This window comes from Verrucomicrobiota bacterium (assembly GCA_037139415.1).
Taxonomy (GTDB): domain Bacteria; phylum Verrucomicrobiota; class Verrucomicrobiia; order Limisphaerales; family Fontisphaeraceae; genus JBAXGN01.
Genome location: JBAXGN010000042.1, coordinates 1 through 45,872, shown reverse-complemented (window position 1 = coordinate 45,872; position 45,872 = coordinate 1). Strand labels below are relative to the sequence as shown.

At 57.3% G+C, this 45,872-nt stretch carries 29 protein-coding genes, 2 tRNA genes and 1 pseudogene; 16 read left to right on the top strand and 16 right to left on the bottom strand.

The genetic code is table 11. The annotated features are described in order from the left end of the window. The first annotated feature begins 126 nt into the window (after positions 1–126). Together WCO56_09540 and WCO56_09535 are read left to right on the top strand one after the other, a co-directional pair. Positions 127–1,476, top strand: a complete 1,350-nt coding sequence (locus tag WCO56_09540) for a transposase (GenBank protein MEI7729804.1) — start codon at positions 127–129, stop codon at positions 1,474–1,476. A 320-nt stretch (positions 1,477–1,796) separates the two neighbouring features. Beyond that, positions 1,797–3,569: a mucoidy inhibitor MuiA family protein gene (locus tag WCO56_09535; GenBank protein MEI7729803.1), complete on the top strand. Its 1,773-nt coding sequence runs from the start codon at positions 1,797–1,799 to the stop codon at positions 3,567–3,569. A 395-nt stretch (positions 3,570–3,964) separates the two neighbouring features. Here the strand turns inward: WCO56_09535 and WCO56_09530 are convergent, their stop codons facing one another. Next, positions 3,965–5,500 (bottom strand): sulfatase-like hydrolase/transferase, encoded by a 1,536-nt coding sequence (locus WCO56_09530; protein MEI7729802.1) that lies wholly within the window; start codon positions 5,498–5,500, stop codon positions 3,965–3,967. A 148-nt stretch (positions 5,501–5,648) separates the two neighbouring features. Here WCO56_09530 and WCO56_09525 point away from each other — a divergent pair, with 148 nt between their 5' ends. From WCO56_09525 to WCO56_09515, 3 genes are all read left to right on the top strand, one after another. Then, positions 5,649–6,140, top strand: a complete 492-nt coding sequence (locus tag WCO56_09525; GenBank protein MEI7729801.1) for an RpiB/LacA/LacB family sugar-phosphate isomerase — start codon at positions 5,649–5,651, stop codon at positions 6,138–6,140. Between the two features lie 18 nt (positions 6,141–6,158). After that, positions 6,159–7,307, top strand: a complete 1,149-nt coding sequence (locus tag WCO56_09520) for a DNA-binding transcriptional regulator (protein MEI7729800.1) — start codon at positions 6,159–6,161, stop codon at positions 7,305–7,307. Between the two features lie 84 nt (positions 7,308–7,391). Further along, positions 7,392–8,525, top strand: a complete 1,134-nt coding sequence (locus WCO56_09515) for a Gfo/Idh/MocA family oxidoreductase (GenBank protein MEI7729799.1) — start codon at positions 7,392–7,394, stop codon at positions 8,523–8,525. Positions 8,526–8,558: 33 nt separating this feature from the next. Here WCO56_09515 and WCO56_09510 read toward each other — a convergent pair whose 3' ends face one another. Both WCO56_09510 and WCO56_09505 read right to left on the bottom strand, forming a co-directional pair. Beyond that, complete coding sequence (locus WCO56_09510; protein ID MEI7729798.1) at positions 8,559–8,867, bottom strand: type II toxin-antitoxin system RelE/ParE family toxin; 309 nt, start codon at positions 8,865–8,867, stop codon at positions 8,559–8,561. Next, entirely contained in the window at positions 8,864–9,148 is a 285-nt protein-coding gene (locus tag WCO56_09505; protein MEI7729797.1) for a hypothetical protein, read from the bottom strand. The genes WCO56_09510 and WCO56_09505 overlap by 4 nt, the downstream gene beginning before the upstream one ends. Before the next feature lie 78 nt (positions 9,149–9,226). Between WCO56_09505 and WCO56_09500 the strand changes: the two genes are divergently transcribed. The 6 genes from WCO56_09500 (at position 9,227) to WCO56_09475 (ending at position 18,712) form a co-directional block, all read left to right on the top strand. After that, positions 9,227–10,558, top strand: coding sequence for a Gfo/Idh/MocA family oxidoreductase (locus WCO56_09500; GenBank protein MEI7729796.1), 1,332 nt, complete (start codon positions 9,227–9,229; stop codon positions 10,556–10,558). A 174-nt stretch (positions 10,559–10,732) separates the two neighbouring features. Continuing rightward, positions 10,733–12,799: a beta-L-arabinofuranosidase domain-containing protein gene (locus WCO56_09495; protein MEI7729795.1), complete on the top strand. Its 2,067-nt coding sequence runs from the start codon at positions 10,733–10,735 to the stop codon at positions 12,797–12,799. Positions 12,800–12,839: 40 nt separating this feature from the next. After that, positions 12,840–13,991, top strand: a complete 1,152-nt coding sequence (locus WCO56_09490) for a hypothetical protein (protein ID MEI7729794.1) — start codon at positions 12,840–12,842, stop codon at positions 13,989–13,991. A 76-nt stretch (positions 13,992–14,067) separates the two neighbouring features. Next, the gene (locus WCO56_09485; GenBank protein ID MEI7729793.1) at positions 14,068–16,182 is read left to right on the top strand and encodes a DUF1080 domain-containing protein; all 2,115 of its coding nucleotides are present in this window, start codon (positions 14,068–14,070) and stop codon (positions 16,180–16,182) included. A 27-nt stretch (positions 16,183–16,209) separates the two neighbouring features. Next, on the top strand, positions 16,210–16,398 hold the full coding sequence (locus WCO56_09480; protein MEI7729792.1) for a hypothetical protein: 189 nt from the start codon (positions 16,210–16,212) through the stop codon (positions 16,396–16,398). A gap of 1 nt (position 16,399) precedes the next feature. Further along, complete coding sequence (locus WCO56_09475; protein MEI7729791.1) at positions 16,400–18,712, top strand: glycosyl hydrolase family 28-related protein; 2,313 nt, start codon at positions 16,400–16,402, stop codon at positions 18,710–18,712. 39 nt (positions 18,713–18,751) lie between these two features. On the opposite strand, the gene WCO56_09470 is transcribed toward WCO56_09475, so the two are convergent. From WCO56_09470 to WCO56_09415, 12 genes and pseudogenes are all read right to left on the bottom strand, one after another. Further along, the gene (locus tag WCO56_09470; protein ID MEI7729790.1) at positions 18,752–20,200 is read right to left on the bottom strand and encodes a BNR repeat-containing protein; all 1,449 of its coding nucleotides are present in this window, start codon (positions 20,198–20,200) and stop codon (positions 18,752–18,754) included. Positions 20,201–20,259: 59 nt separating this feature from the next. Beyond that, positions 20,260–21,108, bottom strand: coding sequence for a methyltransferase domain-containing protein (locus WCO56_09465; protein ID MEI7729789.1), 849 nt, complete (start codon positions 21,106–21,108; stop codon positions 20,260–20,262). A 62-nt stretch (positions 21,109–21,170) separates the two neighbouring features. Beyond that, positions 21,171–21,872, bottom strand: a complete 702-nt coding sequence (locus WCO56_09460; protein ID MEI7729788.1) for a family 16 glycoside hydrolase — start codon at positions 21,870–21,872, stop codon at positions 21,171–21,173. Between the two features lie 81 nt (positions 21,873–21,953). Further along, a pseudogene (locus WCO56_09455) lies at positions 21,954–22,475 on the bottom strand (DUF5703 domain-containing protein). Positions 22,476–22,644: 169 nt separating this feature from the next. Further along, positions 22,645–23,139, bottom strand: a complete 495-nt coding sequence (locus WCO56_09450) for a DUF5703 domain-containing protein (GenBank protein MEI7729787.1) — start codon at positions 23,137–23,139, stop codon at positions 22,645–22,647. 121 nt (positions 23,140–23,260) lie between these two features. Next, positions 23,261–24,532 (bottom strand): PQQ-binding-like beta-propeller repeat protein, encoded by a 1,272-nt coding sequence (locus tag WCO56_09445; protein ID MEI7729786.1) that lies wholly within the window; start codon positions 24,530–24,532, stop codon positions 23,261–23,263. Between the two features lie 119 nt (positions 24,533–24,651). Continuing rightward, the gene (locus WCO56_09440) at positions 24,652–26,700 is read right to left on the bottom strand and encodes a glycosyl hydrolase 115 family protein (GenBank protein MEI7729785.1); all 2,049 of its coding nucleotides are present in this window, start codon (positions 26,698–26,700) and stop codon (positions 24,652–24,654) included. A gap of 99 nt (positions 26,701–26,799) precedes the next feature. Continuing rightward, positions 26,800–27,990: an SGNH/GDSL hydrolase family protein gene (locus tag WCO56_09435; protein MEI7729784.1), complete on the bottom strand. Its 1,191-nt coding sequence runs from the start codon at positions 27,988–27,990 to the stop codon at positions 26,800–26,802. A gap of 99 nt (positions 27,991–28,089) precedes the next feature. After that, positions 28,090–29,124, bottom strand: coding sequence for a hypothetical protein (locus WCO56_09430; protein ID MEI7729783.1), 1,035 nt, complete (start codon positions 29,122–29,124; stop codon positions 28,090–28,092). A 23-nt stretch (positions 29,125–29,147) separates the two neighbouring features. Continuing rightward, positions 29,148–31,391 (bottom strand): carbohydrate-binding family 6 protein, encoded by a 2,244-nt coding sequence (locus tag WCO56_09425; GenBank protein ID MEI7729782.1) that lies wholly within the window; start codon positions 31,389–31,391, stop codon positions 29,148–29,150. A 22-nt stretch (positions 31,392–31,413) separates the two neighbouring features. Continuing rightward, complete coding sequence (locus WCO56_09420) at positions 31,414–33,978, bottom strand: hypothetical protein (protein MEI7729781.1); 2,565 nt, start codon at positions 33,976–33,978, stop codon at positions 31,414–31,416. Between the two features lie 13 nt (positions 33,979–33,991). After that, positions 33,992–35,326: a Gfo/Idh/MocA family oxidoreductase gene (locus WCO56_09415; GenBank protein MEI7729780.1), complete on the bottom strand. Its 1,335-nt coding sequence runs from the start codon at positions 35,324–35,326 to the stop codon at positions 33,992–33,994. A 292-nt stretch (positions 35,327–35,618) separates the two neighbouring features. Between WCO56_09415 and WCO56_09410 the strand changes: the two genes are divergently transcribed. Together WCO56_09410 and WCO56_09405 are read left to right on the top strand one after the other, a co-directional pair. After that, positions 35,619–35,694: transfer RNA gene (locus WCO56_09410), tRNA-Lys, on the top strand. 65 nt (positions 35,695–35,759) lie between these two features. Continuing rightward, positions 35,760–35,834, top strand: a tRNA-Glu gene (locus tag WCO56_09405). A 910-nt stretch (positions 35,835–36,744) separates the two neighbouring features. Here WCO56_09405 and WCO56_09400 read toward each other — a convergent pair. Beyond that, positions 36,745–36,978 (bottom strand): hypothetical protein, encoded by a 234-nt coding sequence (locus WCO56_09400; GenBank protein ID MEI7729779.1) that lies wholly within the window; start codon positions 36,976–36,978, stop codon positions 36,745–36,747. Positions 36,979–37,086: 108 nt separating this feature from the next. Between WCO56_09400 and WCO56_09395 the strand changes: the two genes are divergently transcribed. The 3 genes from WCO56_09395 to WCO56_09385 form a co-directional block, all read left to right on the top strand. Further along, positions 37,087–37,437 (top strand): hypothetical protein, encoded by a 351-nt coding sequence (locus WCO56_09395; protein MEI7729778.1) that lies wholly within the window; start codon positions 37,087–37,089, stop codon positions 37,435–37,437. A 16-nt stretch (positions 37,438–37,453) separates the two neighbouring features. Next, a complete protein-coding gene (locus WCO56_09390) occupies positions 37,454–39,532 on the top strand; it encodes a hypothetical protein (GenBank protein ID MEI7729777.1) in 2,079 nt (692 codons plus the stop codon). Then, on the top strand, positions 39,510–45,872 hold a 6,363-nt coding region (locus WCO56_09385), incomplete at its 3' end, for an immunoglobulin domain-containing protein (GenBank protein ID MEI7729776.1). The genes WCO56_09390 and WCO56_09385, both read left to right, overlap by 23 nt.

The window sequence follows — 45,872 nt, the reverse complement described above, 5'->3', positions numbered from 1 at the left end:
TTGCGCCAGGGATTTTTATTAAAAACCCGTCCCAGTGTCGAAAGTTCGGTTAGCCTGGTGCACAAAAATGTCATTTTGGGTGAAATAGTTCTTGCTATTATATCACCTTTAGGGTGAAGTACACCCATGCCGCTCTTTACGAAACAAAAAACCAAACTACACCTCCTGCTGACCAACTCTGACCAGGCGACCGCCCACGGCGGCCAAGTGTTGATCGATGCGCTCTGTCGCCGCGCGGGCTTGTGGCAACGCATCCACCAAACGCCCGCATTGGAGGTTCGCAAACGCACGGGCGCGGGCTTCTCGCCGGTGGCCAACGTGGCCCAGTTGCTCTTCACCCTGACCAGTGGCGGGGCTTCGCTCGCGGATGCCGAGCGCTTGGGGCAGGACCGCGTGCTGATGCACTTGCTCGGCCTGAGGAAAGGCGCCGACCAAACCACGCTGGGCGAATGGCTGCGGGCGCAAACCCCCGCGAGCGTGCGGGAACTGCACCAGATCAACGCGCAGTTCGTGGACTGGGCCAGCCAGCAGGCCAAGCCGGGGCGGTGGCTGCACGCCGGGGAAGCTGAGGTGTTTTTTGACGACACCGAGATCGAAGTCGAGGGGCATAAGTTTGAAGGGGCGCGCGTTAACTATGAAGGCAACCGGGCGTTGAGTTGGCAGACCCTCTGGTTTGGGCCCTGGCTGTTGGACGGGATTCTCGACGGGGCCGGGGACGTGAGCGCGCATCTGGCGGTATTGCTCGCCGAGCATCAGCCGCGCTGGCAGGCGCGCCCCAGTTACTTCTATGCCGACAGTGGGTCGAGCGCGGGCAAGTTTCTCAACGGCATTGAACAGGGCCGCTTTACTCGCTGGAGCGTCAGCTATAACAAGTGGACCGACAAACTGGATCGGCTCGCGGCCGATCTGCCCGAGGGCCAGTGGAGCCCCTTGCCGCCCGCCGACCAGCGGCAGGAGCAATATGCATGGGTCAAGCACCAGCCCGGCGAATGCCAGCAGGCGCAGCGCTTTGCGGTGGCCCGCTGGAAAAATGACGGGGACTTGCTGTGGCACTATGCGTACGTGGTGGGCCAAGCGGGGGACCACGGTCCGCAGGCGGTCTTTGAGCGGCACCGGCTCAAGGGGGCCAAGGAACAGGGCTTCAGCGAAGTGCTCAGCGGGCTCGACCTGCACCATCCGCCGTGCCAGAACTTGATCGCCAACCAGGCGTTCTACGCCATCGCCATGCTGGCCTACAACCTGCTGGTGACCCTCAAGTTATTGGACCTTCCCGAAGACGCGCAGACCTGGCGCATCCGCACGACCATCCGTTACCTGCTGACCGTGCCGGTGAGCGTGAGCGCGCACGCCCGGTATGAGGTGGCGCGCATCTGCATCCCCGCTGGCTGGCTGCGCTGGTGGCGGTTGTTTGTGGACCAGTGGATTCCCAAGCGCAAACCCGGTCGGCCCACCGGAGAGGCCGTGGATTCGGCCTAACGGACCTGGCGGCCCTTGTGGGGTGGCGGGTCAAGCAAACCACAACCTGTAGAACGGCTGAAGTCGCAACCGGTGCAGTGTCGGCAAAAACGCCCGTAAAACAACCCTTTTGAGCTGCGCTGCACGTTTTTCGCTTGTGGTTCCCCCACCACAAGCGATCCGCCATCATTCCGAGCCGCTGGCACCCCGAAAATTCAACTCCCAGTTTATCCGTGCAACAGCTCGGGTCCTGAAAATTCGTTGGCTAAGGTTTGGGGTGCCAGATTGAATAACAATGTTTTGCCTTGGCATTTATGGGCTTTTTGAGCAGGCTATTTGGCATGAACGCCATTCGTTTCGTCGGGGCCATACTTGCCATGCAAGCCGGTTGGCTGTTAGCCGCCGATCCCGCTACTGCGGAAGGGGACAGCGCCAAACCGGTCGATTCCAAAATCACCGAAGTCACCGTGTACGCGGATCGCGCCCAAGTGACCCGGCAGGGCACGGCTACCCTGGGCCAGGAGGCTGCGCAATATGCCTTTGCCAAATTGCCGGGATGGATTGACGAAGGGTCCATCCGCGTCAGTTTGGTCCCACCGGATGTGGGCCAGGTGCTGGACGTGCAGATTCACCGTACTTACCTGGCCCGGGCCAGCGACGAGGAGTTTCGGAAAGCAGAAGAGTCCGTCCAGGAGATTACCGACCAAATTGCAGCGCTGGACGATGAGCGCGCGGTGCTGGAAGCCCAGACCAAACAGGTGGATGCCATGAAACTATTTTCGCTGGAGAAGCTGCCCAAGGACAGCGCCGTTCGGGAAGTCAAACCGACCGAATATCAGGCCACCGTGGAGTTTGTGACCGGTTCACTGCGCAAAGTGGCGCTGGCCAAACGGGAGTTGGAAAAGAAGAAGCGCGATCTGCAACCGGAATTGAACGCGCGCCAGCACCGGCTGGAAGAACTGCGGCAGCGTTCCCAATTGGAACAACGCACCGTGGTGGTCACCGCCAGTGGCCGCGCCGGGAAAGCCGCCATGGCCCTGGCATATATGCTGCCGGGAGCTACCTGGGAACCGGTGCATGAATTGCGCGCCAGCCTGGATGGTCGGCCGGTGAGCGTGGCTTCCTATGCGGTGGTCCGGCAGACCAGCGGTGAGGATTGGAATAATGTGAAACTGGGATTGTCCTCGCGCGGCTCCACCGAAACGATGAAGATTCCGGAACTGGATGCCCTCTGGGTGGGCGGTGGACGCCATGTGGCGCGGGTGGCAAAAAGTTCGGTGGATTCGTTCTCGCTGGCCCGAAAAAATTTTACGGCACAGAACGGGCTCTGGTTCAACGCCAACAACAACGACGCCGCGCTGCAGCAGGAGTACGCGGACAACCAGGTGCTGCTGATCGGCAATGCCGGGAAGATGGAGCAGGTGTTTGAAACGCTGCAACAGCGCGGCACCACGGCGCACTTCCCGGCCCTGAGCACCCAGACCATCCGCACGGACGGACGCCCGGTGCGTGTCCCCATTGGCCATACCGATCTGCCCGCCCAGCAGCGCATCCTGGCCTCGCCGGAACTTTCCCTGAATGCCGCCCGCATTGCGGATCTGACCAATAGCACGCGGCAACCTTTCCTGCCCGGCAAAGTCTCGCTGTTTCTGGAAGGGGCATTCCTGGGCCTTACGGAGGTGGATTTTGTGGCGCCGGGCGAGCCGTTTTCGCTCTACCTGGGCGTGGCGGATCATCTCAAGTTATCCCGCACCCTGGACAAGAAGCGCAGCGAACTGAAGCGCAGCGGCACCCGCACCAAGGTGACGGCATCGTTCCTGGTCACGGTTGAAAACTTTTCGGATCAACCCGCTGTGGTGCAATTAAGCGAGCGGGTGCCGGTCTCTGAAAACGATGAGGTGAAAGTCTCAGGCATCAGGATTTCACCGGACGGCAAACCGGACGCCAAAGGTTTGCTGCACTGGGAGCTGAATCTTGCGGCCAAGCAATCGCGCGAGTTCCGCATCGAATACAATATTGAGTATCCCAATGATTTGACCGCACGCAAGATGCCAGCTCAATTAAATGCTCCGGCGCTGCACGACCAGGTAAAGAGATTGGAAAAAATGTTCTGATTGCTTTGGCTGCGGACGCCAGGATCAGTGATTGCCCAGGCTCCAGGCATCGCGCTATGGCACTTTGAAACCAATATTGGTGAAGGGCACGGGCAACCACAGATAACGCGAGTCGGGCTGGTCATACTGGCTCCAACGTTCGCCCACGAAAATAAATCTGAAGAAGATAGGAGCTTGGAGTCAGGAGCTGGAAGGGGCGAGTAATACTATTTTCACCATGCAATTGCACGATTACCAATCAGCGAGTGGTTGTGCAATTAAAGGTAAGCCGACTGGGAAGTCGGCGACACAGCAGGTTTGGAAACCTGCGGTACGATGACAAGGCGTACGCCTGAGCGGTTTGAATGGTGCAGTTACAAACTGGAAATGGTATTACTTACGCCAACCGCTTCGGACTATTTGTTTTTATTGCGCTTCCCTTTCTTGGGAGCGGGTTCCGCCGGGGAGGTCGCGGTAAAGGGGATTGGCTTCACGTCGTCCGCCAGGAGTTCGACCACCAGCGGATCGTTGTTCTCCTTGCCAAACCGCGTGAGCAGTTCACGGTGCTCGAGCAAAACCTTGCGATACTTGGGATCGGTGGCCAGATCGTTCAGTTCCCCCGGGTCGGTCTGCAAATCCACCAAGGACTCGCGCTGCTGACCATGTCCGTAAACGCAATACTTGTAACGGTCGGTGCGAACCATCCGGCCTTCCATCGTGGGCTTCATCCCGTCAATCACGCCGGCCTGTGACATGTCATCCTCGATCACCACATACTCGCGCCAGTCGGCGACCGATTTACCCAAGGCCAGCGGCAACAGGCTGAGGCCGGGCAGCTTTTGCGGTTTTTCCAGCCCGGTGGCGTCCATCAGGGTGGGCAGGATATCAATGCCGGTATTGACCAGCTTATCGGAGGTCCCCGATGGCGTTTTACCTTTCCAGGAGATGATCAACGGCACACGCGCCGATTCCTCGTAGAGCACCGTTTTTTGATTGAACCCGTGCGCCCCGGCGCATTCACCGTGATCGGCGGTGAAAACAATCAGAGTGTTCTCCTCCAGCCCCGCTTTGCGCAAGGCCGCCAACACGCGGCCGATTTCCCGGTCCACCAGCTCGACCATGCGGTAGTAGCCCCAGCGATGCTTGCGCCAATCCTCGGGCGTGAACTTGCCTACGGGGAATGGGCCGTCTTCCACCTGGTAGGCGCGCCGCATCATCGTCATGCCGTCCGGTTCGTTTTTCGGCGGCGCGAGGTTGAAGGGCACGGGCGGGAGCTGATCCAGCGCCGGCGGCTCGCCGATTTCGCCGCAGTTCAAATCCTGTTTCCGTCCTGAGAGTCGCCGGGCCCATTCACAAATGTTGTGCGGATTCAGGAAACTGGCGACCAGCAGGAACGGACGGTCGTGCGGCCGGGCGAGAAATTGCAGGACGCCATCGGTGGCTATGGCGTCATGGCCACCCGTGCTGGTGCCCTTCATGATCTCAAAGCCGTGCGCCTTGGGATCGCGCGCGTTGAAACACAGATGCCATTTGCCGCTGTAAGCGGTATCGTAGCCGGCGTTGCGGAAGTAGGTGCCTATGCTGACGAATTCCGCCGGATCGAAACCATTCCTGGGCGCTGCGTTCTGGGTGACGCCGGTCTGGTGAGGATAGCGACCGGTAAACACCGAATTGCGATACGGCATGCAAAGCGGGTTGGAACTGTAAGCGCGGGTAAAAAGCATCCCCTGGGCGGCCAGGCCATCCATGACCGGCGTGTTCAGATATTGTTTGCCCATCCGGCAACTCATGACGTCGGCGAACTGCTGATCCGTGATGATGAAAAGGATATTCGGTTTGGCGACGGGGGCGGCGCTGGAAGGCTGAGGCAACCACGCCAGCACAAGGCCCAACCAAAGGCCCACTGCACATAAGCTACCGCACAGCGTTTTAAGACAGGTTGAAGTTTTCATGTTCAGACGTTTCCGCTTCATGCGTTCATGTTTCTTGAACCTTACAACAAGACGGTTCCAATTGTCTTGGAATAAATTTACGTTCCGGCATTATCCGGGGCAGAGTCATGAACGAGGATGGGCACGTTGCCTTGTCCCGGCGATGACGATGAAAACAGCGAGCGAGGAGCGAACGATGAAAATTGTGGTTGGAGCGGATCCCTGGGGCCTTGAACTGAAGCAGGCGGTGAAAGAGCACCTGCAGAAGTTGGGGCATGAAGTGAGCGACGTGGGCGGCACGCGGGAAACACCTGCCAAATATTATGATGCCGCCGTGCTGGCCGCCAAAGCGTTACAGGCAGGCCAGGCGGAGCGCGCCATCCTGTTTTGCGGCACCGGCATGGGGATGGCCATCGTGGCCAACAAATTCAAAGGCGTTTATGCCAGTGTAGTGGAATCCCCGCTGACCGCCAAGCTCTGCAAAGCCATTAACAACGCCAATGTATTGACGCTGGGCGGCCTGATTTTCACCCCGTTCACAGCAATCCAAACGGTGGACGCCTGGCTCACCACCACCCACACGCAAGGCCTGGAAGAGCACGCCGACTTCCTGAAGCAAGCGTTGAAAGATATTGCGGCTCTGGAAGAAAACGTGCGTTAACGGCATCGCTCAAACGCCATGCGCACCCGGCCGAAAGTGGCTTTGCTGATCGAGACCTCCAACGCGTATGCGCGGGGTTTGCTCGACGGCATTGTGGCTTACCTGCGGGAGAACCACCCCTGGTCCATCTACCTGGCCGAACACGGGCGCGGGGACCATCCCCCGGCCTGGTTGCTGAACTGGCGGGGCGACGGCATTATCGCCCGGATTGAGAACCGGCATATTGCGCACGCGGTGGCAGCATTGCGGCTACCGGTGGTGGATGTGAGCGCCGCACGGCTGCTGCCCGCCCTCCCGTGGGTTGAAACGGATGATGCCGAATACGCCCGCCTGGCGGCGGAACACCTGCTGGAGCGCGGCTTTAAAAGCTTCGGCTATTGCGGGGATGATCGTTTCAACTGGTCGAAATGGCGCGCTGAACATTTCGCCCGCTTGATCCGCGAACAGGGACACACGTGTGCCGTGTATGCACCGGCGAAACGCAGCCGAGGCAATGCGGAAAGCCAGGTCGAGGACATCGCGGCGTGGGTCAGCGGGTTGCCCAAGCCAGTGGGAGTGATGGCCTGCTATGATTTGCGCGGACAGCAGGTGTTGGACGCCTGCCGCCGCCGCAACATTGCGGTGCCCGATGAGGTGGCCGTAATCGGCGTGGACAACGATGAACTGCTCTGTTCCTTGTCCGATCCACCATTATCCAGCGTCATCCCCAACACCCGCCGGACAGGTTACGAGGCGGCGGCGTTGCTGGACCGGATGATGGCTGGAAAAAAAGTCCAATCCCTGACGCACCTGATACCACCGTTGGGGGTGGCCACCCGCCAATCCACCGATGTGCTGGCCGTGGAGGACCGCAATATCGTGCAGGCGGTACGGTACATTCGCGAGCACGCGTGCGATGGAATCACGCTCAAGGAAGTGCTCCGGGCGGTGCCGCAATCGAGACGGGTGTTGGAAAGCCGTTTCAAAAAGCTGATCGGCCGCACCCCGCACGAGGAAATCCTTCGCATCCAGTTCAACCGCGTCAAGCAACTGCTCACTGAAACCGACCTATCGCTGGCCCTCATCGCGGAACGCGCCGGCTTCCAGCATACGGAGTACCTGAGCGTGGCGTTCAAGCGCGAGTTTGGCCTGCCGCCCAGCGAATACCGCACCCTCAACCGCCGCTGAACGGAGGCGGTAAAAAATCTCAAATGAAAAGCGCAAAAGCTCATGGCCGGGCGGGCGGCACTCTGGCATAGTGCAATCTCAGATATGAGCAACACCAGGAAAATCAATGTCGCCATCGTGGGCCTCGGCTTCGGCGCCGAGTTTATTCCCCTCTGGCAAAAACATCCACACACCCAGTGCCTGGCCATCTGCCAGCGCAACCCGGAAAAGCTGAAGGCGGTGGGGGAATACTTTGGGGTGGCGAAACGCAACACGGATTTCAAGGAGCTGCTGAAAGACCCGGAAGTCCAGGTCGTCCATATTAATACGCCCATCCCGGATCACGCCTGGATGTCCATTGCCGCGCTCAAGGCTGGCAAACACGTGGCGTGCACCGTGCCGATGGCCACCAACATCGCGGACTGCAAAAAGATTGTGGACCTGGTAAAGCAGACCGGACTGAAGTACATGATGATGGAGACGGTCGTGTATGCCCGCGAATATCTCTTCATGAAAGAAATGCTCGATCAGGGCGAGCTTGGAAAGCTGCAATTCGTGCAGGCGAGCCACCAGCAGGACATGGACGGCTGGCCCAATTATTGGCCCGGCCTGCCGCCGATGTGGTATGCCACCCACTGCGTGGGACCGGTCGCCGGCCTGATCGGCAAACCGGCAGAGTACGTGAGTTGCTTTGGCTCGGGCACCATCCGCAAGGAACTCATCCCATGCTACGGCTCACCGTTCGCGGTCGAGACGGCGCACATCAAGTTCCGCGGCAGCGACGTCAGCGCGCGCATCATCCGCAGCCTCTTCGACACCGCGCGGCAATATCGCGAGAGCATTGACGTGTACGGCACAAAGAAAGCCATCGAATGGCCGCTGGTGGAACATGAGCCGCTCATCCTCCACACCGCCAAGCTGCCGGAACCGAAGATTCCCAAGCCGATTAAGTGTCCTGATTTCGCCAAGCGTTTACCGAAGAGCATTGCCAAGTACACAACTCAGGGCGTCTATGATGCCAGTAAGAAAACGCACCTTAGCTTTACGCAAGGCAGCGGTCATGGCGGCAGCCATCCACATTTGGCCAACGAGTTCGCCATGGCACTGGTGGAAGGCCGTGAACCATTTCCAAATGCGGTGCAGTCCGCCAACTGGACCTGCGTGGGCCTGTGCGCGCATCAATCCGCGCTCAAAGGCGGGGCGATTGTCAAACTGCCGGCGTTTACGCTCGGCAAGTAGCGGCTGAGGAGTTATGGCAGCAAGACCTCGGATTCAAGCTTGGAAAAATCGGGTCCAATCCTGGGCGGCGGCCATCACCTTCACGACGCGAATGCCCCAAGGGAATGGGCGATAGAATACCAAGTAATTCCGATAGGAAGATACCACATGAAACCGGTAATGATAAGTTGGATCGGTTGGCTTGCGGACATGCCGGCCAATATCCGGAGACTCGGCCAAGAAATCCGCTGTGTCAAGAATGGCCGTCACCACCCGCTCGGCGGCAGCCGGATCGTCTTTGGCAATGTAGGCTTGAATCTCGGACAGTTGCGCTGCCGCCCGTTGCGTAAAAACGGCCTTCATCTTTTATTCAGCAGGCGTTTTCGTAATTGCCGGGTGGTCATATCGGAAGCCGGATTGGCTGACTCGGCAGCCTCGATATCCCTGGCCAGCTCGGGGGTCATGACAAAACCTATCGCCTCAGGCCGCGGAAACCCCGTGATGAGTTTGGGCAAACCCAAGCGCACGGCCTGGCGGATGGTTTCAACCTGGGACAAACGGGTTGCGGTGGATGCCTGGCCAATTTGTTCGAGAATATCCGCATCAAATTTCACCGACACCGGTCTTTGCACAGTCAATTTCATAAGTACAGCATAATGCATCAAATACCCTTTAACAACTTCTTTTCACTACTTTTCACTACAAATCAAGTCCCTGAACATATGAACTCAAATCTTACCAACGCTTGCCCGCCCAACCGGCGCCGCTTCCTCAAATCCATCTTGGTCGCAGGCGTGGCACCCACGTGTGTTCCGGCGCGCGTGCTGGGGGCGGATGGCCAGACATCCCCGTCTGGCAAAATCAATGTGGGCGTGATCGGCGTGGGCGCGCAGGGCACGAGTGATATGCGCGGATTCCTCGCTCAAAAGGACGTCCGCGTCACGGCGATATGCGATGTCAACCAGCGCAACCTGGCCAATGCGCGGAAACTCATCGCCGAAGCCTATGGCCAGGATCAGGTCAAGGAATACCCGGACTTTCGCGACTTGAACGCCGATCCCTCCATTGATGCCGTGCTCATGGCGCTGCCCTTCCATTGGCATAGCATTCCCGCGCTGGATGCCATTGGCCATGGCAAACATATTTACCATGAGAAGCCCATGGCACTGTCGTTCGAGGAGTCGCGGCGAGTGCGCGCGGCGGTGCGCAAGCACGGGGTAGTGTTCCAGTTTGGCACCCAGCAACGATCAGAAACCAAGTTCCGCTGGGCCTGCGAACTGGCGTTGAATGGGCGGTTGGGAAAAATCAAAGAAATCCGGGTGGCGGCGCCGGGAGGCATCGAAAGCCCGCAGTGGCCGGAACAGCCGGTGCCGGACCATGTGGATTGGAACCGCTGGGTGGGTCCGGCAGCACCAACGACATTCCACGAAGCCAAACTCAAGCGCCCCAACCACGAGAACATGACGAATTTCTCCCGGGGCATGATCTCCTGCTGGGGCATTCACCACATGGACATCGCGCAATGGGGCAATGGCACCGATGACACGGGCCCTGTCTCCATCCAAGGCACGGGCGAATTTCCCAAGGAAGGCAGTTGTGACGCCATCCTGAGGTGGAACGTGCGGATGGAATATGCCAAGGCCGCGCCGGTCACTTTCGTTAATGAAGGCACGCCGGGCTTCGAGCACGGTATCCGGTTCATTGGTGAATCGGCCTGGGTACACGTGCGGCGCGGTGACATCAGGGCCTCGGCGGAAACCCTGCTGAGCGACCCGCAGAACCAATGCGGCGTCATGCCCCTCAAGCTGCCCGTGAGTTCCCATCACACCCGCAATTTCCTGGATGCCATCAAAACCCGCACTCGGCCCATCTGCGACGTCGCAACCGCCGTGCGCTCGGACACCGTGTGCCAGCTTGCGTTGATCGCCGTGAAACTGGGGCGCAAACTCCAGTGGGATCCTCAGGCCGAACGCTTCCTAAAAGACGAAGCGGCCAATGCCATGCTCCAGCCGCGCCCCTTCCGCGGCGAGTGGAAACTGCCGGAAGTGGGTTAACGCTTCTGCGCCTCACCGGTGAAAAATCTCAAATTTAATGCGCAAAACCTCATGGTGTGGTTGCATTGTGTGCCGCATAGTCTCGGATGCATTATGTGTGAACGTAACAATTACCATGAAGTTGGGTTGGCTTTGCTAAAGAACTCTTGGCATCGAACGCTCCCTGGGGGTTTTTTGTTGTTGCTCTGGGTTGAGCTTGCCATCACCGCGTTTGCCGCCGAACCCTCGGCGGCCACAGCTCGCACGCTTGCACCAGAAGTCAAATCGTATATTGTGGACCACAGTCACAGTCCGCACGCCCGGCTCAGGCCGCTGCCGTTCGATGCGGTCCAGTGGACGGACGGTTTCTGGGCGGAGCGCTTCCGCCAACTCAGTCAGGTCACGTTGGAGGAATCGTGGAAGCTTCTCGCGGATCCGGCTGCGGGCCATGTGCTTGATAATTTCCGTTGCGCTGCCAAGCCAGGTTCCGGCCAATACGCCGGCACCACCTGGCAGGACGAGTGGCTCTACAAATGGCTCGAAGCCGCCGCGTGTGTCTGGCGGCTCAATCGCGATCCAGCGCTGGCCCGGCGGATGGATGAAGCCATTGCGCTCGTTGCCGCCGCGCAGCAGACGGACGGCTATCTGTCCACCATGCCGTTGGCGTCGCAGAAGCCGCGATTTCAGAGCGCGCAGGACCACGAGATTTACAACATGGGGCACCTGCTCACCGCAGGCGTCATTCATCATCGCATGACCGGGCAGGACAGCCTGCTAAACGTCGCGCGACGAGCCGGCGATTTCCTCTGCGCCAATGTCGGCACCACGGTGAAGCCCTACATGGCGCACAATCCCTCGGCCATCATGGGGCTGGTCGAATTGTCGCGCCTGACCGGCGAATCAAAGTATCTCGCCTGCGCCCAGCTCATCGTGGACAAGCGTGGCACCGAGCCGAAGCGGCAGTCGCTTTGGGCGATTCAGCCTGGCATTGACGGCACGGACTTCATCCAGGACCGCGTGCCGGTGCGCGCTTCCACGGAAGTGGTCGGCCACAATGTGTTTTTCGCCTACCTCTACACCGGCGCGGCTGACCTCTGTGCGGAGCGCGACGACCCGAAACTGGCCGCCGCGCTGGCCCGGCTTTGGACGGATTTGAGCCAGCGGAAGATGTTCATTAACGGTGGCGTCAGTGCACATCCCATCGCGCTTTCGCACAATGCACCCGCGGTGGAGGCGGCGGGCCGGTCCTACGAATTGCCGAACAGCGATTGCTACAATGAGACCTGCGGTCAAATCGGCGTGTTCATGTGGGGTTACCGGATGCTGGTTAACCAGCCCGACGCTTGGTTTGCCGACATCATGGAACGCGAGATGTTCAACGGTATTCTTCCGTGCCTCGGGCTGGACGGCCGGAGCTGGTTCTACCGGGCAGTGCTGCGCCGCTACGACGAGAACTACAAGCCGACCGGTTGGACAGACATGGCACAACGCGGCGTGCCGGGACGGACGGACATCTGCTGTCCATCGAACCTCCTGCGCACGATGGCGCAGCTCGCCGCCTACTTCTACAGCCGCGATGAAGCCGGTCTTTGGGTGCATCACTACGGGGGAAGCAAGGTCACCTGCCAGCTCACCACCCCGGAGACGTTCGCCTTGGAACAAATCACCGACTATCCCTGGAGTGGCGACGTGAAGCTCGTCATCCGTCAGGCACCGGCGAAACCGGTGGCCGTGCGTTTGCGCGTGCCCGGTTGGGCCGGGAACGCAAAGGTCGCCGTGAACGGGAAGAATGTGGCCAAGCCGCAGACTGAACACGGTTATCTGTCGCTCAACCAGCCTTGGCGAACCGGGGACACCATCACGCTCTCGTTGCCGTTCGAGGCGCAACTTATCGCTGCCGACCCTCGCGTGGAGACCACGCGCAACCAAGTGGCCATGATGCGTGGCCCCGTGCTCTACTGTGTGGAGTCGCCCGACCTGCCGGCGGGCATCCCTGTGCCGGATGTCCATCTCGCCAGCAATGCCAAGTTCAAGCCGAAGACCGGTCTCGGAGGAACAGAACTTCCGCTCGGCGCGAAACTCGTGACACTGCAAGGCTCCGGCCTACGCCGTGAAGAGTCGGCTTGGACAGACCTGTATCGGCCCCTGGCGGAAAGTGGATTGCAACCGTTCGAACTGCGTCTGATTCCCTATTTCGCTTGGTCCAATCGCGGACGCTCCGCCATGAGCGTCTGGATCCCTGTGGTACTGAGAACGCCATGATACCGCGTCGTCTTTTTGATGATTAATCAAGGATTAGACAATGAAAAATCAGCAAGAAATCCACAACATGCAAAAGCCCAGACACTCCAGAACGATTCCAACTGACAAGAACTATTTTTTTCCACATGCACTGAGGTCCATGGCACTCTACCTGACCTTTGCTATGATTACCACGGGTTATTCCTTTGCGTCGGACTCGGCATCCAAGCCAACCTCCATCATGAAAAAATGGTTCCCCGGGCATTATCTTCAAATGAGCTATGACGCTCCGCCGCCTCCCAATGGGGTTGCGCCAAAGGAATTGTTGGAAGCTGTGGTTTCTGAACCCTGTTTTAAAGGAGTCGAAATCCTGTGCTATTGGGGTATCCTTGAGCCGAAAAAGGATGATTACTCAGGAATTGATCGCGTGGTGAAGGACCTTGATTACATGCATGGAAACAACAAGAAAGTGATCCTTATGCTCATGGATATCATCTGGCACTCCCCGACCAAAGAGGAGATTCGAAAGAGGATGCCCGGATATTTGTTGGACGATCCGGAGTATGAGGGCGGCGTTGCTGGAAAAGACAGGCGCTGGCGTGCCATGCTGTGGAAGCCCAAAGTCAATGAGCGTTTCAACAAGCTAATTGCTGAACTCGGAAAAAGGCTCGATAAACATCCTGCCCTTGCCGCAGTGGTTACAACGGAAACAGCCGGTAATCCTGGATCGGGTTATACGGCGCAGAAATGCGTCGCCGGGATCAAAGCAACCCTCGCGGCAGCGGCGGTTGCTTTTCCCACCACTCCCTTCATGTACGGATTGAATTGGCTGCCCGGTGGTTCGCCCTCTGAAAGGGATGGGCTCAGCATGGTGGCCCGGCATGCCGAGACATTGGGGTGCGGTTTTGGTGGTCCGAATGTTCGCGACATCAGACAATATAAACCGGCTCAGGAGCCCGGTTGGACCTGGCTCAACAAGGAATTCCTCAACAAGGTGCCGACTTTTGGGGCCATTGAATGGGAGGAGTTTACCATATGCAACCCCGGGGTTTCAGCTACCTACGGGATGGATGTTACCAAGCTCAACTTCATGATCTGGTATTATTGCAAGAGCAAGAACACCCCCAGCGGTTGGAACCATGAAAAGCTGATTAAATGGCTCCAGACCAACGGCAACGGAATCAACAAAACCACACCAAAAAACTTCAACTAATCTTTTGGACTCTTCAGTTCATTGTCTCAAAAATGAAAACAACAGATCGTCCACATTTAACCCCTCACAACTTCCTATGAAAACCCTGGTCCTATTCATCACCCTATCATTCTGCCTGACACCATTTTCCGCGCGATACACGATGGCTTGGGGAAGCGAACCCACAGGCGTTCCATCAAAACAAGTTACCGCGCATCCACATGAAGGACTGGCTCAAGCCGTCGCTCTCTTTAATGGAGAGAACCTCGCCGGCTGGCATATTGATGTGCCCAAAATGGATGCCGACGCTTCCATAGAAAGCCCTTTCATCATTCGCAACGGGATGCTTATCTGCCGGGCAAGTCCAAGGGGCCATATCATCACCGACAAAGCATATCAGGATTACCGGCTTCAGGTTGAATATCGGTTTCCTTCAACCCCGGGGAATAGCGGTGTGCTGGTCCATGCTTCCAAGCTACGCGCTTATAACAAAATGTTTCCGCAGTCTATGGAAGTTCAATTGTGGCATGGGCAGGCGGGGGATTTCTACTGCATCTATGAGAACCTCACCATCCCCGACATGGAAGCCCGACGCGGGCCGAAGGAAAACTGGGGCATTTCTGAAAACAAAGACCGGCGATTGCAAAAGCTCAAGGATGCCGAAAAGCCGGCCGGAGAATGGAACACCATGATCATCGAATGCCTGGGCCAAGAAATCAAAGTCTGGCTGAACGATGAGCTGGTCAATTACGGGTATGACTGCACGGCGGTAAAGGGACAGATTGCTTTGCAGGCTGAAGGGGCGGAAATCGAATTCCGGAAAGTCACGTTGGCACCCATTGCGAAGCTCACCAAAACGTCGCAAGGCCTGTTCCACGACGACTTCAAGCACAGACTGGCCGACGGTTGGTCCTGGCTGCGCGAAGATCAGCAAGCGTGGCGGGTCATGGAACGCGGTCTCGAAGTGCGCGTTCAGCCGGGCAACATGTGGGGCAAAGCGAACGACGCCCGAAACGTGCTGGTGCGCCCCCTGCCGAAAGCTTCTGCGGCGCCCCTGGAGATTTCCGTGGTTTTCAGCAATGCCCCGACCGCCCGCTGGGAGCAGGCCGACCTGGTCTGGTTCTATGACAAAGGCAACATGATCAAGCTCGGCCAGGAGCTGGTCGCCGACCGGCTGACCGTGGTGATGGGGCGCGAGGAAAATGATCGCCCGCGCACCATTGCCATCGTGCCACTGGATGATTACACCGTGGCCTTGCGCTTGCAGGTGGTAAGCAACCTGGTGCGCGGCCAGTTTCGCACCCGGTATTGGCCACAATGGCGGGATGTCGGAGAATGCGATCTGCCGGTTAAAGGTTTGCCCCAGGAAACCGAACCCAAGGCCAGCCTGCAATTCTACAACGGCCCGACCAACGCGGAGCATTGGATCAAGGCCAACGACTTCGCCGTGCGCAGCCTGCCCGCCGCCGCCGACTGGCCGCGAGCTAAAATCGAGGAACAAACCTTCCAGCCTGGAGTCGGCGCGTTGTCCCGGCGCGAGACGCGCATCGCTTTGGCGCAGGGCTTCACGCTTGTGAGTGGAGCAGATGGGGAACAGCCCCCCGGTCCGGTTCCCCAATTTGACCAAACCATTCATCGGCACACCGACGGCAGTTGCGGTTGGACCTGGAACCGTAGTAATCCGGCCAGCAAAACCGTGACCATGCAGGGCATCGAGTTTTGTCCGCTCGAGTTTCCGTTGTTCACCGCCGACCTCAAAGACTTCAAGGCGGAACTCGATATTGTCTCGCGCTTGGATATTGACCGGGGCGATCACACGGCAGCGATGGGCATCCGCTTGGCTTCCAGTCCTGAGCCTAAGGCGCCTTCCCGGCAGGAGATTCTGATTTGGTTTGATTGGTACGGCAAAGACTGGTCCGCCTTCGCGTTCAGTGATGGACAGCGGGATTACGCATTCGATGCGGGAGCTTCCAGCGACGGGCGCATAGTCTATCGCCTCCAAGGGCTGCGCGGCGCTCCGCCCAAAGTGAACATCAAGACCTTGATCGACAATGCACTTAAGCGGGCAAACTTGAATCCGCACGCGACTTGGGTTTCCAGCGTCTGGATCGGCAACCAGGTTTGGAACGTATCGCAAGGCTCCGCGCTGGCAAACACCGTGGATTTTGTGGTAAACGGCAAACGTCATTCCGGCCTGCCACGGAAACAATGAAATGAACAAAACAAACCGAATAACAAAATGAAATCACCCAACCTGCTGCATGGTCTATTGGCTGCGATGCTGGCCGTGGCCTCCAATGCGTATGCGCGGGGTTTGCTCAACGGCATTGTGGCTTACCTGCGGGGGAACCACCCCTGGTCCATCTACCTAGCCGAACACGGGCGCGGGGACCATCTGTCGACCTTATTGAGTCATGAACATAAATAATATGAAATACCTCCTGGCAGGTTCCATTGGTTATGGGTTGGCCGTCGCGTGTCTCCAGCCCTTGGCAGCTGCTCCAGCAAAGCAACCCGTGCTGGATGACACGTACCTGCGCTATGTATCGCCCACGGTCAAAGGACCGTTTCCTGATCTGGTGAACCTGGAAATTCCAGGGGCGCTTGAAGATCAACGCCTGGCAACCTTGGGGTACGTGGATGTGACCAAAAGCCCGTTCAATGCCGATCCCACCGGTAAAAAGGATTCCACCAGCGCACTGCAAGCGGCGGCCAACTTCGCCCGGGATCATCAAATGGTGTGTTTCTTCCCGTCGGGCGATTACCGCATTTCGGATACACTGAGTTGCATTCAGCAGCTTTACCGTCGTTCAAATGGACGCGTTCTGGGCGGCCACCTGTTCCCCAACCTGCTGGTCGGTTCCCGCGCTGGCGCGCAGCGTCCCCGGCTCATTCTGGCCCCGCGCTCGGTTGGATTCAGCGATCCGCAAAAGCCCAAATACACCGTCTATTTCTGGGCTCGCGGCTATCTGAATCCAACGACCGCCGGACGGGTGGGCGATGGCTTGGGGCCGGAAACCGAACAGCCCAACATCTCCATGAACCAGATGCTGGTGAATCTAGACATCGTCATCGGCGAAGGGAATCCGGGGGCGATTGCATTGCGGCACCAGGCTGCGGAAGGTTCCGCCATCGAAGATTGCACGATTGACGCAACGCATGGCCTGATCGGCATTCAGGGAGGGATTGGATCAGGGGGCAGCAGCGCGGGCGTCACCATCATCGGCGGGCGCATTGGGCTCGACTTCACAGGGTATATGTCCGGAACCCAGCCAACGCCTGTCATCACTGGCTTTACGTTACGTGGACAAACCGAAGCCGCCATCCGCAGCACCAGCCGTCAGACGCTGGTGGCGGCAGGCCTGCGCATCATTGCCGACCGCAGTGTCGGCCCCTTGATTCAAGTGGGAGAAAATTTGAGTGCCAATCAGGGGCAACTCACTCTGGTGGATGGCGAAATCGTCTTTGAGGGTGAGACACTGCAAAAACCAAATCGGGTAGCGGTAGCATCGGATTGTGGCGTGTATCTGAACAATGTGTATGTGCGTAACGCCACCAAGGTGGTCCGGGACGCCAAACAAAAGGTGGAGTTGGCCGGCAATCCGAATGGCTGGCTACGAGTCGAGGCGTATGCGCATACTTCCAGCCCGCGCCCAAACCAGGGTGTGGAATATCGCTATCCAGTCTATGCCGATGGCCAACGAATACCGGAGTGGCGCCGCGTTGAACCGGACAAGACGCCACCCGACGGTTTGCAGGCACGACACCTGTGGAGACCGGACTTTCCCAACTTTGAATCCAAGAACGCCGCCAACGTGAAAAGCGCACCGTATCATGCCAAAGGCGATGGGGTGGCGGATGACACCGACGCGCTGCAACGGGCAATTGATCAGAGTGAAATTGTCATGCTTCCCAAGGGCTGTTATCGCATCAGCCGGACCTTGGAATTAAAGCCGCGCACCAAGCTTATCGGTGCCGGACAACATCTATCCTTCGTAGTGGCCACCGCCACAGGGGCGTTTGCTGATAGCAAAAAGCCGGCTCCGTTGGTCCGTACCGCCGACACGGCGGAGGCGGAGACCATCCTCGCGTTTCTCGGTCTCTTTGCGGCGCGGGATATCGCAGGCGCACAAGCGCTCCACTGGCGTTCCGGAGGGCGCTCGGTGTTTCGCGGCGTGGAGATTCAGGAACAGTCCATTTACGGGTTTGCACCGCGGCCACGCAACGACCGCGCATCCGAGGAACCCCGAACCCAACCGCCGGTGCTGATTACCGGCCATGGCGGGGGTAACTGGTATAATTACCGGGGTGCCCGCCTGGTTGTGGATGGCGCACAAGGACCACTCCACTTCTATCAATTCAGCCCGCAACAGGTGACCAGCGAGCTGCGGAGTGCGCGCCAGGTCTCCATCTTCGGCACCAAATACGAAGGCAATAAACCCATGCTGGCAGTGAGCGATTGCGATCAGATTCGCTGCTTTGGCCATGGTGGCAATGGCAAAGGACGCGCGACAGCTTCCCTGTTCATCTTTGAGCGCACGCCGAATTTTCTTTTTGCAAACGGTGTGGATGGCCCCACCAAAGTCGGCTCGAAATCATTGAGTCATCCCGAAGGCAGCACCGACCCGAATGAGTGGCACCTGCTCATCGAGCGGGGCGCGAACGGAACGGAATTCAAACTGCCACCATTGGAGCGACCGGTTTTGTACCAGCGCGGCGCGCCGGCAGAACATGCCCCATGAGACCAGACCAGCAGTCTCTGGTTATTTCCCCGGTTGAATTCACGGTTTGAAATCCAGCACATGGAGCCGGCTGGGCTGCCCGGGTTTCAACGGTGCTTCCTGGGTGTACACCGACAATACCCGCTCCTTCTGCCAGCGATACTTGTCCACCCGCGGTTCCCCCACAAACGAGTTTGCGGATGAATACACGTCGTTCCAATCGTTCCATTCCCGTTTCGCTGAGGCCGTGGCAATATGCAATGGCCCGCCGACATCCGCCCCATGATACTCCAGGTTGGCTGGTTTGGTATAGACGAGCACCAGGTTGTCTTCGGCATCGGCCAGCAGGAATGGCTTGCGCCCAAAAAACGGCAGTTGCTGCTCATGCCATTGGCCTTTTTCATCCCGCCAATAATGGGTGTAGCGCCAGGTATTCATGTCCTTGGAACCAGCGGGCGCTCCGGGTGGGTTTTGCCACATCACCACATGAACACGGTCGCGCCCATCCACAATTTGGGTCACCTGGTTCATGATCCCCCACCGGTAGGCCAACGGTTTGACCATGATTTTGGTGGATTCGAGATGCACGGGATCCTGTTTAACCACCCCGATTTTTTCCAGCGCGTTATTATACCACGTCTGGCCATCGTCATCACTGAAGGCGTACTGCAGCCCATGACAATTCAACAGCCCCCATTGCCCATTATCGAGCATTTCGCGCCAAACCCACGTCGTGTGCAGACGGCCCTTCGGACCGTAATCAAAGCCGTTGTGATACGCATTGCGCGCACGACTGCCTTCGTAGGTGCCATTACTGCTGACGAACACGCCCTTCACCGTCCAGCCGCCCTTGCCAGGGTTGTATTCCGCCAGATGACTGTCGCCGTTGCCGCTTCCGCCGATGCGATAGTAGAGTTGCAGCCGCCCATCGGGCGTGGCGAAGAATTCAGGGTACGTCAACGCATTCAAGGCGTGGCCCTTGACCAGTTCCGCGGTAACGGGACTGAACAAAGAGGGGGACCAATCCGCCTGCGCCGGTGCCGTGATTGTACCGGGACGCGACACGCGATAATGCAACGGGCTGCCATGATGATCAAACGCCAGGTGTATCGTGCCATCAGCAGGACACAGGCCCAGCACGGCAACATTATGCACATCCGTATGGGTGATTCGATAATCATCAAATGCCAGGCGTTGCCACACTCCCACAGGTAATTGCCGCCGTCCGACACAGAGCCGGCCCTTGGCGTCGAACCACGTTCCATACTGCCATCCCTTTAACGACGCCACGGCATCAATCTGAAAGGTCTGGCCGTTGATGCAGGTGCCGTAGGTGCCGCGCGCAAAATTCAGCGCTTCCGGCTCAAGAATCGCATCGCCAAGTAAAGTTGCAGCATCAGCTCGAAGGTCTCCAGTGAGAAAAATAACGGTAGAAGTCCACCAGACTAATCCAATCCGGTTACTTAATTTATGGAAATGACTTAGAAAAATTATAAAAAAACTATACATGTATATATTGTTTCTTATAAATACACGAAAGGTCTAGTGTTCAGTGATAGACATTATGGTTAAGTCGAGGTTTTTGACACCACATACAACACGGATCGCGGGTGTATTCCGTGCCGTTGAAATACTGAGATGCCAAAGTGATTCACGTCCAGTTGTGACACCTTAAATCCTGCCTCGGATAATCGTTTGACAAACTCTGTTTTTGAGTAAATCCGCACATGATCGTGCTGTCCAAAATGTCGCCAACGATCCGCTTCCGTTGTCAGTTCGGGGTTTTCATAGTTTTCATTGAGCGTCAATAATATGGGAACCATGATGATCCCCAGTCCATCTGGCTTGAGGATGCGAAATAGTTCGCTCATGGCAGCCCGGTCATTCTGAACGTGCTCTAGAACGTGCGAACAGATGAAGAAGTCAATCGACATATCAGCATAATTTGGCATGTGGACGATGTTAACCTGGTTATCCACATCATTTCGGATCAAATCAGCAGAACGATACCTTAGGTTGGGATATTTTAGCACCTGTTGCTTGAGGTAACGTGACGGGGCAAATTCTATGAACTGGTAGGTTCTTGCAGGATTCAAGGTGCGGAACAGTTCCTCATAGTAGATCGCACAGAGTCTATCCCGATCGTACGCGCCGCAGAGGGGACACTCAAATGACAAAACATTCAGGGTTTCCTCTGCCAGAATGGAATACATGTATTGGTGTGCATCCAGCTCTTTTATAAAATAGTCTGGCAGACGATTGAAGGCATTTATACCAGCGCCGCATACGGGGCATTTGTAGAGATTCCCTTTAATTGCGATCAAAAACAACCAGCGTTTGATGGTGGATTTGATCTTGGAAGGAACCAACCGTCCAAATGTGAACGTGCTTTTGGAAGTCATTGGATAATATTTCATACAGCGTACATTTGCTCTGTTGGGTGGACCTAGCTATCTTGCAAAGCAGGGAAAATACCGGATTAGGAATCGCCCGCAGCCCGCTTGAGTTCCCACACCTTCACGTTGTCGAAGCTGATTTCCTGATCGTCATCGCCGCCGACGCGAAATACCAAGCCGGGTTTCTTGACGCGGAAATCCTTGGCCGAAGCACGGATGGTTTCCTGGCCGGCGGATTGCACCACGACCTCTTCGCCTTTGGTTTCCAGCAGCAACGTGTACCATTTTCCCTTTTCAAAATTCACCTTCCCCGACGCGTGTTTTTTCCCTTTTGAATTCGGATCAGCCTTATCGTTATGCTCCATGATGCCCCATTGGCTGGCGGTGACCGTCAGCGAGAACAGGTGACCCTTCTTTTTCAGTTCTCCGGGGGCTGGGTCGAAGCCGAGATTGAAGGTACGGCCTCCATCAAAGCGAAAATCAATCTGCACCGCGCAATCCTGCACGGGTAACGCATAACGAAACGCGCCGATATGACTGTCGGATTTCTTTTCGCTGGCATGCAAGGCGCCATCAGCCACCCGCAGTTTGCCGGTGTTGGCCCGCCAGGTCTTGGGAACTTCGGTGCCGTCAAACTTCTCCTCGAGGAGCAGTGTTCCTTTTTTACCCAGCGTGGGTTCCAGATCGGCAGCGACACCAGAGGCGACGGTGAGGGCGATGGCGAGGCCAGCCAGAGTCAGGAGTGAAGTGAATGAGTTCACCAGAGACTTCGGATTTAAACGCATTGTATTTTTCATAATGAGTACGACGAAAAACGTATCGGTTGGGTTCCGATGCGTCAAGCAAAGGGGGCTGGCAATTTTCACTTACTGCTCCGCACCGGCTGGCCATCCAGATATAGGCGCGAAGTGCCGTGATCCAACACCACCACGATGTGCTGCCAGATATTGGGCTTGAGCGCATTGGGGAACTGTTGCTGTAGGTTGCCGGCAATCAGCCGCAAGGCCAGGCTGGGAAAGGTGTCCAGCAGAAAACCGTCGTGCTTGCCGGGTGAAGAGGCCCTCGTTGAACTTGGTCTGAACGCGCCCGCGACTCTGGCAGGCCATTAGAAGGCGGAAGACGTTATGGCTCTGCGCGGCCAGCGCCGCACCATCCTCCTCTTCGCGGCTGCCGGAGAGTGATGGTACGCCATTGAATCGTTCGCGCGCGTCCAACGGCAGCGTGCGATCTGAGGCAATAATCCAGCTTCGATCCCAAAAGTTCGTCCACCACGCACAATGGTTCTCCCACTCGTGGACCGTGTCCACCGGACGAGCCGTATGCCGCTCAATCGTCTCGATCCAAGTCCCGGCCTTCGGCGTCTGCATCGTCAGCGCATGAATACGGAGATCAAAGGTATTTCCCGTGCCGCGAAGCGCTCCGTCTCAGCGCCGGGCTTTCGAGCAGGTTGCCGAAGGTGTTAAAGCGAAAGGGATCGGCAAACTTTGCCGCCATGTGCTCGACTTCGTAAAATTTCAGATCGTCGGGATAAACGCTGTGGTCGCCGACGGGATAATACTATAGCAATTTTCCAGCGCGTTCCAAACGCACATCCTGGGGAGGCTCGGTGCCCGGCGGCAGGGCGCTCGTCGGACTATAGAAGTTGGCAACATTGTAACTGCAAAAGTCGAACCGTTTCCAGAATTCCGGTTGGGCCGTAACGACGAGCTTGTGCGAAGAGTTGATCTCGACATGATAGACCGGGTGGTTGGCATCCGCCCATATACGCAGCGTGACTCCATCCGCTTCGATTTGGATTGAGTCGCTCGGTAAATCGAGGGTCTGACGAAAGGTCTTTCCCTGCTTGAAGGGATTGGGTCCGAGCAAGACCCGTATCCGTCCGGTCTTGTAGAGGTCGCCCATGTAATTGAAGGTATCATTCTTGGCCAGTAGCAGATACAGGTCGCCATCCTCGATGGCATAGACGCCGGCGGCAATATCGCCGTTGCCGATGGGCATCACACCGCTGGCGTCTTTGGACGGGCAGTTCCAAACGACGTTATAACGGCTCATGCGCTGTGCGGCGTCATTCGGTGGCACCTCGGCGGCATGGAGAAGTGTTAGGGAAGCGAGTAACCAAGCGCCAACACGGCAACAACGAGGAGTTTTTTCAAGCATCATTGCACGGTTCCCCCTACTTTGACGGCTGATTGGCGATTCGATAAAGGTTTTCCGCCGTGCGGATGAACAAGGTACCGTCCGCCACCGCATACGAGGCTAGCGACCGTTCCGCCAGGGAATTGGTGGCCAGCGTCGTGAACGTTTTGCCCAGCTTGAGGACCGTGCCGGTGCCGCTCTCATTTTGCAGGTAGATACGGCCATCCGCCGCCAGGAGCGATGCCGAGTATTTTCCACCCAGGCGTTCCTGCCAATGAACCTTGCCGGTTTTGGCCTCGAAGCAACTTGCCAGTCCGTCATCCGAGACCGCGTAGAGTTCTTCACCAACCAGCAGCATTGAGGGGGTCAGCGGCGCTCCCTTCGTGGTACGCCAGGCCAAATGCGTGTCCGTCACATCGCCATGGCCATCGGGACGGATGGCCAGGATGTCCGCGCGGTTGAAGCCGGTGCCGATGAAAACCAGTCCCTGACCAAACACGGGGCGTGGAACCACTGAATACCCCTGGCCATAGCGAACGCGCCAGATTTCGTGGCCATCCTTTGGGTCGAGGGCTGAGACCGCACCGCTGCCCGGACTGATGATTTGCGGTTGACTATTCACCGTGATGAGGAGCGGCGTGCAAAATGAAAACTTGTTATTAGCCAGGGTCTCGCGGTTCACCTTCCAGAGGACTTTCCCGGTTGCTTTATCCAATGCCGCGATAAAGGGGGCGGAAGTTGCGTCGGCATTATAGACCAATTTATTGTCCACCAGGATAGGCGAACCGCCGTTACCATGCGTCGGGGGGTAACTCAGGCTATTCATGCGCCAAATGATTTTACCGGTAACATCAAGGCAGGCGGTGCCGTTATGGCCAAAATGAACATATAGGCGGTCACTTTCCAGCACCGGCGTCGGGCTGGCATGGCTGTTCTTGCCATTCATGGGTTTTGCCTGAGTCTCGGTGGATTTGAAAATCTCGGTATTCCACAGCAACCGTCCCGTGACAGCATCCAGGCACAGCGCGTGTAACGATGGTCCGCCGTTGGTGCCAACGATTGCGGTGGTGAGAAAGACTTGTCCCCGCTGGACGACGGGAGACGACCAGCCCAGCCCGGGAATCGCCTGCTTCCATGCGACGTTCTTCGACGCGGACCATTCTACGGGAAGATTCTTCGCTGCCGAAATGCCCTGGCCCGTGGGGCCACGAAATTCCGGCCAATCCCCTTGGTTTGGAGATGCCGCCTGAACCACGATTGCCAATGCCGCAGTCGTTATCATTACCACCAGCCGGTTTGAAGGTCTCATTGTGGCAATGGTATCTTTCCGTCAACCGCCAACAAGTTCAAAATATTGGTGCATTTTCGCTGATGTTGCGCTTATCCCTGATATAACTTTGGTGCACCTTACCAAGGGAACGGCTGAAACTACCGCGCGGGCTTGATGGACCCTTGCGTCCGTCGGGCGATCATGTCCTGGGTTTCTTTCAGCCCGAATACTTTCTCTCCCACATACCAGTCTGTAAAGGGGCCGGTGGCCGCAGTTTGCAAGGCTGCCTGCATGGCCTTGGCCTCCGCCTCTGCCTGGCGCATCCATTTTTCAAAAGCCGCCTGGTCCGACTTCACTTTGAACCCCTGCGCGACGGCTACCAGACACCGGGATGCCGCCGCCATGAACGAGGCTTGCACGCGCAGACTCTGGTCGAAAAAGGTCCGGCCTTGAGGGGCGAGTTGCGGTGAGAGGGCTGCGCACTGGTCCGCCACAACGGCAAACTGTTCCGCTGCGCGTGTGTTGCCGGATATCACCGCGTCGAGCTTCGAGGTCGTTCCGTTATCAGTTGGCACGATTCGGAAATAACCCATACCACGGTCATCGAGCAGGGCATCGGACACTTGGCCCAAGCGGGCGGCCGTCATGAGTTCGCGAGTGGCACGCGCGATGCGGAGATCCTGGAAAATATATTGCCGGGGAAAGTCGGGAAGGTCCGCCTTGCGCTGTTGCCAGTACGCCTCAAAATAATCCCGGTAAAGCTTGGCTACCCGCGCGCCGTGCTCCGGCTCCCAATAACGCTGGCAAAATTCCTCCACGAATTTGCTGGAATCATAGCGGTTGAAATCCCACATCATCCTGGCGTGCGCCTGTAAAGTGAGGGAAAACTCACGGGTGTTACCCGAGTTGACGACCGAGAAAACGAAGTTGGAACCGGATTCGAGCACTATTCGATGGTTTTTCTCCATCTTCCAAGGTCCTTCGCCATCCGCCAAATGCGATCCCGTGCTGGTAAACTGGATGTTGAAATAGTACCCTAACAACCGTTCCGCAGGAGCGCGGTACTGACGCAAGTCAGCGGCAGGAAAATGGTCGCGCCGCGCAGCCACGAAGTTCCAGATCAAACTGGGTTCATCGGGTGGATGAAGCAGGCCGGACGCCACATAATCCGAACATTCATCATATAAAACCGTGCGCATGGCCGGATGTGCCTCACCGGTGACCTTCTTTAAGAGCGTCACTTGCCGCTGCATCATATTCTGGATGTTTTTGGCGCGACCGGCATCATCGGCAGGCGCATCGGCAAAAGTCTTGTAAAAACCTTTGTCCCCATCTCCCCTAAAACCAATCATCCATAACATTTCCAGTTTTTCCTTTTGCACAATGCGAATATGATGCTCCCAAAACTGTTCCAGACCGCTAACGTTGGCCAGCGTTAGCGGAGGGGGCACGGATTGACCCTGGGCACTCCAGTATTTGCCCCAATTTTTCAACGTTGCGCCGAAGGGAGCGAGGTGGGTGGTCGTGATTGCCAGGCCACGATCCCGCGGAATGCGGACCTTGCGGATGCTATCATCAAACAATTCGCCAATATCTATCATGTTTAATTTCAAGCGAAGCATGGTTTCAACCATAAGGTTCCATCGGGTCTCATAATCATTCTTCATCCAAGGCGAAAGGAGATCGGTATCGTTGGGAAACCAAGCGCGCCATTTCACCTGCGGCGATTTCCAGTGCAGATCGGTGTCCGCCGCCACCTCTACGAAGCGGCGCGGTTTTGGTTTCCAACCTGCCCAAAACCACCACGGCGGCATATCCAGGAAAAGGTCGCTGAAGCTGTAAATGGCGTAAATCGCGCCGCGCATATCCGCGCCTTGCAGCACCACGCGTTGCCCCTGCACAGAGACCGCATGTGCCTCAGCACCGCGCACGGACGAATCCGCCGACTGGGACGTGATCACAATCGCCGGGAGGTTCGGATCAGCAGGCGGACGGTCCAAGCGGGGGGAGGGAGCATTCAAAACCCATTGCAAATCCCGGCGCAGATCCTCCGCCGCGCGCAGCACAGGGCCGGGTTCGGACGGGGCAACCACCACGGGAACTCCAGGCTTCAGCCGCAGGGTATCCGCCGCCATAATCCATCCGCTCGACAAGCAGATGGTCCATGCCCAGACGGCGTAACCGGTGGTTTTAGACGATGTAATCATGCGAGGATTGGAGCATGGGAACGGGTGCGGTTCAAACTTTCCGAGAACCTTACAGACAGGCTTGGTGTTTTCTCAACCAAGAGGAGTAATGTGAGCGTATCATTTCAGGATCATCATCAGTTGTGGGATGATTTTAGCTGCGAAAATCGCATGACCGCGATCGTTGGGATGCAGGCCGCCCATCAGGCCGTTCTTCGCCGACAGCGTCTTCGCCACGGAAGGTCCAAGGTCTATGATCGAGAGCTTGGTGTCACCGGGATGGTTCTGCTTATGGATTGCCACCGCCGTCTTCAATTCCTTGGCATAATACTGGCCAAAAGGAATCAGCAGGATGATTTGCGCTTCGGGCGCGCTTTTGCGCAAAGCGGCCAGACCTTGGATGATGCTCGCGAACGTATCGCTCGGGTTGGATTTGTGCAGGGAATCGTTGGTTGCGTAATTGATCAGGATCACCGACGGTTCCTGGCCGATTTGGCCATAGGCGCTGATGTGTCCCTTGGAATCGAGCAGGGAGTGGTTATTCCCGTCAATCTTGTTCCAACGGCTCAAAGTGTCCTCATAGCGGCCGCCCACGCCATTGATGGAATTCGTGATGAAATAATAACCCGGAACATCACCCGGAGGATTGTCGCCCTTATTGATCCAGCCGCTCCACCCGCAGGCGTTGATGCAATACTCGTATCCCTGCGTCTGGAGCGCCTGCCCTACCAGGTGGGAATAGGCCGCCAGCTCAGTGGCACCAACTCCTTCGGTGATGCTGTCGCCAATGATCATCGCCCATTTTGATTCCGGTAGCGCGGGGATTGGCTTGCTGCCCGTATCCACTTGCAGACCGGTAATCCGGAGCACGTTCAAACCGCTTTTTCCTTCGCTGCCCCAGCGTTCGATCTGCTGCGACTGATGCAGATAGACGCTCAGCTCATGCTTTCCGGCACCGGTGATCTCCTCGATGAGGATTTCGTTGGTACAGGCGATTTTGGACCTCCAGACTCCATCAATATTATACGCGATTTGCGGCGGCTTGAACTTGAGCGGATAGGTCGAAGTATCCAGGAGGATTTTCGCCACCGGTTTGCGATTACCGGTTTCCCAGGCCACCCGACAATAGGCATACGGGTTCCAGGTTTGGCGGAAATTGTTCCCGGCGCGTCCCGCATCACCGGTCCAGTTTCCGGGAGAGAACACAAACGCCGGCGAGTTGATTGGGATCGTGGTTGAGTCGGCGGCAGGCAGCGCCGCCAGCGGTGCGAGTAGCGCGATAACGAATAGGAGGGACTGAATCTGTTTCATCGCTGACCGGCAACGGCTTGAGCCGATGACCCAGCCTGGGCAATTACGTAAAGTTCGGATCGTTTTCAGAGGCATAATTTTCTATCGAGTTTGTACCAGCTATTTTACAACCGTTGCTTGGACAGGAGCATGGAAAAGCAGCAGCGAGGCCGGACCACCGGCCACGTAAACGTAGTAGCGCGCGCGTGCAGAGGTGTTTTGATCGGGCTGGGGAATCCGCAGAACGGCTAGTTCAGAAGCCTGACACCCTGTGTAGCGGCCCACTTCGACGGGGTTGACGGGGTTGGAGACATTGAGGACACGGACGCCATTGGTTTTGGCTGCGAGGAACGCAAAGCCGTCATTCACCGCCACGTCAGTGATGCCGCCTTTAATCTCAACGGTCCTAGCCAACGTTGGGTTGGCCGGATCGGTGATGTTCACGAGCACCAACCCGTTGTTGGCCGTACAATAGGCAAAACCACCGTCCACGGTCACCTCACCCTGGTTAAAGGTTTTCTTGTCGTGCTGGTACACACCCACCTGCCGCGGTTGGGTTGGATCGGTGATATCAACCAAGACAAGGCGGCTTTCCCAGTGCGCATAGAGAACCGCATAATTCTTCCAGAGTGCCAAGCCGTCACAGTCAATGTGGGGATTGAAATTGCTGACCATGGTGGGCTTGGCCGGGTCGGCGATATCCACAATGGTGAGGCCCGCGATATGGTTGGCGACGTAGGCCAGCTTGCCGCGGATGGTGATGTTCTCCGTCATCGAAGGCATCTCCAGCTTGGCCACCTGCTGCCATTGGTGGTCCCGCAAATCGAAAACAGTCAGAAATTTTGTGTAGTCACACAAGAATGCATAGTTCCCGACAACGGCCACATCCCATGCACCCGGTAGCGACTTGTTCAGCAGGACCGGTGCGGCCGGGTCTGGCTCGATATCGAACCAGAAGCCCGCCCGTTGTGCTTTTGGGGCAACGTTACTGGTTATGAAAAGGGAACGTCCTTCAAGCCGGATATAACTGCCTTTTGCATCGAGTGTTTTCAGAAGCTCGATGTTCAGGCGGTCTTTGCCCGCCAAAGACGGATCGACGGCAAACGATCCGACGATTCCAAATACAAGTAGAAGGACGCCGAGACTGCGATTCATAATATGTCAATTCTTGACTTGTTTCACTGCTTAAAACCGGCTTCCGTTCCGGAGCGTTTGATCCCGGCTTCGTCAATGGTTCCGCTTTTCCAAGCCCGTGCCATCTGCACGTCGGCGGCAACATTCGCAGTTTGCCCGGGGATGTCCACCGAGCCGGCGCGGTTATATAGCACGGGCTGGATATATTGGCGGGTGTAGGCGGTGGAATAATTCTTCCAGTGATCCAAGGCCGCCTCAAGCTGCTGCACGGCACTGGATTGTTGCCGGGTATCGCCGGTTTTGTCGAAGAGCGCGAGGCTGCAGGCACCGCGAATCTTCGCTGCGTAGTAAAGGCCAAGGTGCGCCATGGTCTCGATGTCGCCGAGGGTGGCAACGTACTCTTTCGCGTTGCCGGAGGGAGTAATGACGGCACGCTGCAGTTGCGGCAGCGCCTTAAGCGCGCTGGCAGCGTTGGCCTCCAAGGTGGCGGCAATTTCGAGCGGGGTGGTGCCCTCAGGCTTCCGGTTCGCCAAAAGCGCAGTGCGCCATTCGATAATGTTGAGCACTTCGGCGCCGGGCATGGCGCCGCCTTCGATAAAATGGCGCACCGTGTAGTAACCGCCCTTTCTTCGGCAGGCCTCGGGGAACCATTTCACATCAATGTCCCCCCAGAAAAAGCGGGTGATGAAAGGAAATACCTTTGACGCATCCGCCCAGGCGTCGGTCAGCGCGGACGTCTCTGCTCCGGGGAATCGCGCCGTGGTAAGGCGTTGGAACGTGGCCGATGGCAAGTCGGGTTCATAAGCCAGACGACCCCATAATGTGAACGAAAGCCACTGCTTTTGCATCACGGTCGGCCGCGGCGCAACCGCGTCTTTCGCCAGGTAATCGCGGCCCCAGATATAACCATCCGCGCCCATGTAGAAACCGGCGATTTTATCGGGACCCGGAATCCCCTTGATGAACGCACGGGCGTAACCGGCGTCGGCCCAACGGAAGCTGTAAATATCGTCGTTTCTAACCGTGAGCCAGGATCGGAGTTGAGGGTTGAGCAGCGGCAACACCGGATCAATCATCTTCGGCCTCGGCACGGAATACATGTGCGCGATCGCGTATTTGAAGCTGAGGTCAAGCGTGCAGGGCAGTTCGGAAAACGCATTCTGGATATCGCTCAGGCCGGTCTGGTGAAAGCGGTGGATGAGCCGGAATTTCCGCTGGGGCTCCGCCTTGAGCGCATCGCGGATGCCCTCGCCATAGGTTGCCCAGAGCCACTTCTCCTTGGTCATCCCGCCACCCATGTCCGAGCGCATGTTCTCACCGGCGGTGATGCCGAAACCGGCCAGCAGCGGATACGTCTTGATGGTCTCGCGGACGCTGGCGCGGAAATATTCAATGGAGCGAGGCGCTCCGGCATCACCAGTAATGCCGTCTTTGCCATCCGCCCCAAAAAGAAAGGCGTTCCAGGTAAACCAATACACCTCCACGCCGCGTTCCTTCGCCAGTTGCATGACCTCGCGCCAGAATTGGATCTTCTCAGCCATGGTCAGTTTCTTGACTACCTCGTGATGCGCGAGCATCTCCGGCCGGATGAAATTCCTGCCGCTGCCATCAAACTTCTCGTCCAATTTCTCGGTGGTGCGCCAGACGTCATCAAGGGCGACGTTGGGGAACTCCGGCACCTTCACGATGCTGGGAAACGGGTGAAGGTTCCAAAGCGAAAGGACGTTGAATCGGTGGCGGGCCATGTCATCGAGAAACTCGCGCCAGAAAGTCATGCTCCACATTTCCGGAATATTCGCCTGCGCGGCATCAGAGGGATCAGAGTAACTGGGGGTGCGCAAATCAAGCGGAATGTTAAACTTGATGCCGCGTTGCGCAATATGCGGCGTGTGGATGGCGTCCTTCAGGGTATCGAGCGTGTCGGTGCGAATCGCCTCCGCAATATCCAGCCCGCCATACATGACGCCGGTGGCGTCGGTGCCACGCACCGTGATGGTGCGAATACCATTCGCACTTTGAACCATTATTGCATAGCTTTGGGCAACGGCATTGGACTCTGCGAGCACACCCACTGTGAGTGAGATGTGAATGGCATCGGCGGACGTTTTCGCATCAGCACCCATGATGGTCATGCCATGCGCGGCGGCTTCCCGACGAATTTCCTCCACCGCGAATTTTCCCGGTCCGGCGGCGGCGGGGTCGAGGTCCAGCGTGAGCGAGGGCGCGGCGAAGGCCGAAGCCGTCAGGGCTCCGACCAGCATACCGACAAACGTAAAGAAATGTTTCATAATAATGCGAACCGGGTCACAGTCAGTTGCGTTGCAGTTTGACGATCACATAGGGCGCTTCGTGCGCGAGGTCGGGCCATTGGATGCCATGGCCGTCGCTACTCGTGGCCTCGATGAAGTACATGAAGTCCCACTCCGGCACTAGAAATTCACCGGGCACGATGGCGGTAAAATCGTCCGAATCGCCGGTCCGCTGCAGGTCGAGGGTTTCGTAGTCTTCAAACTGGGTGACGTGGCGATAGCGCAACCGAACGGTGGCGATGCCGGACGGCGCGGTGACGCGAGCGGTGAGGCGCAGCGGTGCGCCGGTGGGGATAGTCACGGGCGGGGTGTGCGTGACGCGGGGCGCGGCCTGCGCGTTGACCGGCGCGGGTGCCCAGATTTCTTCATGGCTCTGGTTCGCCTCAACTGGTCCGCTCTGGCGTTCGAGTTCTTTGAAGCCGGCCGCGAGTTTTATCAGCTCGTCTCTCCAGTGGCCGGCGAGATCGTGGTTGCGCGCGCCCATGGCCAGATCCGATGCGTAGTGATCTCCGGCGACGGCGACGAGTTCGCGCCAGGCGGCAATGGCTTCGCGCTCGCCGTTGATGGCGGCGAGGAGTTCGGCGTTGCGTTTGCTTTGTTTAAAGAGGTTGTAGTGAACGGCGGCGAGCGCGCGGCGGGCATGAAAGCGGGCAAGTTGGGCCAGGATTTTCAGGTCAACGACAGTGGCGTTAAATTCGTTTCCGCGTTTGGCTCCGGCGGCGGCTTCAGCGGCCCGGACGGAGGCGAGAATATCATCAGCGGTCACGTCGAACCAACGGCTCGTGGTGTCCGGCGTGCGGCGCGTCGTTGTGCCACCGGCGAGGATGCGGCGCGCGGCGTCCGCGAAACTTTCAAACTGCTGGATGTCCGTACTCTCGTTTTTGGCGTAGTCAGTCAGCGAAGCTCCAAGGCTCTGGCGTTCAGCCCAGCCGCGCGTGGTCGGAAAGAGGCGGTAGGGGTACACGGCGGCGACGATCATCGGAAGCACTTGCGAGGCGCGATGCAGCCCGGCTTCCAGGTGCGGACCGGCGGCTCCGAACCGGCGTTGAAATTCGTGCTGCCAGACTTCATCCGGTGTGGCGGGATTGTATCCAACGCGGCCCCAGACTTGGAAGAAGTGCCAGTAACGCTCAAACTCGTAGCGGTAATGGCGGAACTTTTCCGGCATCAGCTCGAACACCGGCAGCTCGGGCCGCTGCGCCTCCATCTTGGTTGCGAGCGGCTCCTGCACATCCCAATTCGGACTGTCGTAAAGCGCGGTGCTGGCCGAGTAGCGGCGCACGTAGTCGGGATCGCCCCAGAGCAGAACCCGCGTCGTGCCTCCGTTCCACAGCCGCCAGTCAATTTGGTAGCGTTGGGGATAGCGAAGGAGGTCGGCATAGCCATGGCGGCGGTCGCGCTGATTTTGCGGGTTGACGTGCGTAGGGTGATAGGGAAGGCCCATTTGCTCCATCCAATACTTCGTCTCGACGCGTAGTTTGACGCCGAGGCTGAGGGCGTTGTCAACGAGGCGGTCGGGCATGCCTTTGGCACGCGCCTCCACCAATAGGCCGGGTTTCTGTTTTTGCACATGTTCAAACACGGCGCGCCAGAACCCGTCCATCTCAGAGCGTTTGAGGCCGGATTCCTCGTGAACCCGGAATTGCAGCCCATCAATGGCCGGCACCCGCGCGAGAAGTTCCTTGAGCGACGCAAGCGTGTAGGCGTTGAGGTTTTCTGGCGTGACACCGGTGACGGTATTGGGTACGACGCGCCCGGCAAAATTCTTCTCCCACTCGATGCCGCCGCTCTGCACGCCACCGCGGTAAATGTGGTCCCAAATGCCAAGACTCACCGCCAGACCACGGTCATGCGCGATTTCGATAAGGCGGTTGAGCGCGGCCAGGTTGCGGTCTTGCTGCCCAGCCGTGAGATCATTCATGCGCACGGTGTCGAAGCCTGGAGTGTTGAAAAAATACGGGTATGCTGGTGCGAGGAAACCACCGTTTTCATAGCCGAACACGATAAGGAACCGGTTGAATCTGCTCGTGGCGAGCAGGTCGAAGTAATGCTCCCAGTAGCCCTCATCGTAGAACCGGCTCTCCCAATGGGCGCGATTCATCACGTAAACCGAGAGCGAACGGTCGCGCACGGCGGGCTGCTCGGTGGTGTTACGGATTTCGGAAAACGGTTCCGCCTCATCGCGCGCCCAGCCGACCCGGTCAGCGGCGTCGAGCGCGGCGTACATCAGTCCGCGATCATCAGCGCCATGGAGCAGGAGGCCGGGCCGATCCTGGTTTTGAGCAGGCCGCGAGATGGAGAAGGAGTCGGGCACGGTGAGATCATTGGCAGATGAGGTGCTCGTGAGAATCCGGCGCACGCCGGTAACCGCATTGGTGGAGTTGACCACTTCAACCGTCCAGCCGCGGGCGCGAAGGGCGGTCGCAAGCTTGCCGATGCCATGTTGCGCAGCGCGTCCGGGCGCGGGATCAGTGACGATTGAGATCGTACGCGGGTTTTCAGCCGCTCCGAGCACGGTCAGCGCCGTTAGCAGGAGGACGGTGAGGAGTGGTCGGCCAGGATTCACGACAGTTTCCAAACTAAGCAATGAATGGGGCACGCATGGCACGACTGGCGAGCCGGTTGGCTTCGACATCGCCGACAAATTCCGCCTTGCCCAGATCGAACTTCAGGTTGCGCTTCAATTGCCCGCAAATGTCGGCGGCCAGGCAGATGCTCATGGACCGGAACATGACCTCCGGATTCGCCACCGTGAGCCGACGGGAGCGGATGCAGTCGAAGAAATCCTGCACGTGGTTCAGGGAGCGTTGGGTCCGGGTCGTGTACTCCGTCAATACTCTCCTGGATTCAAGCAACAGCGCGGGCGAAGAAACATCGGTGACCGTATAACCATCCGCCGCCGCCGCCCAGCCTTCGGAGCCCTCCAACCGTTCCCCACAAGCCCCATGCCAGTATTCGCACGGCTGCCACACCGAGCCGCTCACCCGGAACAGAATCAGTTTCACCCCGTTGGACAGCCGGGTCACCAATGAGGCATCCGGCCCCGCATACTCGAATTCGATGGTGGTAATTTTGTCCATGTCGAAGGGAGCCAAAGCCTGGGCGACGGTGTGAGCACCCCACATCGCCACATCGGTGGCAAGATCGTGGAAGCGGTACCACCCGGAATTGAGATAGCCGCGATTGTAGGGCCGCCAGGAACATGGTCCCAGGAACAGATCCCAGTCCAATTCATCCTTGGGCGGTTCCGGTTCCTCTGGCAACCAGTCGTAACGCGCTGCGTCACGCCAACGGCAATCGGCATAAACGGTGTGGATCTGGCCCAATCGTCCGGACCGGGCCAATTCGATGGCAAACACGTGAGGGGGCTCGCTGAGACGCTGGGCGCCAGTTTGATAAACCCGCCCATACCGGCGGGCGGTCTCCACGACCATCCGCCCCTGCGCGATCGAAAAACAGGCCGGTTTCTCGCAATAGACATCCTTGCCCGCCCGCATGGCCCAAATCGCCGCCAGCGCATGCCAACGGTCGCCCGTGGCAATCAAGACGGCATCCACATCCTTCCGCTCCGCCAGGAACTGGCGCAAGTCGGCATACACGGCACAATCCTTGTTCCCGTATTTGCCATCAACCGTGTTCTTGGCGGCGTCGCGACGCTTTTTGAGGACGTCACACACGGCAACCCACTGGACGTCCTGCTGGCCTAGCATCCAGCCCAGATCATAGGAACCGCGTCCGCCAAGGCCGATCCCGCCCATCACAATGCGTTCGCTTGGCGCAACCGCTCCATCACGACCCAATGCGGAGGACGGTACATAACACGGCAGCGTGATCGCGCCTGCTGCCAGCGCACCTCGTTGCAAAAATTCGCGGCGCGAACACACTGTAGCGGTTACCTTTGATAATTCATTCATAGGCTCATTCGCCAAAGTATGGCATGCTCCGATCAAAATTACCGCTAAAATTTTGCTATTATTTCGCCCCGGCAATTTCAACGATTGCGGAGAGTTGGTGATGAAACCTACCGTGTTATCAATAAGGCCTGCGATTCGATTTCGCCATTCTAAAATCCAGGTTGGCGGTGGTTTTTAGGGACGCAGGGAAAACGTCTCGGGGCGGTGAATTAAAACGGCCGGAAAAATAACGTTAGAAAAGAACTTGCGCGATGGTGGCAGGTCGTTTACTTTCACGCGCCTGTTTTTGAATGGGTCGGTAGCTCAGTCGGTAGAGCAGTAGCCTTTTAAGCTATTGGTCCCGGGTTCGAGTCCCGGCCGACCCACCAAAACCAGTCGCGACAAATTAGGCGTGACAATCCGTAACCGACGCCTTAGCTTGTTGTTCGGCGACGACCCTATGGTCTAGCGGTTAGGACACCACCCTTTCACGGTGGTAGCCCGGGTTCGATTCCCGGTAGGGTCGCCATTTTCGCTTCTCATTCATCCATAAGCACTTAGGTTTTAACATAAAACCAGTTTTGCACTGGTATAACGCTTAGGTATAACACATTCGCCGGTGTTTTTGCATATTCGTTGGCGTTCTTAATTGCCGGTTTCCAATTTTTCCAGCCAGTTTCCGAGCAAAACCTAGCAGTCGTTCTCAAGTTGACCATGCGACCCTTATCCCTTAATCTCATCCAACCGGTGAGCCCTGAATCATCAAATCATCAGCGGGTTCACCCCGCAGATTGGGTAAGCATCTCCATTGCTTCCCCCGACACCATTCGTTCTTGGTCCAAAGGGAAGGTCACGTCATACAGAACGATCAAATACCAACCGACCAAACGCGAAAAAATTACATACGTATGGGACACCTGGGATGGACCGAAAAAGTCGGAACAAGAATATTGCCTGGTCGAATTTTTTGAGAACGGTTTTTACAGCGCGAGAATTTTTGGGCCGGTTGATGACTAACCTTGAGCTACCGGATCTTCATCAGGTTATTATCCCATTAAAAGGGTCGAGAACACAAAGTGGGGACTGGGGAATAGGAATGGTTCGGGTCGCGACACACGGTGTCTGGCGGACTGCAAACGCGCGGTCCGTGATGACCCACGGGCGACAGGATAAGGGAGAAACGGGAAAGGGGGTTCCCTCCGGGAGGGAATAAATTCGGAGGGGGAAGAGTCATCAGTGAACAGTAATCAGCCACAGGGAACCCTTGATTTCGGAATGCGGAATGCGGAGTGCGGAATGAATCCAAAATACCCAACATGGCAGAAAAATTAGCTGGCATAAAAATGGGAACTGAAATTGACCACGGATGACACTGAGGACACGGATGGCTGGTAACTCCAAATTCAAGTTTCTGACTTCCAGATCCTATCTCCATCGCATCATCTTTCTGCCGGTTTATATTTCTGCAAAAGGAATTTGTTCCCAATTTTTATGGCTTGTCCGGTTTCCCATTTGCTTGAAAAAAAACTTCCCGGATTCATTTGGGAATTTCCTTGGGTGCCAACCGCAATCGGCACCAATGGCAGAAATAGCATCCAACGATGAACGACCTGATTTTTGCAATGACCACTTTGCGGATCGTGCTTAATAATTCTAAAAGTTAATGTTGACAATTATCATTACTGATTAGATAGTTGCATTCTGTGCCGGGGTCGGAGTCCACCCCAGCCCGTGAGTTTATGCGTTACCGAGAGAAGCCCAATGGGGCACACGATACTCAAGTGCCAGGTTCAGCGGGTTTGTCCCCCGCCGGGTTCTTGTTTTTCCTCGTTTGGCGCGCCAATGCGGGTACCTTCAAACACCGTTACCATCCCAAGCATGACAACTGGGATGCCCTCTACGCAACCAAGCTGCCGGCCGGCGTCGAGTATTCCACCATTAACTGGGCCATTCAGGTTCAATTTAGCGCTACCGATCCCGACGGCCTGGCCCTGGCCGGGTATGGGGATGACATTTTCGGCGGTATTTATCGGAAAACCATCACTGGGCTGCATCGGAATGTCTTGTTGGTACAAGGCATCTTCCGCCTGCAACTCGCTTCCAGTGTCCCCACTCTCAACGACGCCCCCTAAAAAGCCACGCCAAAACATGAAAACTTTTATTATGCGCCTTTTGAGCCTTTTTGCGGCTACACCGATCACTGCTTTGAGAACCTTTGGCGTCCTGCTCTATCTCGCCTCTCTGGCCACGCCCAAACTCCAGGCCGCACCGACGATTACCAGCCTCACGCCCAGTCAAACCGTTCTGGCGGGTGGGAACGTGACGAGCAAGGTAACGGCTTCCGGCTCCAACCCCATCACCTACCAATGGCTGTTGAACGGTTTGAACCTGCCTGCGGCCACCAACCCCAGCCTGATCATCTCCAATGCCCTGGCCCCCAATGCCGGCAATTATCAAGTGATTGTCGCCAACGCCTCCGGCAGCGTCACCAGCGCGGTGGTCACCCTCGGCGTGGAGTATTCGCCCAACTACGGCTGGTTCAAAACTTATGGCACCGCCGGAGCAGAAGCGGTCAACGCGATGGTTTACGATGCGGCCGGAAATCTCTACGTAGCGGGCCACTATTACAACACGCTGACTCTGGGCTCGTACGTTTTGACCAGCGTGGGGGACCGGGATTTGTTCCTGGCCAAGTATGATCGTGCCGGAAACCTCCTCTGGGCCCGAAGCGCAGGTGGCGCTGGCACGGATGACTGGGGCATCCAGATTGCCGTGGACAGAGCGGGCAACGTTTACCTGCCCGGCTTCGCGACCGACACGATTTCCTTTGGCACCGTTTCGCTGCCCCATAGTGGCGGGGCAAATTGCTTCGTGGTGAAGTACAACTCTTCCGGCATTGCCCTCTGGGCGCGCCATGAGTCCAGTTCCAGCAGTAACGACGCAGCGGTGGGTGTCACAGTGGATTCGACGGATGCGGTCATTTTCAGTGGTATGTATAATGCCGACGCGCAATTTGACGGGGCGCCGGCTGTCCTGCGGTCCGGCAGCACGGGCGGGAATAATCTGTTCGTGGTGAAATATGATGCCAGCGGCAACTTCGTCTGGCAACAGCGCGGAACCCCTAGTCCCACCAGCCAGGCTTTGTTCGGCCAGTGCGTGGCCGTGGATACCAATAACTCGGTCTTCGTCGTGGGCGCTATGGGCGACGGGGGCAACATTGGCGGTATCCAGTTCGCCTCTGGCAACAACGGCAATATGAACCCTTTCTTGGCCAAGCTGGACAGCACCGGCAATGCGGTTTGGGCTAAGAGCTTAAGCAGTTCCGGCGGTGGCTTGGCGCGCAACATCGCGCTGGATCGCCAGGGGAATATCTTCGTAGGGGGCTATTACATAAACAACACCACCTTGGCCGGTTTTGCTCTGCCAGCGGCCGGAAACTCGGATGGTTATGTGTTGAAATGCGATGCGAACGGCAACGGGATTTGGGCCCAGCGCGTGGCTGGCCCGGGGAATGACAGTGTCACGGCCTTGGCCGTGGATCAATTTGGCAACGTGCTGGTGGGTGGGGCCGTGGACGCCGCGTCCGGCGGTGGTGGGTTTAACTTTTCTCCCAGTGGGGCTAATGCCTTCCTGCTCAAGTTTGATGGCAACGGCAACGGTCTCTGGGCTCGCCTCGTCACCAGTTCACCCGTGGGCGTATTCCTCGCGGCGGCACTGGGTTTGGACGGTGATGTGGCAGCGGGCGGTTACTTTAATGGCACGGGAGCGGCTGGACCGTTCACCCTGAACAACCAAGGGGGACAGGATGGTATGGTTGTGGTCCTAACGCCCGCTCCCGCCATCACCAACCAACTCGCCAACCAGGGCATCCTGGCGGGGGGCAATGCGACGTTTAACGCCGGGATCAGCGGCTCTGGCCTTTCATATCAGTGGTTCGGCAACGGTGCGGCCATTACCAACGCCACCAATAGCACGTTGGTCTTCAACAACGCGCAACCGGCTCAATCAGGCAACTATTGCGTTGTGGCAACCAATTATTACGGCGCGGTCACCAGCGCAGTGGCGACGCTTAGTGTCGAATATTCGCCCAACTACGGCTGGTTCAAGACCTACGGCACTCCGGGCGACGAGCGCGTCGTTTCCATGACGTATGATACTGCTGGCAACCTGATCGTGGCCGGCACTTACAACAATACCCTTGGTCTTGGGTACCAATGTTTTTTCTAGTGCGGGCGGGCAAGACTTGTTCGTGGCCAAATATGATCGCGCGGGCAACCTCCTGTGGGCCCGGAGCGCCGGCAGCGGCGGCACGGATAACTGGGGCCTTCAGGTGGCCACGGATAACGCCGGAAACATTTATTTACCCGGCAATTACAATGGCACGATTTCCTTCGGAACCGCTACACTAACCGCTGTCGGCGGCCAGGACTGCTTCCTGGTGAAATATGATGCCAACGGCAACTTCCAGTGGGTCCGGCGCGGGGCCAGCAGCGCCACCGACTATGGCGGAGGCGTGGCCGTCGATTCCACTGGCGCGGTTCTCTTTACGGGCTACTACGATGCCAACGTGCAATTTGACGGCGCTCCGTCCGTCCTGACCGCCGGCACCGCGGACAACATGTTCCTGGTGAAATATGACTCCAATGGCAACTTCCTCTGGCAGCAGAGCGGTACCGGCAGCCCGTATGGGCAGAGTGTGGCGGTGGATTCGAATAATGCCGCCTTCGTGGTGGGTAGCATGGGTAATGGAGGGAACTTCGGGGGCATTCAGGTGGCTTCCGATAACAACGGCCACGCGAATATGTTCTTGGCCAAGTTCGACAGCGACGGCAATGCGGTGTGGGCTCGGAGTTTGGCCAGTTCCGGTGATGCCCTCGGTCGCAGCCTGGCGTTGGACCGGCAAGGCAATATCTTCCTTGGAGGCACCTACCTGGACAATACCACTTTGGGAGGATTCTCGCTAACCTGTGGCGGAGTGGCAGATGGGTATGTATTGAAATGCGATAGCAGCGGCAACGTTCTCTGGGCACAGACCGTGGGGGGGCCGGGAGATGACGGCGTTAACAGTCTGGCGGTGGATCAATTCGGAAACGTGTTGGTGGGCGGGACCATTGATAACGGCGGCACGGGCGGCGGATTCAGTTTCTCACCCAACGGGCGTAATGCCTTTTTGCTTAAATTGGATGCCAGTGGCCGTGGGTTGTGGTCTCGTCTCGTCACCAGTTCGCCGGTGGGCACATTTTACAGCGTGGCGTACTCCGGGAATGGCGATCTGGCGGCGGGCGGTTCATTTGCGGGCACCGCCACTTCGGGGACGTTTACCATGAATAACGTGGGCAGTCAGGACGGGATGGTGCTGGTGCTGACACCGGCACCAACCATCACTGTGCCCCTAGCCAATCAGGGCATCTTAGCGGGCGGCAACGCCACTCTGAATGCTGGGATGTCTGGGGCAGGACTTTGGTATCAGTGGTATCAAAACGGCATGGCGGTTCCTAATGCTACCAATAGCACGTTGGTCTTCAACAACGCGCAACCGGCTCAATCAGGCAACTATTACGTTGTGGCAACCAATTATTACGGCGCGGTCACCAGCATTGTGGCGGGGTTGGGCGTGGAGTACTCGCCCAACTACGGCTGGTTCAAAACCTATGGCACTGCCGGAGCAGAAGCTGTCAACGCGATGGTTTACGATGCGTCCGGGAATCTCTACGTGGCGGGTTACTATTACAATACGCTGACTCTCGGCGGCTATGTTTTGACCAGCGTGGGTGATCGGGATTTGTTCCTAGCCAAGTACGATCGCGCGGGAAACCTGCTCTGGGCTCGAAGTGCCGGTGGCGTCGGCACGGATGATTGGGGCATCCAGATTGCAGTGGATAGCGCCGGCAACGTTTACCTGCCCGGGTCCACGACCGACACAATTTCCTTCGGAACGGTTTCACTGCCCCATACCGGTGGCCGGAACTGCTTCGTGGTGAAATACAACCCCGCCGGCATTGCGCTTTGGGCTCGGCGTGAGTTCAGCACCAGCAGCGGAGACGAAGGGGTGAGCGTCGCGGTGGATTCGACGGATGCGGTCATCTTCAGCGGCTATTATAGTGCTGACGCGCAATTTGATGGGGCACCGGCTGTCCTGCTGTCCGGCAGCACCGGCGGGAACAACCTGTTCGTAGTAAAATACGATGCAAACGGCAACTTCCGCTGGCAGCAGCGAGGTACGCCCAGTCCCAGCAGCCAGGGGCTATTTGGGCAGTGCGTGGCAGTGGATACCAATAATGCCGTCTTCGTCGTGGGCGTCATGGGCGATGGGGGAAACATTGGCGGCATTCAGGTCTCCTCTGGCAACAGCGGCCACGAGAATACCTTTTTGACCAAACTCGATAGTACCGGCACGGCAGTATGGGCTAAGAGCTTGACCAGTTCCGGCGATGCCCGTGGACGCAACTTGGCGCTGGACCACCAGGGGAATATCTTCGTGGGGGGCTACTTCGTAAACAGCACCTTTGGTTTGACGGGCGCAGGGCCATCAGATGGTTTTGTAATGAAATGCGATACGAACGGCAACGGGATTTGGGCACAGCAAGTAGGTGGACCTGGGACGGATGATATCAGCGCCTTGGCGGTGGATCAATTCGGCAACGTGCTGGTGGGCGGTGACGTGGATGTGGGCGGCACGGGCGGCGGGTTTAATTTTTCTCCCAGCGGTCGTAATGCCTACCTGATCAAATTCGATGGTAACGGCAAGGGGTTGTGGTCCCGCCTCGTGACCAGTTCACCTGTCGGCCAGTTTGGCACCGTGGCGCTTGGCTTGGGCGGCGATATTGCGGCTGGCGGGTCCTTTGCAGGCACTGGAACGGCCGGACCTTTCACCCTGAATAACCAAGGCGGCCTGGATGGCATGGTGCTGGTACTGACTCCCGCTCCCGCCAGTATCACACCGCTGGCTAATCAGGACATCATGGCTGGCGGTAACGCCATTCTGAACGTCGTAGTGTCCGGGGCGGGACTCTGGTATCAGTGGTATCAAAACGGCATGGCGGTTCCTAATGCTACTAATAGCACGTTGGCCTTCAACAACGCGCAACCGGCTCAATCGGGTAACTATTACGTTGTGGCAACCAATTATTACGGGTCGGTCACCAGTCTGGTGGGAACACTGACGGTGGTGATTCCACCAAGCATTACTGTACAACCGCTAAGTCTAACGAATACCTTAGGAAGCACGGCAAATTTTGGTGTGACCGCTTCGGGCACCATGCCGTTTTTCTATCAATGGCGCTTCAATGGAGCCAATTTGAACGGAGCCACCAGCGGCACATTGACGCTGAGCACAATTCAGGGAGCGAATGCTGGTAATTATGATGTGGTGGTGACGAATGCTTACGGATCAATCACCAGTACAGTGGCCACCTTGACATTGCTCTATCCACCCAATGTCACCATGCCACCACAAAGTCAGACTAACTTGGCGGGAACATCCGTCAGTTTCAGTGTGAATGTCACAGGGACTGCCCCCATTTATTACCAGTGGCGGTTTAATGGCACCAATCTCAGTTTGGCGACAAATAGCACGCTGACATTCAACAGCATCCAAGGTGCCAACGCAGGCAACTACAGTGTGGTGGTTAGCAATGCGTATGGCAGCACTACCAGTGCGGTGGCCGGGTTGACCGTTTTATTGCCCCCTACCCTATCCATTCAACCCACCAATCAGGTGGCAACGGTAGGTGGTGCGGCACGATTTAGTGTAATGGCTTCCGGCACATTGCCATTGTATTATCAGTGGTTGCATGGTGGCATCCCGATGCCTTCCGCCACAGCCAGTCAATTCACACTTGCCAGTGTTCAAGCGGCCGATGCGGGCAACTATTATTGCATCGTGAGCAACGCCTACGGGATGGCGACCAGCCAGGTGGCCACCTTGACGCTGGCGTATCCCCCGGGGATTACGACCCAGCCGCAAAGCCAGACCAAGCTTTTTGGCGCCACGGCAAGTTTTGGTGTGACGGTGTCCGGGGCCGCCCCGCTGTCTTTCCAATGGTACAAAGATTTTAACATGATATCCGGCGCGACCAGCAATTCATTGCAGCTCACGAATGTTCAACGGCTGGATGAGGGCAGTTATTATGTGATCGTCAGCAATTATCTAGGCTCCGCTACCAGCGCGATGGCCACGTTGACCATCGTGGACCCGGCCAGCATCAAGCAGGACCCGCAAGGCTTTACGGCGTTGTTCGGTTCCGTCACCAGCCTGATGGTGCGCGTCAGTGGTTCGACTCCCCTGTACTTCCAATGGTATAAAGATGGCGCGGCGCTGTTGGGTGCCAATAGTGCCACTTTGCCGTTTGGCAACCTGCAAAGTTCCCAGGCTGGCAACTTTTATGTGGTGGTGACCAATGCGTATGCGTCTGTGACCAGTGCGGTAGCCACGGTTGCGGTGCTGTCGCCGCCGGTGTTTCTCAGCCAGCCACAGAGTGTGTCGAATGCAGCGGGTGCCGGTGCCAGTTTCTCCGTGGTCGCCGACGGTACCGCCCCCATCACCTGCCAATGGTATAAGGATGGTGCCATACTGCCATGGGCTTCCAGCACCAACCTGAGTGTTCCCAACGTACAGAAAACGGATCAAGGCAAATATTGGATTGTGCTGACCAACGCCTATGGTTCCACTACCAGCGCGGTGGCCACACTCTATGTCTCCGCCGGGTTGGTCAACGGGCAATTCACCAATAGTGCGCAGATTGCGATCAACGACAATGCGCCTGCCAGTCCATATCCCGCCACCATCAACGTTAGCGGTATGGCTAACCAAATTCAGCGGGTAAAAGTCACGCTGCGCAAATTCACGCACACGTACATGTCGGACGTGCGGGTGTTGCTGGTATCGCCCATCGGGCAAAAGGTGCTTTTGATGTCGGCTGCCGGCAATGGCGGGGCGAACCAGGTCAATTTAACCTTCGATGACTTGGCCGTCAGTACAGTGTCGGGTTCTCCGGTCTCCGGAACCTATAAACCCACGGCGGCCACCACAGGTTCGTTAACCACCCCGGCACCCGCCGCCCCCTACGCGACCACACTCGCAACCCTGAAAGGACAGGACCCGAATGGTGACTGGTTGCTGTATGTATTGGATAGCTCTGCCGGTGACAGCGGCTATATTGCCGAGGGCTGGAGCCTGGACATTGAGACGATCACCCCACCGTTCATCACCACTCATCCGCAGTCGCAGACCGTTAATACCGGCGGCAGCGCCACGTTTGCGGTGGGCGTCACCGGAGCACAACCGCTGTTCTACCAATGGCGGTTTAACGGCAGCCCGTTATCGGGTGCCACCAATGCCCCGTTGACTCTGGCCAATGTCCAAGGTGCCCAAGCAGGTAATTATACGGTGGTGGTCACGAATGCCTCGGGGAGTACGACCAGCCTGGTGGCGACCTTGACGGTGCTTACCACCGATCCGCCTTACATCACCAGCCAACCGCAAAGCCAGACCGTCGTGGCTGGGGACACGGTATCCCTAAGTGTCACGGCCAATGGAGCGCAGCCGTTAGGTTACCAGTGGTATAAGACAGTGAACAGTAATCAGTTAACAGTCATCAGTGGAGCAACTAATTTCGGATTGCAGATTGCGGATTGCGGAATAAGCGACGCGGGCAACTACCAAGTGGTGATCAGTAATGCCTACGGAGTCGTGACCAGTGCGGTGGCGACTTTGACGGTGATTCAAACCTCGGCCCCGCTGATCTTTACCCAGCCGCAAAGTCAGACCAACCTGGTGGGCGGCAACGCAAGCTTCACTGTGCAGGCTGGCGGCACGGCTCCGCTTGCATATCAGTGGTTTAGATTAGTGAACAGTAATCAGTTATCAGTCATCAGTGGCGCAACCAATTTCATATTTCAAATCTCAAATCTCAAATTGGGCGATGCGGGGTATTACCGAGTGGTGATTGCCAACAGCTTTGGCTCGGTAACCAGTGCCGTGGCGGTGTTAGTGGTGCAGACCGTGATCAATCCCCCGGCCATCACCACCCAACCACAGAGCCGCACGAACGGCGTGGGCACCACCGCCAGCTTTACCGTCAGCGGGACCGGGTTGCCAACGCCCACGTACCAGTGGTATAAATCAGTAAACAGTAATCAGTTATCAGTCATCAGTGGGGCTACCAATTTGCAATTTACAATTTTCAATTTGCAATCAAGCGACGCTGGCAGCTATGCCGTCGTACTCCAGAACTCGGGCGGTTCCATTACCAGCGCGGTGGCGGTGCTGACTATCGCTGACCGGCCCGTCATTCTGACCCAACCGCAAAGCCAGACCAACGCGCCAGGAGACACGGCGACGTTCCAAGTGACCGCCGTGGGACAGCCGGTCCCCACCTATCAATGGTACAAAGGTGGCGCGGCCATCCTGGCCGCGACCAATTCCTCCTATTCTATCTTCAATCTCCTAGCTTCTGATTCTGGTTCTTATGTTGTTGTCGCCGCCAACTTCATGGGATCGGTGACCAGTGCGGTGGCGCGGTTGGTGATCCAGGTACCGGATACGTTGACGATTGTGACGCAACCG

Bases quoted from the DNA above. Each gene is read 5' to 3' on its own strand.
- WCO56_09540 (MEI7729804.1), top strand. From the start codon at position 127: ATGCCGCTCTTTACGAAACAAAAAACCAAACTACACCTCCTGCTGACC.
- WCO56_09535 (MEI7729803.1), top strand. From the start codon at position 1,797: ATGAACGCCATTCGTTTCGTCGGGGCCATACTTGCCATGCAAGCCGGT.
- WCO56_09530 (MEI7729802.1), bottom strand. From the start codon at position 5,500: ATGAAAACTTCAACCTGTCTTAAAACGCTGTGCGGTAGCTTATGTGCA.
- WCO56_09525 (MEI7729801.1), top strand. From the start codon at position 5,649: ATGAAAACAGCGAGCGAGGAGCGAACGATGAAAATTGTGGTTGGAGCG.
- WCO56_09520 (MEI7729800.1), top strand. From the start codon at position 6,159: ATGCGCACCCGGCCGAAAGTGGCTTTGCTGATCGAGACCTCCAACGCG.
- WCO56_09515 (MEI7729799.1), top strand. From the start codon at position 7,392: ATGAGCAACACCAGGAAAATCAATGTCGCCATCGTGGGCCTCGGCTTC.
- WCO56_09510 (MEI7729798.1), bottom strand. From the start codon at position 8,867: ATGAAGGCCGTTTTTACGCAACGGGCGGCAGCGCAACTGTCCGAGATT.
- WCO56_09505 (MEI7729797.1), bottom strand. From the start codon at position 9,148: ATGAAATTGACTGTGCAAAGACCGGTGTCGGTGAAATTTGATGCGGAT.
- WCO56_09500 (MEI7729796.1), top strand. From the start codon at position 9,227: ATGAACTCAAATCTTACCAACGCTTGCCCGCCCAACCGGCGCCGCTTC.
- WCO56_09490 (MEI7729794.1), top strand. From the start codon at position 12,840: ATGAAAAATCAGCAAGAAATCCACAACATGCAAAAGCCCAGACACTCC.
- WCO56_09485 (MEI7729793.1), top strand. From the start codon at position 14,068: ATGAAAACCCTGGTCCTATTCATCACCCTATCATTCTGCCTGACACCA.
- WCO56_09480 (MEI7729792.1), top strand. From the start codon at position 16,210: ATGAAATCACCCAACCTGCTGCATGGTCTATTGGCTGCGATGCTGGCC.
- WCO56_09475 (MEI7729791.1), top strand. From the start codon at position 16,400: ATGAAATACCTCCTGGCAGGTTCCATTGGTTATGGGTTGGCCGTCGCG.
- WCO56_09470 (MEI7729790.1), bottom strand. From the start codon at position 20,200: ATGTATAGTTTTTTTATAATTTTTCTAAGTCATTTCCATAAATTAAGT.
- WCO56_09465 (MEI7729789.1), bottom strand. From the start codon at position 21,108: ATGAAATATTATCCAATGACTTCCAAAAGCACGTTCACATTTGGACGG.
- WCO56_09460 (MEI7729788.1), bottom strand. From the start codon at position 21,872: ATGCGTTTAAATCCGAAGTCTCTGGTGAACTCATTCACTTCACTCCTG.
- WCO56_09450 (MEI7729787.1), bottom strand. From the start codon at position 23,139: ATGAGCCGTTATAACGTCGTTTGGAACTGCCCGTCCAAAGACGCCAGC.
- WCO56_09445 (MEI7729786.1), bottom strand. From the start codon at position 24,532: ATGAGACCTTCAAACCGGCTGGTGGTAATGATAACGACTGCGGCATTG.
- WCO56_09440 (MEI7729785.1), bottom strand. From the start codon at position 26,700: ATGATTACATCGTCTAAAACCACCGGTTACGCCGTCTGGGCATGGACC.
- WCO56_09435 (MEI7729784.1), bottom strand. From the start codon at position 27,990: ATGAAACAGATTCAGTCCCTCCTATTCGTTATCGCGCTACTCGCACCG.
- WCO56_09430 (MEI7729783.1), bottom strand. From the start codon at position 29,124: ATGAATCGCAGTCTCGGCGTCCTTCTACTTGTATTTGGAATCGTCGGA.
- WCO56_09425 (MEI7729782.1), bottom strand. From the start codon at position 31,391: ATGAAACATTTCTTTACGTTTGTCGGTATGCTGGTCGGAGCCCTGACG.
- WCO56_09415 (MEI7729780.1), bottom strand. From the start codon at position 35,326: ATGAATGAATTATCAAAGGTAACCGCTACAGTGTGTTCGCGCCGCGAA.
- WCO56_09390 (MEI7729777.1), top strand. From the start codon at position 37,454: ATGAAAACTTTTATTATGCGCCTTTTGAGCCTTTTTGCGGCTACACCG.